Genomic DNA, 57,671 nt, shown 5'->3' with positions numbered 1-57,671 from the left:
GTGTCGGTGCAAGCCTGATGATGCTTTTATCAATATTTGGTTTTCTTGAATTTCTGGAGCACTATGATAATGTACGCTTTGATCCGGCCCGTATCCCTTCTTATGTGATTAGCGGGATAGGGTTTCTTGGAGCGGGGACGATTATAGTATATGGAGGAACGATTCGAGGGCTTACTACGGCGGCATCCATATGGGCTGTGGCAGGTATTGGGCTGGTTGTAGGCGCGGGAATGTATGGTCCAGCCATTGTTGCTACGCTGATCATTTTAATTAGTTTAGTTGTGTTGAATAACCTTGAAAGATTGCTTCCTTCCCAGCGGAAGTACACAAGAATTGAAATGGTTGTAGAGCGCAATATAAAAGTTCACCAGCTTGTTGAAGTAGCAGAAGCTTATGATGTGAATATTATTGCAGTGGAAGTGGAGAAAATGGAAAGGGATCTCCGAAAAATTTATTTTAAGATGAGAAATATGGAAGGTACCCAGTTACTTGCATTATTTGAAGAAATATCAGAATTAGAAGGAGTAAATAATATTAGTCAATTGGAAAAGTGATGCCGTATAAGTTAAGCGGTAAAGTTAAACAAGGGAGAGACTTTTCCATTTTAACTGGCCCTTTATTATTTTAAACTCAAATTTCCTCTTCTCTCCGTTTATTTTCATGAAAAGTGTCTAGAATAGAATATTGGTTATTACTTTTCAACGGTTACATTTTGGCGTATAATTAATTTATAGTCAAAGATAGTCAAAGTCAATGTCATTCCTTTTGTTCCGGCATAGCTAGAAATGAGTGATATGTAAGGAGAGGGGAATTCTTAGCAATGAGCAATATTTCAGATATTATTGAAGCATATCTAAAAAAAGTACTACATTCCACAGGAAAAAATGCAATTGAAATTAAGCGGAATGAAATTGCGGATCAGTTTGAGTGTGTGCCTTCACAGATTAATTATGTGATTAACACAAGATTTACAACGGAAAAAGGGTATATTGTAGAGAGTAAGCGTGGTGGTGGGGGATATATACGGATTATTCGTGTAAAACATGAAGACAAGGCGGAATTGATTGATGGCATTATTAAAATGATTAATCCAAGTATTTCACAGCAGGCAGCAATTCATGTGCTGGAGCGTCTGCGGGAGGAAGAAATCATTACGAATCGAGAAGAAAAGCTGATCTATAGTGCGATTGAGCGGACGACTTTACCATTTCAACTACCGGAACGTGATCAAATTCGAGCACGTATTTTAACGGCGATGCTTAATACTCTAAAATACTATAATTAACTCTATTGTGTTGAGAAGGGGGAAGATGCGTGTGGAATGTCAAGAGTGCCAAAAGCGGCCAGCTACGGTTTACTTTAAACGAGTAATAAATGGGGAGAAAAAAGAAGTCCGTGTGTGCGAAGTTTGTGCTCAGGAAAAAGGTTATATGCAGTCTCAAGATCAAGGCTCTTCTCTCCATGATTTACTTACTGGATTATTTAACTTTGATTCGTATCCATTTGGAGCCCACGTGGCTGATACAAAGCAAACGAAAGAGCTGCAATGCCCGAATTGTAAACTGACCTTTTCCACTTTTAAGGAAATGGGCAAATTCGGTTGTGCAACCTGTTATGAAACTTTTTCGGAAAGCTTAAGCCCGATACTACGACGGGTCCATGCCGGAAATACAACACATGCTGGTAAAATACCAAAGCGAACAGGTGGAAATATACAAAAAAAACGTAAATTAGAGGAATACCGTAACCAGATGAAGAAGTTAATAGAGCAAGAGGCTTTTGAAGAAGCCGCAGTACTCCGAGATAAAATAAAAGCGTTGGAAACGGATGAAGCAGTTAAGAGGGGGGAGAGTGAAGGATGACATTGGAGCACTTTCTAAACGAAGCGATTAGTCCGTGGATGCGAGAGGAGGGTGCTGATAGTGATATCGTGCTGAGCAGCCGGATTCGTTTAGCTCGGAATTTCGCTAATGTTACCTATCCCATCCTAGGCAAAGAAGAGGAATTAAAGAAGGTTCATGATTTCATGAAACAGACATATAATGAATCTTCCTTCCAGGATTACACAGATTTTTACTTTTTATCAACAAAGGATTTATCGGAAATAGAGAACCAGATACTCATAGAGAAGCATCTTATTAGTCCTAGTCTAGCAAGATATCCGCAGTCAGCAGCACTTATTTCTAAAAATGAGCAGGTCTCCATCATGATCAATGAAGAAGATCATTTGAGGATTCAACTTTATTTACCCGGATATCAACTTACTGATGGTCTGAAACAAGCTTCAGAGCTAGATGATTGGATAGAAGAACGGATTGATTATGCGTTTGATGAGAATTTCGGGTATCTAACGAGTTGTCCAACGAACGTGGGTACAGGAATGCGGGCATCCGTGATGATGCACTTGCCGGCCCTTGTTATCACAAAGCAGATGAGCCGTATGATTCCCGCGATTAACCAGTTCGGTTTAGTCGTAAGGGGGATATACGGGGAAGGCAGTGAATCTCTAGGTAATATATTCCAAATATCTAATCAAATTACCCTTGGGAAATCAGAGAAGGACATTATCTTTGACCTGGCAAGTGTTGTCAAGCAACTGATTGAGCAAGAACGACTTGCCCGGAGCTATATTACCGAACAACTTGGAGTCAGTCTGGAAGACCGCATTTTCAGGTCTTACGGAACACTGAAGAACGCCCGAATCATCGAATCAAAGGAAGCTGCTAAATGCATTTCTAACGTGCGTTTAGGTATAGACTTGGGTATTATTGAAAATATATCTAAAAATATATTAAATGAATTAATGATTTTAACGCAGCCAGGATTCTTACAATATTATGCTAATAAACGCTTGACACCACGGGAGCGCGATGTATTTCGTGCTTCGCTCATCAGAGAAAGACTTGAATTAGAGAAATAGGAGGGATGCCAGATGATGTTTGGAAGATTTACAGAAAGGGCGCAAAAGGTACTTGCGCTATCACAGGAAGAGGCAGTTCGTCTCGGACATAATAACATTGGAACAGAGCATATTTTGCTCGGGCTTGTTCGCGAAGGCGAAGGGATTGCCGCTAAAGCGTTGCAATCATTAGGCGTACAAGTGGAAAAAATTCAAGAAGAAGTGGAGAAATTAATCGGAGTCGGTAAACAGCCGATGCAATCAATTCACTATACTCCCCGGGCAAAAAAGGTTGTGGAATTATCACAAGATGAAGCACGTAAGCTTGGTCATTCCTATGTAGGAACGGAACATATTTTACTCGGTCTTATCCGTGAAGGGGAAGGTGTGGCAGCACGTGTCCTCAACAATCTCGGTATAAGCTTAAATAAAGCTCGTCAGCAGGTTTTGAAGCTACTTGGTAGTAATGAGTCTCAAGCTGGCAGAAGAGGGCGTGCAGGGCAACAATCGAATGCAAGTACCCCAACACTAGATTCCCTTGCAAGAGATTTAACTGTAAGTGCAAGAGAAGGTAAAATTGATCCGGTTATTGGTCGTTCTAAGGAAATTGAGCGTGTCATTCAGGTGTTAAGCCGCCGGACGAAGAATAATCCTGTATTAATTGGAGAGCCGGGTGTCGGTAAAACAGCTGTTGCTGAAGGCCTTGCCCAGCAAATTATCGATAATGAAGTACCGGAAACGTTACGTGATAAGCGTGTTATGACGCTTGATATGGGAACGGTCGTTGCAGGGACGAAATACCGTGGGGAATTTGAAGATCGATTAAAAAAAGTGATGGAAGAAATTCGTCAAGCCGGAAATGTTATTCTTTTCATCGATGAATTGCATACATTAATTGGTGCGGGGGGAGCGGAAGGTGCAATTGACGCATCCAATATTTTAAAACCATCCCTTTCCCGTGGAGAAATTCAGTGTATTGGTGCAACGACGCTAGATGAATACCGAAAATACATTGAAAAAGATGCAGCACTTGAACGTCGTTTCCAGCCAATTCAAGTAGATGAGCCATCTGTTGAGGAAACGATTCTCATCTTAAAAGGTCTGCGTGACCGCTATGAGGCCCACCACCGCGTAACGATTACGGATGAAGCGATTGAAGCAAGTGCGAGCCTTTCTGATCGTTATATTACAGACCGCTTTTTACCGGATAAGGCGATTGACTTAATTGATGAGGCCGGTTCAAAAGTTCGTCTTCGTTCCTACACGATTCCACCGAACTTAAAGGAATTAGAACAAAAACTGGCTGACGTAAGGAAGGAAAAAGATGCAGCTGTCCAGAGCCAGGAATTTGAAAAAGCAGCATCTTTACGCGATACTGAACAGCGTTACCGGGAAGAACTCGAGAAGACGAAAAATGAATGGAAAGAGAAGCAAGGTCAAATGGATTCTGAGGTAACTGTTGAAGACATTGCGAGCGTCGTATCGATTTGGACTGGTGTTCCTGTAGCTAAGCTTACGAAGGATGAATCGAAACGTCTACTTGATATGGAAGAAATACTCCATGAGCGTGTTATTGGTCAAGAAGAAGCGGTGAAAGCTATATCGACTGCAATACGCAGAGCTCGCTCAGGACTGAAAGATCCGAAGCGTCCAATCGGTTCATTCATCTTCTTGGGTCCTACTGGTGTCGGTAAAACAGAGCTGGCAAGAGCCCTTGCTGAAGTGATGTTTGCTGATGAGGATGCGATGATACGCGTGGATATGTCGGAGTATATGGAGAGGCATTCCACTGCTAGATTAGTCGGATCACCTCCGGGGTATGTCGGTTATGAAGAAGGCGGACAGCTAACGGAAAAAGTACGCAGAAAACCTTACTCCGTTGTTCTTTTAGATGAAGTGGAGAAAGCCCACCCGGAAGTGTTCAACATCCTGCTTCAAGTTCTGGAAGATGGACGCTTAACCGACTCCAAAGGAAGAACGGTTGATTTTCGTAACACGGTTATCATTATGACGTCAAATGTCGGTGCAAGTGAACTGCGCCGTAATAAATTTGTCGGCTTCAATGTTGCGGATGAAAGCCAGCAGCATGCTGATATGAAGTCGAAGGTCATGGATGCGCTGAAGAAAGCCTTCCGTCCAGAGTTTTTAAACCGGATTGACGAGACAATTGTCTTCCATTCCTTAGAGAAGAAACATATGAAAGATATTGTTGTACTCATGCTGGAAGAGTTAAAAGAACGATTGCAACAACAAGAAATTGAACTATCAATGACAGATAAAGCAATCGAGAAAATTGCTAACGAAGGATTCGATCCGGAATACGGAGCAAGACCATTAAGACGCTCCATTCAGCAAAATATTGAAAATATGTTATCAGAAGAATTACTGAAAGGAACAGTCGAAAAAGGCAAGACCGTGAAAATCGGACTAAATAATAAGGGCGAATTCATCATACTAAAATAAAACAGCACGACTATCATAGAAAAGCTAGAAGAGCCACCTCTTCTAGCTTTTACTACACTCGAACCCGAGTTCCGCAGTTCAAAGCGCACTTAATTATATTTTTTTACAATATAAGAAACTACTAGGTAAATAAGTAGATACAAAATCAATTTTAAACGTACTTCCAGGAGATCCCCATTACACCGAAGACTCCTGCAGGAAGAGAGGCATATCAGCCGCTTGCGGGAAGCGAAGGTGTAAGGGGGCAGCATGAGCTCTGGACCTTCAAGGGAGTTAGTAACATGCATTTATCACCGAATGTGGCATAATTTAGGAAGATAGTTGTGAAATTGAAACTATTATGTAACCTATGAGAATCAATATTCGTATACAATAGAAGAAGGGACCGAATGAGTTTGGCTAAACGCAAGAATACGTTTGTCTGCCAAGACTGCGGCTATGAATCTCCGAAATGGATGGGGAAATGCCCGGGCTGTGGTAACTGGAATACGATGGTTGAAGAAGTCCAGGCTGGAGCTAGCGGCGGCAGGCATGTCACGACCGGTAAGCGGACGGTCAGTAAACCAGAACCGATTACACAACTTGAATCACAGAAAGAACCACGAATTACAACCGAAATGCGAGAATTCAACCGTGTACTAGGCGGTGGGATTGTTCCTGGTTCACTCGTATTGATCGGTGGGGATCCAGGGATTGGGAAATCGACATTGCTGTTGCAAATATCAGCCCAGATCGCTAAGAAAAAAATGCGTGTCCTCTATATATCAGGAGAAGAATCAACGAGACAAACGAAACTTCGAGCAGATCGTCTAGGTGTCCAAGAAGCGGAATTATACGTATTAAGTGAAACCAATTTATACGATATTGGTCAACAGATTGAAAAGCTGAAACCAGAACTTGTCATCGTTGATTCGATTCAAACGATCTACAGAGAAGAAGTAACGAGTGCACCAGGAAGCGTTTCCCAAGTACGGGAGAGCACCGGGGAACTTATGCGGATTGCTAAATCTAATCATATATCTGTTTTTATTGTGGGGCATGTTACGAAGGAAGGCGCTATTGCTGGGCCAAGATTGTTGGAACATATGGTAGATACAGTTTTGTATTTTGAAGGGGAACGACATCATACTTACCGGATTTTACGGAGTGTGAAAAACCGGTTCGGCAGTACACATGAGATGGGAATTTTTGAAATGCGTGAAGAAGGGTTACGTGAAGTCTTGAACGCTTCGGAAATTTTCTTGGAAGAGCGAAAGGCAGGAACAGCAGGTTCTACTGTCGTTGCATCGATGGAAGGGACGCGTCCTATTTTAGTAGAAATTCAAGCTTTAATATCACCTTCCAGCTTTGGAAATCCACGTAGAATGGCAACCGGGATCGATTCGAACCGTGTTCCGCTGCTCATGGCTGTATTGGAAAAAAGGGTCGGCTTCATGCTGCAGAACCAGGATGCTTATTTAAAAGTAGCCGGTGGAGTGAAGTTGGATGAGCCTGCAATTGATTTAGCGATTGCGATTAGTATAGCATCAAGCTTCCGAGACCAGCCGACAGAACCAAAGGATATTTTTATCGGCGAAGTTGGGCTGACTGGAGAAATTAGGAGGGTGTCCCGGATTGAACAACGTGTACAAGAAGCGGCTAAACTCGGCTTCGAGCGCGTTATTTGTCCACAACATAATTTGGATGGTTGGACGGTACCGAAGGATATTCAAGTAGTTGGTGTTTCCACCATTCAGGAAGCATTAGAAATTGGACTTGCAAGGTGATTTTATCGTTTTTAGTGAAGAAATGAGCTTATCTCTCCTATCCGTAGGGTTATAAATGAAAAATAAAGGTAATAATAAACTTAAGGAGGTGAGAAAATGTTGAAGAAGGTTGTTCGTATCTTTTTTATTGTTCTTGGGGGAACGATTGGTTTTCTATACATCCCCATGATTATTGATTTATTGAATATAGATATGAACTTGCTGAAAAACCCATATTTAGGCATGGCCTTAGGTGCAATTATTTTATTTTTACTCTCCTATGTTATTGTGGATCATGTAGTAAACTTTTTTAAATGGATAGAAGATACCCTGATTAAGCTGCCGGCAATGGATTTACTATTTGGTAGCTTAGGAATGATTGTCGGACTCGTCATATCTTATCTCGGTACGATGCCGCTCCAGGATATCAATATCCAAGTAGTCTCCCAGGTACTGCCGATTTTCATCACGATTATCCTTGGTTATTTAGGTTTCCGTGTCGGTTTTCGCCGGCGGGAGGAATTCTCCAGTTTATTGCGGACAGGGAAAAAGGATAAATTGAAAGAAACTACTGATGAAGGTGACGCGGAGCAAAAAGATGAGGTGCCGAAACCGAAAATACTCGATACAAGTGTTATAATAGATGGCAGGATTGCCGATATTTGCAGTACAGGGTTTCTGGAAGGGACATTAGTGATTCCTCAATTTGTATTAGGAGAGCTGCAGCATATTGCTGATTCGTCGGATGCATTGAAACGCAATCGAGGCCGGCGTGGACTCGATGTGCTGAATCGTATTCAAAAGGAATTACCGATTAAAGTAGAAATCTATGAAGGTGATTTTGAAGAGATAGCTGAAGTGGACAGTAAATTAATCAAACTTGCTAAAGTGACGGATGGAATTGTTGTAACGAATGATTTCAACTTGAATAAAGTGTGTGATCTGCAGCGTGTTCCTGTGCTCAATATTAATGATCTTGCAAATGCAGTAAAACCTGTCGTCCTTCCGGGAGAAGAACTGGTCGTCCAAGTAATCAAGGACGGGAAAGAACAGCGACAGGGGATTGCTTATTTGGATGATGGAACGATGATTGTTGTAGAAGAAGGCCGTGACTATATTGGGAAAACAATTGAAGTCATCATTACAAGTGTCCTGCAGACTTCCGCAGGTAGAATGATCTTTGCAAAACCAAAAACACTTGAAAAAGCACTGTAAAAACGGTATAACTTATTAAGGATAATACTTGAAAAGTGATAACATGTATATTGTTATCACTTTTCAAGCATTCACGGTCTGGAATCCCTCTAAACATGAGTATTTAATTAAGAGGAAGATAAGGGGGAAAGTCCGTAAATACGTTATTCTGTTCAACTATCTTTCAATGGGAGTGAAAGACGCCCCCATTTGAGTGAGGTTTACTATATCACTCATGTTACGGTACATATTTTTTAAAAAGAGAGGGGAAACATCATGACGAATGAGGTTCGGGTACGCTATGCACCAAGCCCTACAGGTCATTTGCATATTGGTAATGCAAGAACAGCATTGTTTAACTATCTGTTCACAAAACATTATAACGGGAAATTTATTATTCGAACGGAAGATACTGACGAGAAGCGAAATGTGGAAGGGGGCGAAGAGAGCCAGCTCCGCTATTTGAAATGGTTAGGTATCGAGTGGGATGAAGGACCGGATATTGGCGGAGAGTACGGCCCATACCGTCAGACCGAGCGTCTTGATTTATACGAAAAATATGTAGACGAGCTCTTGGAGCGTGGCCTTGCATATAAATGCTATATGACGGAAGAAGAGTTAGAACAAGAGCGGGAGGAGCAGAGAGCGAAAGGCCAGGTGCCGAAGTATTCTGGTGCTCATCGCAACCTGACGGACGAGCAAATTGCAGCATTTGAAGCGGAAGGCAGACTTCCGAGTATTCGTTTCCGTGTCCCTGAAAATGAAACTTATACATTCCATGATCTTGTACGTGGCAATATCACATTTGAATCTAGTGATTTTGGTGATTGGGTAATCGTGAAAAAGAACGGTATTCCAACCTATAACTTTGCCGTTGCGATAGATGATCGTTTAATGAAAATCACTCATGTGCTCCGTGGAGAAGAGCATATTTCTAATACACCGAAGCAAATGATGATTTTTAATGCTTTCGGATGGACTGCTCCAACGTACGGTCATATAACGCTGATCTTAAATGAGAACCGGAAGAAGTTAAGTAAGCGGGATGAACATATACTACAGTTCATAGAGCAATATCATAATCTTGGTTATCTGCCGGAAGCGATGTTCAACTTTATTAGTTTGCTTGGATGGTCTCCTGTTGGCGAAGAAGAGATTTTCGATAAGGACACGTTAATTGATATCTTTGATCCGGATAGATTATCGACTTCTCCTGCAATTTTTGACCAGCAAAAGTTGAAGTGGATGAACGGAGAATACATTAAGAATGTCGATCTTGAAAAAGTAATCGACCTTGCCATGCCGCATTTAATTGCTGCTGGAAAATTACCGGAAAATATGGATGAAGAAAAGCGCAAGTGGGCGGAGAATGTGATTGCACTTTATCAGGAACAATTGGGTTATGGTGAGGAAATTGTCGAATTGACTGAGTTGTTCTTCACAGAGGAAATTAATTATAACGAAGATGCAATTAAAGTTCTTGAAGAAGAACAAGTCCCAGAAGTTCTTCAAAGCTTCAAAAATAAGTTGGACACACTCGAATCCTTTACGGCTGACGAGATTAAAGCCCAGACGAAGGCAACACAGAAAGAAACTGGTTATAAAGGGAAAAAATTATTCATGCCGATTCGTGTCGCAACGACTGGCCAAACCCATGGTCCAGAACTTCCACAAGCAATCGCACTACTTGGTAAAGAAGTTGTCATGATCCGTCTAGACAAAGTCCTCGAGGAAACAACAGCAAATTGATTGCAGAGCTTTCCGGTTCACAAAATTGGAAAACTGTAATATAGTAATAGTAAATATTGGAGCGTTGAAGAGGAAAAGTAGGAATTTCTTCGTTTATCCAGAGAGAATCACCTTGGCTGCGAGTGATTTTAAACGAAACTTCCGAAGTGCCCCTCTGAGTCTATTATGGAAATAAAGTACATAATAGCGGAACTCTACCGTTACCAAGAGCCTAAGTTGGAAGGAAGCAATTCCTTCAAACAGAGTGGAACCGCGCTTAAGCGTCTCTGTCTAATGCAGAGACGCTTTTTTTATGTTGATTAATTCAATTCACTAACTAGGGTTTAAGCAAGTCATGTAAAATGCTCTTATTCTATAACGAAGGGTGGTTTGACAATGGGTATATTTCAGCGGATGAAAGAAGATATGGATGTTGTCTTTGACCAAGATCCCGCTGCACGAACTTATTTTGAAATTTTTTTAACCTATTCCGGACTCCATGCAATATGGTTTCACCGGGTTGCCCATGCGTTTTATAATCGGCGACTGTTCTTCCTGGCCCGTGCCATTTCACAAATCAGCAGATTCCTGACCGGAATCGAAATTCATCCGGGGGCAAAGATTGGTAGACGCCTATTCATTGACCACGGAATGGGAGTAGTAATTGGCGAGACTTGTGAAATCGCTAATAACGTAACGATTTACCAAGGAGTTACTCTTGGGGGGACTGGTAAAGAAAAAGGAAAGCGCCATCCGACGGTAAAGGATAATGCCCTCATATCGACGGGGGCAAAGGTTCTTGGGGATATCACGATTGGAGAAAATGCAAAAATTGGTGGCGGTTCCGTCGTTTTAAAAGATGTTCCTGCCAACTCCACAGTAGTCGGAATTCCTGGTAAAGTGGTCATCCAAGACGGAGTACGCGTAAAAGACTTGGAACATCATAAATTGCCGGACCCGGTTGCTGATCGGATTGAACAGATGCAACAAGAAATTGATACACTACAAGCAGAGATTGAAAAGCTGAAGAAGGGGAGTCATTTCCAACATGTCGATTAAATTATTTAATACGTTAACTCGAGAGAAAGAAGACTTTAAACCAATAGAACCAGGGAAACTTAAGATGTATGTTTGTGGTCCAACCGTTTATAACTATATTCATATCGGGAATGCCCGCCCTGCGATTGTGTTTGATACGGTGCGACGCTATTTTGAATATAAAGGTTATGAAGTTGATTATGTACTAAATTTTACCGATGTCGATGATAAGATCATTCAAGCGGCTGAGGAGAGCGGCGAGGATGTTCGGACACTTGCCGACCGGTTTATCGATGCATATTTAGCCGACGTGCAGGCACTAGGAGTTAAAAAAGCGACACATCACCCGCGTGTAACAGAAACAATGGATGATATTATTGCCTTTATCGAAGGTTTGGTTGATAAAGGCTATGCTTACGAAGTGGAAGGCGATGTGTATTTCAAACCGCGTTCCTTTGAAGGATACGGAAAGCTTTCCCATCAGTCAATTGATGAGCTACGAGTAGGGGCAAGAATTCAAGTTGGGGAAAAGAAGGAAGATCCACTTGACTTCGCGCTTTGGAAACAAGCGAAGGATGGAGAAGTTGCATGGGACTCTCCTTGGGGAGTGGGAAGACCAGGCTGGCATATCGAATGCTCGGCTATGGCGAAGAAATATCTCGGTGAAACGATTGATATCCACGCAGGTGGTCAGGACTTAACTTTCCCGCATCATGAAAATGAAATTGCTCAATCGGAATCGATGAATGATAAACCTTTTGCGAATTACTGGATGCATAATGGTTATATCAATATCGATAATGAAAAGATGTCGAAGTCTCTCGGAAATTTTGTTTTGACGAAAGACTTAATTAAGAAACATGACCCTGAAGCGTTGCGCTTCTTTATGTTGAGTGTTCACTACCGCAACCCGATTAATTTCACGGAAGAATTATTGGGTAGTGCAAAAAACAGTTTAGAACGAATTAAAACGGCTTATCATAATTTGGAACATCGGAAGCAAACAAGCATGAATCTTGTCGATAACAAGGAAGAGTGGCTCAAGAAAATCAAGCAGTTCACCCTTGATTTTGAAAAGGAAATGGATGATGATTTCAATACAGCCAATGCGATTTCCGTATTGTTCGATCTTGCAAAAGAAGCGAATATTTATCTCGACCAAGAGCAGACTCACACGTCCGTACTCGAAGCTTTCCAGGAAACGATTGTCACCCTGCTTGGAATTCTCGGTATTGATCTGGAGGAGGAGCAGGAACTCTTGGACGAAGAGATTGAAACGCTGATTGAAGAGCGGAATGAAGCAAGGAAAAATAAAGATTATCAACGTGCAGATGAAATACGGGACCTTCTAAAAGATAGATCAATTATTTTAGAAGATACCGCGCAAGGAGTCCGCTGGAAAAGAGGCTAAGCATGACACTTGAAGCAAAACAAATGAATAGTTTAGCACTTGCTTATATAGGTGATGCTGTTTATGAAGTGTATGTCAGGGAACATTTACTTAAAACGGGTCAGGTCAAGCCCCATCAATTACATCAGAAGGCTGTAAATTTCGTGTCAGCCAAGGGGCAGGCCGCCGTATTGTTTAATTGGTTGGAAACCGGAATGCTTTCTCCGGAAGAAGAGCGCATTGTCGCCAGAGGGAGAAATGCAAAGTCCGGCTCCATTCCTAAGAATAGCAGTGTTCAGACGTATCGCCATAGTACAGGTTTTGAAGCGTTGTTAGGCTATCATTATATCGACCAAAATGAAGACAGACTGTATGAATTGATGCAAGCTGCTGTAACATTCATTACAACAACAATAGAGGAGAGGAAGAACAACAATGAGTGATGAAATAATCATAGGTAAAAACCCCGTCCTCGAGGCACTTTCCTCGGGGCGTTCGGTAAATAAAGTGTTTGTTGCCGAGCATTTGAATCCCAATACCATAAAGAAAATAAAGCAGCTTGCGAAAGAGGCTGGAACAATCGTTCAGCACGTTCCAAAAGCGAAACTCGATAGTATCTCTAATGGAAATCATCAAGGAATAGTTGCATATGTTGCTTCTTATGATTACGGAAACTTGGAAGACCTTTTCGTGCGAGCAGAACAAAGAGGAGAAGATCCCTTTTTTATTATCTTGGACGAGCTGGAAGACCCGCATAATTTAGGTTCTATTTTACGAACGGCGGACGCTACAGGTGTCCACGGTGTAATTATTCCGAAACGCCGCTCTGTTGGTTTAACAGCAACTGTTGCGAAGACGGCAGCAGGAGCAATCGAACATATTCCGGTCGTCCGGGTAACGAATATTGCGGATACAATCGATGAGCTGAAAGAGAGGCACGTTTGGGTCGTAGGCACAGAAGGGGAAGCAACCGAAGATTACCGCAGACTAGACGGAACCATGCCAATTGCAGTTGTTATTGGCAATGAAGGAAAAGGCATTTCACGACTCGTGCGAAAGAAATGTGATTGGACAGTGCGTATTCCGATGTCTGGTGAAGTTTCCTCCTTAAACGCTTCCGTTGCCTGCAGCTTATTATTATATGAGATTTACAGAAAGCGAACCCCACTAGGTGAGAGCTGATGAATATATTATTAGTAGACGGGTACAATATCATCGGGGATTGGGAGGAACTGCAACATTTACGCGATAAAGATATGGCGGCGGCACGGGACCTCCTTATAGAACGGATGGCTGAGTATCAGGCTTTTACCGGGATGAGGGTCATTGTTGTATTTGATGCCCACGAGGCCCCGGGGCGGGAGAGCAAGCTGAAGCAATTTAAAATAGAAGTTATTTACACAAAAGAAAATGAAACAGCGGACGAACGGATTGAACGTTTAATCAAGAAATTAAAAAATGTAAAAACACAAGTTTATGTAGCAACCAACGACTATACGGAACAACGAACGATTTTCGCTCAAGGAGCATTACGTATCTCGGCCCGTGAGCTAAAAGCTGACCTTCGCGATATGGAGAATGAAATCGATGAGCGCTTGAAGGAGCAAGAGAAGAAGCAGCCACAAACAAAGATTATCCTCGATCAAGAGATTCTGGAGCGTTTTGAAAAAATGAGAAGGGGAGAAAATTGAGAAAATAGATTCTTTTCTCCTTTTTATACTAAAAAAGCTCTTGCTATATTGACGAAACCATTACTCCTGTATATAATAACGTTTACAGCTAGCTTATCATATGTGAACGGGGGTAATTCTTGGTGGAAGTCAAGCAATTGGACATAGAGTATTCAGGCTTACACATGCTTGATGATGAAAAACTTATTCATTTAGTTCATCAAGAAGATAAACATGCGCTAGATTTTCTAATCAACAAATACCGCAACTTTGTCCAAGGTAAGGCACGGACATACTTCTTGATTGGAGCAGATCGTGAAGATATCGTTCAGGAAGGAATGATAGGTCTTTACAAAGCAATTCGTGACTATGATAAAGAGAAGCTTTCCTCTTTCAAGGCCTTTGCAGAGTTATGTATCACCAGGCAAATAATTACCGCAATCAAAACTGCCACAAGGCAAAAGCATACCCCGCTAAACTCCTACGTTTCATTGGACAAGCCTATTTTTGATGAAGAATCAGATCGAACACTAATCGATGTAATTGCAGGTTCTAGATCTGTGGATCCTGAAGAATTATTGGTGAATCAAGAGAAACTAGTAGACATGGAGTTAAAACTTTCAGAATTATTAAGCGGGTTTGAAAAGCAAGTCCTTCATCTCTATCTTGATGGGTGTTCCTATCAGGAGATATCTACGAGTTTAGGACGTCATCTCAAGTCGGTAGATAACGCCCTGCAACGAGTGAAAAAGAAGCTGGAGCAACTGATTAAACAAAACGAAATAAAGAGCTGATAGAAAGAGCCGTTGACAGAGAGATAGGAAACGTGCTACATTATTAGTTGAAAAAATACCCTGTTAGTGGGATGATAAGATGAGTAAGAAGATAACTTTAGCATGTGCTGTTTGTTCAAGTAGAAATTATTCAACAAACAAAAATGTATCCACAACATCTACCAGATTAGAAATGAAGAAGTTTTGCAAGCACTGTGGGGAACATACATTACATCAAGAGACAAAGTAGCGCATGAGGTGGAGCTTGGGGGGTACAAAGAATGTTTAAATTCTTAAAGAATGTTTCAAGGGAAATGAAAAAGGTAAGCTGGCCAACTGGCAAGGAACTAAGAAGTTATACCGTAATTGTATTAACGACTGTTATTTTGATCGCCATCTTCTTTTTCATTGTTGACTTCGGAATTTCACAGCTTTTAGAACTTCTTTGAATAATAATCCGTTAACTATGCTATAATGAAAGTAAATATACATTCAAAAGAAAACCCGCAACCAGTCGGGTTTTTCATGTTGGGATAAAACGGGCGTACCCCAATCATATTACCTAAGGGAGGGAAAGGGCAGACTGTCCTGATTAAATGGAGAAAAATTGGTATGTTGTGCATACGTACTCTGGTTATGAGAATAAAGTAAAGATCAACCTTGAAAAACGAGTGGAAACGATGGGGATGCAAGATAAAATATTCCGCGTCGTCGTACCTGAAGATGAAGAAACAGAAATCAAAAATGGAAAAAAGAAAGTAGTTAAAAAGAAATCATTCCCTGGTTATGTTCTCACGGAAATGGTGATGACGGACGACTCCTGGTATGTTGTACGGAATACACCAGGTGTAACCGGATTTGTCGGCTCGAGTGGTCACGGGACAAAACCAACCCCGCTACTGCCAGATGAAGTGGATGCCGTGCTGAAAAGAATGGGCGTCCAAGTATCTGAAGTACAGGTTGACTTTGCCTTGAAAGAGAATGTCAAGGTAAAAGAAGGGCCGTTCGCGGACTTTGAAGGGACAATTGAAAATATTGACCTGGATAAACAAAAACTAAAAGTTCTAGTCAATATGTTTGGTAGAGAAACACCAATCGAACTAGACTTCACACAGGTTGAGAAATTATAAAACAAAGGCGGAAATGCCTTTACAGTAAGTTTTGCGATTCATATCGCGACGGTTGGGGCTGCGATTACTCGACCCACCACCGAAGGGCGTTTATACTAGAACGTCCAATTGTCGCAGCAACATACGAACTTTTCCTTCTAGGACGGTAGGTAGTTCGATGTTTTAGGCTTTTTAAAAGAAAATAAAACTGTCCCTTGCAATTTTATAATATACATGGTAGAATTTCTATGTTATTTATGTGCTTCAATGTTGAAGTGCTTGAGTAAGAGTGGGAGGGGAAAACCCTAATACCACATCACGGACTTTAAGGAGGTGTGTCTCGTGGCTAATAAAGTAATCAAATTAGTGAAATTACAAATCCCAGCTGGTAAAGCTACTCCAGCACCACCGGTTGGACCAGCACTTGGTCAAGCGGGTATTAATATCATGGGATTCTGTAAAGAGTTCAATGCACGTACACAAGAACAGGCAGGTTTAATTATCCCTGTAGAAATTACGGTGTTTGAAGACCGTTCATTTACATTTGTTACGAAAACTCCACCGGCAGCAGTTCTGCTTATGAAAGCGGCAGGAATTAACGCTGGATCTGGTGAGCCAAACAAAACAAAAGTGGCTACAGTTAAGCGTGATGAAGTAAAAGAAATCGCAGAAACAAAAATGCAAGACTTGAACGCAGCGGATGTTGAAGCTGCTATGCGTATGGTTGAAGGTACTGCCCGAAGCATGGGTATTACAATCGAAGACTAATTTCGGAACTTAGTTAGCTGTGGTCTCCCTGTGAAATCACAGCTATTTCACAAAAGTGTAAGCGGCTGTTTAGGGGCGTACAGGCTGCGCTCGCAGGAGAGTGAGTGGTTCGTGAGCGTACGAACATCCCTATCCGAATAAGATGAAGGAAACTTGGGCGACTAAGTCTCACAAAGACTGCTCGGCAAGTCTTCTTTATTGATTGAAGGATTGTGCAGTCTATCAGTCCTTAGTCGCTGAAGCTAGACGAATCGAAACTTTGTGCGTGAAAGACAAAGTGAAGGACTTTGCTGACAGAAGGTCGGAAGGAAGTTCTCTATGGCTTTTATACGTGGGAGGTATAACCGCTAATACCACAATAGAGGAGGATATATAATGGCAAAAAGAGGTAAAAAGTATCAAGAAGCAGAAAAGCTAATTGATCGTTCAAAAACATACGAAATCAATGAAGCTATTTCCCTTGTTAGGCAAACTGCAAAAGCGAATTTTGACGAGACAGTGGAAGTGGCATTCCGTTTGGGAGTAGATCCAAAGAAAGCGGACCAACAAATCCGCGGAGCAATGGTTCTACCACATGGAACTGGTAAAACACAACGCGTTCTTGTTTTCGCAAAAGGTGAAAAAGCAAAAGAAGCAGAAGCTGCAGGAGCTGACTATGTAGGTGAAGCAGAATTCATCGAGAAAATCAACGGTGGTTGGTTTGATTTTGATGTAATTGTTGCGACTCCAGACATGATGGCTGAGGTAGGTAAACTTGGTAGAGTGCTTGGACCTCGTGGTCTAATGCCTAACCCGAAAACTGGAACAGTAACATTTGAAGTGGAAAAAGCAGTCAATGATATTAAAGCTGGTCAAGTGGAATATCGTGTTGATAAGCAGTCTAACGTTCATGTTCCGGTCGGTAAAGTTTCTTTCGAGGACAACAAGTTAGTTGAGAACTTGGAAGCAATCATTGACCAGATTGTTAAAGTGAAACCTCAATCTGCAAAAGGTGAATACATGAAGAACGTATCTGTTGCTTCAACAATGGGACCTGGCGTTAAAGTTGACGTTTCTCCATACAAATAAAAAAACATTGACTTGAATCAAGTCGTTTGATATACTGATTACGTTAAAAAGAATACGTTATACCGTAGACAGCAGGTGCGATTTATCGCTTAATTTCCCGCCGAGGTGTTTTATAAATATCGATCCAAGTACGTTTATTTGGGTAGTGATATAAAGCTCTCATGTCTAACTGAGAGCTTTTTTTATAGACTTGATACGGCAAATGCTAGAAGAACGGTATGGTATAAGTAATTAGGAGGTGGAACAATGTCTAACGTATTGGAACAAAAGAAACAGATTGTACAAGAAATTGCAGATAAGTTCAAAGAAAGTCAATCGTCTGTTGTAGTTGACTATCGCGGACTTGACGTTGCGCAAGTTACTGAATTACGTAAACAACTACGTGAAGAAGGTATAGAATTCCACGTTTATAAAAACACGATGACTCGTCGTGCGGTGGAAACTGCGGAATTAGATGGTCTAAATGATGTACTTACTGGACCGAACGCAATTGCATTCGGTAAAGATGATGTCGTAGCACCGGCTCGTATCCTTAACAACTTCGCTAAGGAGAATGAAGAGCTCGAAATCAAAGGTGGCGTTATCGAAGGGGAAGTAGTTACTTTAGAACAGATTAAAGAACTTGCTGACCTACCGAACTACGAAGGTATGGTTTCTATGTTACTCAGCGTGCTACAAGCACCAATCCGCAACCTTGCTTATGCAGTTAAGTCTGTTGCTGATAAAGAAGAGGAAGAACAAGGCGCATAATGCCAGAACGTATAAAAATTACAATTAATTAGGAGGATTTAAATCATGACTAAAGAAGAAATGATTAGTGCGATTAAAGAAATGTCCGTTTTAGAATTAAACGACTTAGTAAAAGCTATTGAGGAAGAGTTTGGCGTAACTGCTGCTGCTCCAGTTGCAGTTGCAGGCGGGGCTGCTGGTGGCGGAGCTGCTGAAGAGCAATCAGAATTTGATGTTGTTCTTACAGGAGCAGGCGCTTCTAAGATTAAAGTTGTTAAAGCAGTTCGTGAAATCACTGGTCTTGGACTTAAAGATGCGAAAGACCTTGTGGATAACGCTCCAAAAGCAATCAAAGAAGGCGTAGCGAAAGAAGAAGCTGAAGAAGTTAAAGGTAAGCTTGAAGAAGCTGGCGCTGAAGTAGAAGTTAAATAAGTTTATTCTAATAAAGAGCTCGTCGTTCATGTCGACGGGCTCTTGTTCATAACATTTTTTCTTCATATATCTATTCCATTACAATCACTTCTAAGGTGCTGGCCGAAAACCTTACCTTACGCACAATAATGATAATTTAGAAGCGTGGTGTTCCGAATGACTGAGCATTACTATTCAAAAAAGCCCCATACAGACAGTTCACCAAAAACCTGGAAAGCTGAATTACGCAATCAAATGTATACTTTCACAAGTGATACGAATGTTTTCTCTAAAAACGGAATTGATTTTGGTTCACGTTTGCTGATTGAGAGCTTTAACGAGCCATCCGTTCGAGGAGACTTATTAGATCTTGGTTGTGGTTATGGACCGATCGGAATTTCTTTAGCAGGAGCTTTTCCTGAAAGAAATATAGTACTCGCCGATGTGAATGAAAGAGCAATCCGGTTAGCGGCAGAAAATGCGGAAGAAAACAATTTAACGAATGTGGAAGTTGTAAACAGTGACCGGTTTTCGGGACTGAAAGAAAGAACATTTGCTGCGGTGATCACGAACCCGCCAATTCGCGCGGGCAAGGATGTCGTCCATGGAATGTTTGCGGGTGCAGAAAGAGCTTTAGTAAAAAACGGCGAATTATGGGTAGTCATCCAAAAGAAACAAGGTGCACCATCTGCACAGAAAAAAATCAACGAACTATTTGGAAACGTAGAAGTCGTTGATAGAAAAAAAGGTTATTATATTCTAAGGGCATTTAAAGTTTGACCTGCCGGCTTCATTATGGTAACATACTATAATGCTAAGATTGGCTCCATTTGTCAAGTCCGAACGTGGATTATATGACTGTAAACGTATATTTTATCTGTGGACGGAGACAATGGATGAAGTATTCTAGAGAGCTTGATTAATATTTCTTCATATAGTTTACCAAAATTTAAACGAGTTGTACAACTGTATTTTATTTTCTTAGAAAAATACAGTGCTAAATGTAGGTGTAAACATATAGAAGAAGTGCATATGCAATAAAACGAAATTGGTTTATGTTTCCATTCTCGTTTTATTTATTTCAAGGTGCGATCGTCCGTAACCCCTCGCTGCAAAGTGGGGAGATTATCAAATCTTTTTAAGCGGAGGATACGGTAGCTGACACCATGATTAATTCAACTAACATTCAGTGGAAGAAGAGCAAAAACTTCCACTGTAATGAAGTTTTATTTTATGAAAAATCCGTAGAAGATTATCTGCGAAAACATAAGATTTTAAGGGGTGAAGCAGTTGACAGGACAACTAGTTCAATATGGCAAGCATCGCCAGCGTAGAAGCTATGCACGTATCAGTGAAGTGTTAGAGCTGCCAAATTTAATCGAAATTCAAACCGCTTCTTATGAATGGTTCATGGAAGAAGGGTTGCGGGAAATGTTCAGAGATATTTCACCGATTGAAGATTTCACCGGAAACCTTTCATTGGAATTTGTAGATTATAGTCTAGGTGAGCCTAACTATCCTGTAGACGAATCAAAGGAAAGAGATGTGACCTATAATGCCCCGCTTCGAGTACGGGTTCGTTTATTAAACAATGAAACCGGAGAAGTGAAGGAACAAGAAGTGTTCATGGGCGACTTCCCATTGATGACTGAGACAGGAACGTTCATCATTAACGGAGCTGAGCGTGTTATCGTCTCACAGCTTGTACGTTCCCCAAGTGTGTATTTCAGTGACAAATTTGATAAGAATGGTAAACGCGGTGTGCAAGCCACTGTTATTCCGAACCGTGGTGCTTGGCTAGAGTTTGAGACAGATGCAAAAGACGTCGCTTTTGTCCGGATTGACCGGACTCGGAAATTACCGATTACAGTGTTATTACGTGCATTAGGATTTGGTACAGATCAGGAAATCCTTGAATTGCTCGGTGATAATGAGTACTTGAGAAACACCCTTGAAAAAGATAATACAGAAACAACTGAAAAAGCATTACTAGAAATTTACGAACGCCTTCGCCCAGGTGAGCCGCCAACAGTTGAAAACGCGAAAAACCTTTTAGTGACACGCTTTTTCGATCCAAAGCGTTATGACCTGGCACATGTAGGTCGTTATAAAATGAATAAAAAACTAAACATCAAAAACCGTCTGTTCAACCAAGTGTTGGCTGAAACAATTGCTGACCCGGAAACTGGAGAAGTTCTTGCGGAAAAAGGCGATCGTCTAGAGCGTAAATTATTAGACAAATTAATCCCGCTTCTTGAAAGAGAAGAAGATAAGCTGGGAGAGAAAACCTTCAGCCCGCATGACGGTGTGTTAGATGAAGATATTGTACTGCAATCGATTCGAATTATTGATCCGACAGACCCGGAAGGTGAACGGGAGTTAACAATCATTGGAAACGGCGGTGTAGATAGAGATATTAAAAACATTACACCAGCAGACATCCTAGCATCGATCAGTTACTTCTTTAACCAATTGCATAATGTAGGCGATGTAGATGACATCGACCATTTAGGGAATCGTCGTTTGCGCTCGGTTGGCGAACTCTTACAAAACCAGTTCCGAATTGGTTTATCTCGTATGGAGCGTGTAGTGCGTGAAAGAATGTCTATTCAAGATACGTCAAGTGTCACGCCGCAACAACTGATTAACATTCGTCCTGTCATTGCATCGATTAAAGAGTTCTTTGGTAGTTCACAGCTATCCCAGTTCATGGACCAAACGAACCCACTAGGGGAGCTAACGCATAAGCGCCGTCTATCTGCGCTTGGACCAGGTGGATTGACTCGTGAACGAGCAGGATTCGAAGTACGTGACGTACACTATTCTCACTACGGCCGTATGTGTCCAATCGAGACACCGGAGGGCCCGAACATTGGTCTAATCAACTCCTTGTCGAGTTATGCAAAAGTGAATAAATTTGGATTTATCGAATCCCCTTATCGTCGCGTTGACCCTGAAACCGGTCAAGTAACAGATCAAATCGATTATCTGACGGCTGATGAGCAGGATAACTATATTGTTGCACAAGCGAACGCTCCATTAGATGAGGATAATCGCTTTGTCAATGAAGAGGTAATTGCTCGTTTCCGTGAAGATAACATCGTCGTATCTCGCGAAAAGATCGATTATATGGATGTGTCGCCAAAGCAGGTTGTTTCTGCAGCGACGGCATGTATCCCATTCCTTGAGAATGATGACTCGAACCGTGCACTAATGGGAGCGAACATGCAGAAACAGGCTGTTCCATTACTTGTTCCGGAATCTCCAATTGTTGGTACGGGCATGGAGTATGTGAACGGTAAAGACTCTGGAGCTGCTGTCATTTGCCGCCATGGTGGAATTGTTGAACGTGTTGAAGCAAAAGAGGTTGTCGTTCGCCGCATTTCTGAAGTCGACGGCAAAGAAGTAGAAGGCGATACAGATACGTACAGAATGGAAAAGTTCCAGCGTACAAACCAAGGAACGTGTTATAACCAACGTCCAATCGTTACAGAGGGAGACCGCGTAACAAGAGGTGAAGTCCTTGCAGATGGACCATCCATGGAACTTGGAGAACTTGCACTTGGTCGTAACGTATTAGTAGGATTCATGACCTGGGAAGGTTATAACTATGAAGATGCGATCATCATGAGCGAGCGACTTGTAAAAGATGACGTATATACATCCATTCATATTGAAGAATTTGAACTAGAAGCTCGGGATACGAAGCTTGGTCCGGAAGAAATTACAAGAGATATTCCAAACGTCGGGGAAGAGGCACTGAAGAACCTTGATGAAGAAGGAATTATCCGAGTCGGGGCTGAAGTGAAAGACGGCGATATTCTGGTAGGTAAAGTAACCCCTAAAGGCGTTACCGAACTTTCTGCTGAAGAGCGTCTACTTCATGCTATCTTTGGAGAAAAGGCACGTGAAGTAAGAGATACATCCCTACGTGTACCACATGGAGGCGGAGGAATTATCCTTGACGTTCGAGTCTTTAACAGGGAAGACGGAGATGAGTTATCACCAGGTGTGAACCAGCTCGTTCGCGTCTACATCGTTCAGAAACGGAAGATCTCTGAAGGAGATAAAATGGCCGGTCGTCACGGTAACAAAGGTGTTATCTCGAAGATTTTACCGGAAGAAGATATGCCGTTCATGCCAGACGGAACACCGATTGATATTATGTTGAACCCGCTTGGAGTGCCATCAAGAATGAACATCGGACAAGTGTTTGAACTTCATCTTGGAATGGCTGCAAGACTACTTGGCCTTCATGTTGCATCACCAGTATTTGACGGGGCAACAGAAGAAGATGTTTACGCCACGATGGAAGAAGCTGGGATGGCACGAGATGCGAAGACCGTCCTTTATGACGGAAGAACAGGTGAACCATTTGATACCCGTGTATCTGTTGGAGTTATGTATATGCTAAAACTAGCACATATGGTTGACGACAAGCTACACGCCCGTTCAACTGGACCATATTCACTTGTTACCCAGCAGCCACTCGGAGGTAAAGCACAATTTGGTGGTCAGCGTTTCGGGGAGATGGAAGTTTGGGCTCTTGAAGCATATGGTGCTGCATACACCCTTCAAGAAATCCTAACCGTTAAATCCGACGACACGGTCGGCCGAGTGAAAACATATGAGTCGATTGTAAAAGGGCATAATGTCCCAGAACCAGGAGTTCCTGAATCATTCAAAGTATTGATAAAAGAACTTCAGAGTTTAGGACTTGATGTGAAAATGCTGAACAGCCAAGAAGATGAAATCGATATGCGTGAGTTGGAAGATGAAGAGGTTCAAGCAGCATCCAAACTCAATTTAGATATTGAAGAAAATTAAGATGTTATGACTATCTAAAATTAAACAGGAGTGAGAATTGATAATGGGCTATCAATTCTCCTTCTCTTATATAAATACAGCACACTAAATAAGGGAGGATTGCCCCTTGCTAGATGTAAATACGTTTGAATATATGAAAATTGGTTTAGCTTCCCCTGAGAAAATCCGTTCGTGGTCTTTCGGTGAAGTGAAGAAACCAGAAACAATTAACTATCGAACGCTGAAACCGGAAAAAGATGGCCTGTTCTGTGAAAGAATTTTCGGTCCGCAAAAGGACTGGGAATGTCATTGCGGAAAATACAAGCGTGTTAGATACAAAGGTGTCGTATGTGATCGCTGTGGAGTAGAAGTGACAAAAGCAAAAGTACGACGTGAAAGAATGGGGCATATTGAACTTGCTGCACCGGTATCCCACATTTGGTATTTCAAAGGAATTCCAAGCCGGATGGGATTAGTACTTGATATGTCACCACGAGCTTTAGAAGAAGTCATTTACTTTGCTGCTTATATTGTTACAGATTCAGGCAACACACCACTTGAGAAAAAACAACTATTATCCGAGAAAGAATATCGGGCGTATTATGATAAATACGGAAAATCCTTTCGGGCTGAAATGGGTGCGGAAGCAATTCGTAAGCTTCTCCAGGATATTGATTTGGATAAAGAAGTAAAAGCATTGCGTGAAGAACTAAAAACTGCTCAAGGACAACGCAGAACGAGGGCAATCAAGCGTCTTGAAGTCATGGAAGCTTTTCGTCATTCCGGAAATGAACCGGATTGGATGGTTTTAGACGTCCTACCGGTTATTCCTCCAGAAATCCGCCCAATGGTACAACTTGATGGTGGCCGCTTTGCAACATCCGACTTGAACGACTTATACCGTCGTGTAATCAACAGAAACAACCGTCTGAAAAGATTACTAGACCTCGGAGCACCAGGTATTATTGTGCAAAACGAAAAAAGAATGCTTCAAGAAGCGGTGGATGCGCTAATTGATAACGGACGTAGAGGTCGACCGGTTACTGGTCCAGGAAACCGACCATTAAAATCTCTCTCTCATATGCTGAAAGGGAAGCAAGGTCGTTTCCGTCAAAACCTGCTCGGAAAACGTGTGGACTACTCCGGACGTTCGGTTATCGTAGTTGGTCCTAATTTAAAAATGTATCAATGTGGATTACCAAGAGAAATGGCGCTTGAACTATTCAAACCGTTCATTATGAAGGAATTGGTTGATCGAGGACTTGCGCACAACATTAAATCTGCAAAACGTAAAATTGAACGGGTTCATCCGGATGTATGGGATGTACTGGAAGAAGTGATTAAGGAACATCCAGTGCTTTTAAACCGTGCACCTACCCTGCACCGTTTAGGAATCCAGGCATTTGAGCCAACACTCGTAGATGGTCGCGCAATTCACTTGCATCCGCTCGTATGTACAGCTTATAATGCTGACTTTGACGGAGACCAGATGGCTGTTCACGTTCCATTATCCGCTGAAGCTCAGGCGGAAGCGCGCCTTCTCATGCTAGCGGCACAGAATATCCTTAACCCTAAGGATGGTAAGCCTGTCGTTACTCCTTCACAGGATATGGTTTTAGGTAACTATTACCTAACACTAGAACGTGAAGGTGCAATCGGTGAAGGAAGTATTTTCAAAGACACGAGTGAAGCGCTCATGTCTTACTATAATGGAAATGTCCACCTGCATACGAGAGTCGCTGTTCAAGCGGGAAGTTTAAATAACAAGACATTTACAGAAGAGCAGAACAACCAACTATTAATTACAACCGTTGGAAAACTGATCTTCAATGAAATACTACCAGACTCTTTCCCGTATATTAATGAACCAACACGGACAAATCTGGAGCAAAAAACACCAGATAAATTCTTTGTAAAAACGGGAGCAGATGTAACAGAATTAATTAAAAACAGTGAAATTGTTAAGCCGTTTAAGAAAGGTTTCCTTGGCGATATTATCGCTGAAGTCTTTAAACGCTTTAAGATTATTGAAACATCTAAAATGCTTGACCGCATGAAGGACTTAGGTTTCAAATACTCGACAAAAGCTGGTATGACAGTAGGTATCTCAGATATCGTCGTCTTGCCGGGTAAAGAGAAGATTCTGGATGAAGCACAGGAGAAAGTCGATAAGGTACTCAAGCAGTTCCGTCGCGGGCTTGTAACAGAAGAAGAACGCTATGATCGTGTTATTGCAATCTGGACACAGGCGAAGGATTACATTCAGGAGAAACTGATGGAGTCCCTCGATAACCAGAACCCGATTTACATGATGAGTGATTCTGGAGCGAGAGGTAACGCGTCCAACTTCACACAGCTTGCTGGTATGCGTGGACTCATGGCTGACCCGTCTGGTAAGATTATTGAACTTCCAATCAAGTCTAGCTTCCGTGAAGGATTAACAGTTCTTGAATACTTCATCTCGACACACGGTGCTCGTAAAGGACTGGCGGACACGGCGCTTAAGACGGCGGACTCCGGTTACTTGACGAGACGTCTCGTGGACGTTGCGCAAGATGTTATTATCCGTGAAGAAGACTGCGGAACAGACCGTGGACTTGTCGTGAAATCCCTGGAAGATGGATCGGAAGTAATTGAACCACTATTTGACCGTTTGGTAGGACGTACAGCATTCAACGATGTTGTTCATCCGGAAAATAAAACAGTCATTGTTGGGCATAACGAAATGATTAGCGAAGACCAGGCGAAAGAAATCATTAATGCTGGTATCGAAGAAGTCACGATTCGTACTGCGTTCACATGTAATACAAAACATGGCGTTTGTCAGAAATGTTATGGACGAAATCTTGCAACGGGTTCGGATGTGGAAGTTGGAGAAGCGGTTGGTATTATCGCTGCTCAGTCCATCGGTGAACCAGGTACACAGTTAACGATGCGTACATTCCACACTGGTGGGGTTGCAGGAGATGATATTACCCAAGGTTTACCGCGTATTCAAGAATTATTTGAAGCGCGTAATCCAAAAGGGGAAGCCGCAATTACGGAAATCGCAGGTACTGTCCAAGAAATTAAAGAAACGAAAGACAAGTACGAAATTGTGATCCAAAGTCCGGTTGAGCAACGCTCCTATTCTGTGCCATATAACGCCAGAATGAAAGTGTCAGAAGGTGACCAAGTGGAAGCAGGTCAAGAACTGACAGAGGGTTCAGTTGACCCGAAAGAATTACTACGCGTAAAAGGTGTCGAAGGTGTTCAAGATTACCTATTGCGTGAAGTGCAACGGGTATACCGGATGCAAGGTGTTGAAATTGGCGATAAGCACGTCGAAGTAATGGTACGTCAAATGCTTCGTAAAATCCGTGTTATTAACGCAGGAGATACCGACGCTCTGCCAGGCGCCTTGTTAGAATTACATCAGTTCAGGGAAATTAACAAACCAGTACTTCTAAACGGTGGAAATCCTGCGATTGGAAAACCAGTCCTGTTGGGGATTACAAAAGCTTCTCTTGAAACAGATTCCTTCTTATCTGCCGCATCCTTCCAAGAAACAACACGTGTTCTTACAGATGCTGCAATTAAAGGAAAACGTGATGAGCTCCTCGGCCTGAAGGAAAACGTCATTATCGGTAAGCTTGTTCCGGCAGGTACAGGTATGCAACAATACCGCACAATTGAAGCTGGATTAGATCAGCCTGAATTAGAGGAATTCGAAGAGACGGAAGAAACTGTACAATAACCGGTCGAAAGGTTTAAGCTAAATAAGTGAAAAAATCTGGAAGCACCTGAAAATTTACAAAGAAAATATTGACTTTGAAAAGCGTCAATGTTACTATATTCAAGGTGCTTCCGATTCCACTTGTTATTTTTAGAGGATCGAAGCAAACGTTTAAGAAGTTGGTGCTTCACTATAGCAGTAAAGAAAAGTTTTGGTGGATTTTCTACCAATCATTCTTTTTTACCTTAGAATGAACCACCTGGATGTGTGGTGTTACATCTCACTTCTAAATAGCACATTGCAATTATTCATAAATGAAGAGAAAGGAGGAAAATATAAAATGCCTACAATTAACCAATTAATTCGTAAAGGTCGTGTGAGCAAGCCGAAAAAGTATGACTCTCCTGCACTTAACGTAGGATACAACAGCTTTAAAAAGCAGTTCACAAAACTAAACTCCCCGCAAAAACGTGGTGTATGTACTCGTGTTGGTACACTAACTCCTAAGAAGCCGAACTCAGCATTACGTAAATATGCACGTGTTCGTTTATCTAATAATATGGAAGTTACTGCATACATCCCTGGAATTGGTCACAACTTACAAGAACACAGCGTTGTTTTACTTCGCGGTGGACGTGTAAAAGACTTGCCTGGGGTACGTTATCACGTAGTCCGCGGTGCACTTGACACTGCAGGTGTGGAAGGACGTATGCAAGGACGTTCCAAGTACGGTGCGAAAAAACCGAAAGAAAATTAATAATGCTTGAAATCAGATAGAGAAGAAAGGAGGTAGACATATGCCACGTAAAGGACCAGTACCTAAGCGCGATGTCTTACCAGATCCACTTTATAACTCAAAGTTAGTTACTCGCCTCATCAACCAAATTATGGTTGACGGGAAGAGAGGTAAAGCGCAAAAGATACTTTATAAAGCATTCAACCTTGTTCAAGAGCGTACAGGACAAGATCCAATGGAAGTTTTCGAACAAGCAATGAAGAATGTAATGCCTGTACTTGAAGTGCGTGCACGTCGTGTTGGGGGATCTAACTATCAAGTACCGATTGAAGTTCGTCCAGAACGTCGTCAAGCTTTAGGTTTACGTTATCTTGTAAATTACTCCCGTCTGCGCGGTGAGAAAACAATGGAAGATAGACTTGCTAATGAAATAATCGATGCTTCTAACAACACGGGCGCAGCAGTTAGACGCCGTGAAGAAATGCATAAGATGGCAGAAGCGAACAAAGCATTCGCTCACTATCGTTGGTAAGATTAAACTAATAAAAGCACTTAATAGGAAGGAGAAGAATACATGGCTAGAGAGTTCTCCTTGGAAAAGACGCGAAATATTGGGATTATGGCACATATCGATGCTGGTAAAACCACTACAACCGAGCGTATTCTTTTCTATACAGGACGTATTCACAAACTTGGTGAAACGCACGAAGGTGCGTCACAAATGGACTGGATGGAGCAGGAGCAGGAACGTGGAATTACAATCACATCCGCTGCTACAACAGCTCAATGGAAAAACCATCGAATCAATATTATTGATACTCCAGGGCACGTGGACTTCACAGTTGAAGTTGAGCGTTCACTAAGAGTTCTTGATGGTGCGGTGACGGTTCTTGATGCACAATCTGGTGTTGAACCGCAAACGGAACAAGTATGGCGCCAAGCTACAACATATGGTGTACCAAGAATGGTATTCATTAACAAAATGGATAAAACAGGTGCTGATTTCTTATATGCAACTAAAACGTTGGTAGACCGTTTAGGTGCGAATGCACATCCAGTTCAAATGCCAATTGGTGCAGAGGACGAATTTAATGGAATCATTGACTTAATCAAAATGGAAGCTCACTTCTATAAAGATGATTTAGGTACAGTCGATGAAGCAACCGAAATCCCTGCTGAGTTAAAAGACCAGGCTGAAGAGCTTCGTGCAGAATTAATCGAAGCTGTTGCTGAAACAGACGAAGATTTAATGATGAAATATCTTGAAGGTGAAGAGATCACAGAAGATGAATTGAAAAAAGCAATTCGTCAAGCTACTCTATCCGTAGATTTCTACCCGGTATTCTGTGGTTCTGCATTCAAGAACAAAGGTGTACAATTACTTCTTGATGGTGTAATTGACTACCTTCCAGCTCCAACAGATGTTGCTGCAATCGAAGGTATCGTTCCAGGATCAGAAGAAGAAGTTACACGTGAATCAGATGACAATGCACCATTTGCTGCGTTGGCATTTAAAGTAATGACTGACCCGTTCGTTGGTAAATTGACATTCTTCCGTGTTTACTCTGGGATGTTAGAGTCCGGTTCCTACGTGAAAAACACAGTGAAAGACAAACGTGAACGTGTTGGTCGTATCCTTCAGATGCACGCTAACTCCCGTGAGGAAATTTCTGTTGCTTACGCTGGAGAAATTGCCGCAGCAGTTGGACTAAAAGACACTGCAACTGGGGATACGCTTTGCGATGAAAAAAACCCAGTTATCTTAGAGTCTATGGAATTCCCTGAGCCGGTAATCCAGGTAGCAATTGAGCCGAAGACGAAAGCAGACCAAGATAAGATGGGGACAGCGCTAGCGAAACTTGCTGAAGAGGATCCGACATTCAAGACGGAAACAAACTCGGAAACTGGTCAAACGATCATCTCGGGAATGGGTGAACTTCACCTTGACGTTATTGTTGACCGTTTGAAACGTGAGTTCAAAGTAGAGGCTAACGTTGGTGCACCACAAGTTGCTTACCGTGAAACATTCCGTACACCTGCGGAAGTAGAAGGTAAATTCATTCGTCAATCTGGTGGACGTGGACAATACGGACACGTTTGGATTAAGTTTGAGCCGAATGATGAAGGTGCTGGATTTGAATTCAAAAACGCTATTGTTGGTGGGGTTGTTCCTCGTGAGTATATCCCATCTGTTGAGCAAGGTATCGAAGAAGCACTTGAAACTGGTGTATTAGCTGGATATCCATTAATCGATGTGAAGGCAACACTATATGATGGTAGCTATCACGATGTTGACTCTAACGAAATGGCGTTTAAGATTGCAGCTTCAATGGCATTAAAAGCAGCGAAGAACAAATGTAATCCAGTTCTGCTTGAGCCGATGATGTATGTTGAAATTGTTATTCCAGAGGAATACATGGGAGACATCATGGGTGACGTAACTTCCCGTCGTGGACGTATTGAAGGAATGGAAGCTCGCGATAACGCACAGCTTGTTAAAGCGTACGTGCCACTCTCTGAAATGTTTGGTTACGCAACAGCTCTACGTTCTAATACTCAAGGTCGGGGTACGTATACAATGACATTCGATCATTATGAAGAAGTACCGAAGAGCATCTCTCAAGAAATTATTGAGAAAAACGCTGGACAATAATTGATTTTTTTACGGAACTAACGTATAACAATTAGTGAGGACTAGAGAATAATCTATCTTAATTATTCCTTAGTTAGCATAAAAAATATAATTACTTTTATTTAATTAAAGGAGGAACTATAAAATGGCTAAAGAAAAATTCGACCGCTCCAAACAGCACGTTAACGTTGGAACTCTTGGACACGTTGACCATGGTAAAACTACACTAACTGCTGCAATTACAACTGTAATGGCAAAAGTAAACGGTGATGGTGACGCAAGAGGTTACGACCAAATCGACAACGCACCAGAAGAAAAAGAACGTGGTATTACAATCGCTACTTCTCACGTAGAATACGAAACTGAAACTCGTCACTACGCACACGTTGACTGCCCAGGACACGCAGACTACGTTAAGAACATGATCACAGGTGCTGCACAAATGGACGGTGCTATTCTAGTAGTATCTGCTGCTGATGGCCCAATGCCACAAACTCGTGAGCACATCCTACTTTCTCGTAACGTTGGAGTGCCTGCATTCGTAGTATTCCTAAACAAAGTTGACATGGTTGACGACGAAGAATTACTTGAATTAGTAGAAATGGAAGTTCGTGACCTATTAACAGAATACGACTTCCCAGGTGACGATGTACCAGTTATCGCTGGTTCTGCTCTTAAAGCACTTGAAGGTGTTGCAGAGTACGAAGAGAAAATCGTTGAACTAATGAAAGCTGTTGACGAATATGTTCCAACTCCAGAACGCGACACAGACAAACCATTCATGATGCCTGTAGAGGACGTATTCTCTATTACAGGTCGTGGTACAGTAGCAACTGGCCGTGTTGAGCGTGGAGAAGTTAAAGTTGGAGATGAAGTTGAAATCATCGGTCTTAACGAAGCTCCAAGTAAAACAACTGTTACAGGTGTTGAAATGTTCCGTAAGCTTCTTGATTATGCAGAAGCAGGAGACAACATCGGTGCATTGCTTCGTGGGGTAGCTCGTGAAGACATTAGCCGTGGTCAGGTTCTTGCTAAGCCAGGATCAATTACACCACATACAAACTTCAAAGCTGAAGTTTATGTTCTATCAAAAGAAGAAGGTGGACGTCATACTCCATTCTTCGGTAACTACCGCCCACAGTTCTACTTCCGTACAACAGACGTAACTGGCGTTGTTCAACTACCAGAAGGCGTTGAAATGGTAATGCCTGGTGACAACGTAGAAATGAGCGTAGAACTTATTTCACCAATCGCGATTGAAGACGGAACTCGTTTCTCTATCCGTGAAGGTGGACGTACAGTAGGTTCTGGCGTAGTTACAGAAATCACCAAATAAGTCTAAACCTATAAAAAAACAGGCAACTAGATTAGTTGCCTGTTTTTTTATGTAGGTAAATCAGCAAGATGCATTTCTTTTCAGGGTCTGCAGTCCCGATGCCTCTCGCTTTTTCTTTTCGCGGGCGTTCTGTGGCAACGTCTGCATTAGCATGTCCTGTGCGCTGAGGATCATCAGCTGCCCGCAGAAAGCGAAAGTGTATGAGAGCGGTGGAGCTTGATAGAAGCGACTATCTTAGAGAAATATGCTTTAAACCGTTTATATTTCTCTAAAAAGAAGGGTTATTATCATCTATATGCTCGCAATTTTAAAAAATATGCATTTCCCTTGAAAAAACTTGCGAAAAACCTTGATAAAGTCTTGCAATTCAACGGAAACCTGCGTATAATATATAGATGTGCAATCGAATCGTGAGTAATAAAAAGGATTGCTTTGACAGACATTTATGTGTATAATGTTAATGTTGGTCAAAAAAAGGCGATGAAGTGAAAGGTTGTTGGCACACCCGGCCGCTTTGCCATGGCGCTGTGCTGAGAAATTTTCATGGAGTATGTCTATATTAATATGGGCGAAGGAGGGAAAATAATGGCAAAAGAGAAAATCAGAATTCGTTTGAAAGCTTATGATCACAGTATCTTAGATCAGTCAGCATTGAAGATTGTTGAAACGGCAAAACGTTCGGGAGCAAACGTGTCCGGACCGATTCCATTACCGACAGAGAGAAACGTATTTACCGTATTACGTGCGGTTCATAAATATAAGGATTCTCGTGAGCAATTCGAAATGCGTACTCATAAGCGTTTGATCGATATTGTGAACCCAACACCAAAAACAGTAGACTCATTGATGAGATTAGATCTACCATCTGGTGTTGATATTGAAATTAAATTATAATTTAAGTTTTTATAGGAGGTGTAACGGATGACGAAAGGAATCTTAGGTCGTAAAATCGGCATGACTCAGTTATTCTCTGAAGCTGGTGAATTAATCCCTGTAACAGTTATTCAAGCTGAGCCAAACGTCGTATTACAAAAAAGAACAGAAGAGAATGACGGATATACTGCCATTCAATTAGGTTTTGCAGACAAGAAAGAATCACGTGCGAGTAAAGCGGAAAAAGGTCATGCTGAAAAAGCGAGTACCAATCCTAAGCGCTACGTTCGTGAAATCCGTACTGCTAATATCGATGACTATGAAGTAGGTCAGGAAATTAGCGTTAGTACTTTTGAAGCCGGAGAAAAGATTGATGTAACAGGAACTTCTAAAGGTAAAGGATTCCAAGGTAACATTAAGCGCCACAATCAAGCTCGTGGTCTAATGAGTCACGGATCCCGCTACCACAGAGGTCCAGGTGCAATGGCTATGGCGGCAGACCCATCAAGAGTATTCAAAGGTAAAAAATTGCCAGGACAAATGGGTCGCGAACAAGTGACAATTCAAAACCTTGAAGTAGTAAGTGTGGATGAAGAAAGAAACCTACTACTAGTTAAAGGAAATGTTCCAGGCGCGAAAAAATCTTACGTTAAAATTACAAGTTCAATAAAAGGAAATTAATCATTAGAAGAAGGGAGGATTTGTCATGCCAAAAGTAACATTGTTTAAACAAGATGGAAGTAATGCAGGAGAAGTAGAATTAAACGAAGCAGTTTTCGGCATTGAACCTAACGAACACGTGTTACACGAAGCAGTTGTTATGCAACGCGCATCAGTTCGCCAAGGTACACACGCTGTTAAAAACCGTTCTGCAGTAAGCGGTGGTGGTCGTAAACCGTGGCGTCAAAAAGGAACTGGACGTGCGCGTCAAGGATCCATTCGTTCACCACAATGGGTTGGCGGTGGCGTAGTATTCGGACCTACACCACGCAGCTACAGCTACAAGCTGCCAAAGAAAGTTCGTCGCTTAGCTCTTAAATCCGCTTTAGCTTCTAAAGTAAAAGAAGAAGGCATCTTTGTTTTAGAGTCACTTGCAATTGAGACACCAAAAACAAAAGAAGTCATTAATTTACTAGATGCATTAAAAGTAGATGACAAAGCATTAATCGTGACTGCTGATAGAGAAGAAACTATCGTTCGTTCAGCAAACAACCTTCAAGCAGTTAAAGTACTTACTGTAGAAGAATTGAATGTTCTCGATTTAATAACGTATGACAAGTTAGTTATTACGAAGGAAGCGGTCGAAAAAGCAGGGGAGGTGCTTGCATAATGAGAGATCCACGTGATATTATAAAGCGCCCTGTCATTACAGAACACAGTGCTGATTTAATGGCAGATAAGAAATATACTTTTGAAGTAGACCCTAAAGCGAACAAGACAGAAATTAAAGACGCAGTAGAACTTATCTTCGGCGTTAAAGTAGAGAAAGTAAATACGCTTAACCTTAAAGGTAAACTTAAGAGAATGGGCCAATATAGCGGGTACCGTTCAGATCGCAAAAAAGCTATCGTAGAGCTTTCGGAAGACAGTAAAGAACTGGACTTCTTTGAAGGCTAAAAATCATTTAGGTGAAGGAGGGAAAAAAGATGGCGATTAAGAAGTTTAAACCAACTTCAAATGGTAGACGTAATATGTCTGTATCATCATTCACAGAAATCACTACGGATACCCCAGAAAAAACCTTGTTAGCTCCACTCAACAAACGAGCTGGACGTAACAACCAAGGAAGAATTACTGTTCGTCATCAAGGCGGCGGTCACAAGCGTCAATACCGTCTTATCGATTTCAAACGTGACAAAGATGGAATACCAGGACGCGTTGCTACAGTTGAATACGACCCGAACCGCACAGCAAACATTGCATTAGTTCATTATGCAGATGGAGAAAAACGTTATATCCTAGCTCCAAAAGGAATTCAAGTAGGTCAAGTAGTTGAATCAGGTGCTGAGGCTGATATTAAAACAGGTAACGCTCTCCCGCTTGAAAATATTCCGGTAGGAACGATTATCCATAACGTAGAATTAAAACCAGGTCGTGGCGGTCAATTAGCTCGTTCAGCTGGTGCAGAAGCACAAATCTTAGGTCGCGAAGGTAAATACACACTCGTTCGTTTGGCATCAGGAGAAGTTCGTTTAGTGTTAAGCACATGCCGTGCAACAATTGGTCAGGTTGGAAACATTGAACATGAACTAATCCGTGTTGGTAAAGCAGGACGTTCTCGTTGGTTAGGCAAGCGCCCAGCAGTTCGCGGATCTGTTATGAACCCGAATGATCACCCGCACGGTGGAGGAGAAGGTCGTTCACCAATCGGTATGCCGTCACCATTATCACCATGGGGCAAACCAACACTTGGTTACAAGACACGCAAACGCAACAAGCCGTCTAATAAGTATATCGTTCGTAAACGTAAAAAATAAATGAATAGGACGGGAGACGAATAACCCCGTCTCTAAGCTCTGGAAGGAGGTTTATCCATGGGTCGTAGTTTGAAAAAAGGACCTTTCGCAGATGACCATCTATTGAAAAAGGTGGATGAAATGAACGAGAGTGACAAGAAACAACTGATTAGAACTTGGTCTCGCCGTTCTACAATCTTCCCATCCTTTGTTGGTCACACAATTGCAGTATATGATGGACGCAAACATGTTCCGGTCTATATAACAGAAGATATGGTTGGACATAAATTAGGTGAATTCGCGCCAACTCGTTCATTCAGAGGACACTCTGGTGACGATAAGAAAACAAATCGCTAATTTGAGAGGAGGCTACTTCGCATGCAAGCAAAAGCTGTTGCAAAAACGGTTCGTATCGCTCCTCGTAAGGTACGTTTAGTCGTTGATTTAATTCGAGGAAAAGATGTTGGTGAAGCAATCGCAATCTTAAAGAACACACCTCGCAGTGCTTCCCCAGTCGTAGAGAAAGTGTTGAACTCTGCAGTCGCAAACGCAGAACACAACTACGAAATGGATACAGACAACCTAGTTGTTTCCGAAGCATATGTAAATGAAGGTGTTACATTGAAACGTTTCCGTCCACGTGCTCAAGGACGTGCAAGTCAAATTAATAAACGCACAAGCCACATTACAGTTGTGGTAACTGAAAAGAAGGAGGGGTAGTTAGTGGGTCAAAAAGTAAATCCAACGGGTCTTCGCGTAGGAATCATTAAAGACTGGGAGTCAAGATGGTACGCTGATAAAGACTATGCAGACTTACTACATGAGGATATTAAAATTAGAGAATTCCTTGATAACCGCTTAAAGATTGCTGCTGTTTCTTCTGTCGAGATTGAACGTGCAGCAAACCGAGTGAACATTACGATTCACACTGGTAAGCCAGGAATGGTAATTGGTAAGGGCGGTTCAGAAGTTGAAGCTCTACGTAAAGAATTAAATAAATTAACTGGTAAGAGAGTTCACATCAACATTGTGGAAATTAAAAAGGTTGATCTTGATGCGAAACTAGTTGCTGAGAGCATCGCGCGTCAATTAGAAAACCGTATCTCATTCCGTCGTGCGCAGAAGCAAGCTATTCAACGTACAATGCGTGCTGGTGCACAAGGAATTAAAACTCAAGTATCTGGACGTCTCGGCGGTGCGGACATCGCTCGTGCAGAACATTACAGTGAAGGAACAGTACCACTACACACATTACGTGCTGATATTGATTATGCTCACGCTGAAGCTGATACAACGTACGGTAAGCTTGGCGTTAAAGTGTGGATCTATCGTGGGGAAGTCCTTCCAACTAAAAAAGAAAACTAAGGAAGGGGGCACTTTGTATGTTAATGCCTAAACGTGTAAAATATCGTAAACAACACCGTGGTAAAATGAGAGGCCAAGCAAAAGGCGGTACAGCAGTCTCATTTGGAGAATACGGTCTACAAGCTACAGAAGCTAGCTGGATTACAAGTCGTCAGATTGAAGCTGCCCGTATTGCAATGACACGTTACATGAAACGTGGCGGAAAAGTATGGATTAAAATTTTCCCGGATAAACCTTATACATCAAAACCATTAGAAGTACGTATGGGTTCCGGTAAAGGTGCTCCAGAAGGCTGGGTAGCAGTAGTAAAACCAGGGAAAATTTTGTTTGAAATCGCAGGAGTGAATGAAGAAGTAGCACGCGAAGCTTTACGTCTTGCTTCTCACAAATTGCCGATTAAAACGAAATTTGTAAAACGTGAAGAAATTGGTGGTGAAAGCAATGAAGGCTAAAGAAATAAGAGAATTAACCACTGCCGAAATTGATGAAAAGGTAAAATCACTAAAAGAAGAATTATTTAATTTACGCTTCCAGCTAGCTACAGGTCAGTTGGAAAACACTGCACGTATTCGTGAAGTACGTAAATCAATTGCTCGTTTAAAAACCGTTGCACGTCAACGTGAATTAACCGCAAATAACTGACTTGAAGAGAGGAGGTTTAATCAAGTATGTCTGAACGTAACAATCGTAAAGTATACACAGGCCGCGTTGTTTCTGACAAAATGGACAAAACCATTACTGTATTAGTTGAAACGTATAAAGTTCATAAATTATATGGTAAACGTGTAAAGTATTCCAAAAAGCTCAAAGTACATGATGAAAACAACCAAGCGAAGACTGGTGACATCGTGCGCATTATGGAGACACGTCCACTCTCAGCTACAAAACGTTTCCGCCTAGTGGAAATCATAGAAGAAGCGATCATTATCTAATTTAAGTTGATTCGGAACAGATCCGAAGGGAGGTAACAGTGTTATGATACAACAAGAAAGTCGTTTGAAAGTTGCAGATAACTCTGGTGCTCGTGAACTACAGACAATTAAAGTTTTAGGCGGATCAGGCCGTAAGACTGCGAATATTGGTGATGTAGTAGTTTGCTCAGTGAAAAAAGCAACACCAGGAGGCGTTGTCAAAAAAGGTGACGTCGTTAAAGCAGTTATCGTTCGCTCTAAATCTGGTGCGCGTCGTATAGATGGTTCATATATTCGTTTTGATGAAAATGCTGCAGTAATTGTCCGTGATGACCAAAGCCCAAGAGGTACTCGTATCTTCGGCCCGGTTGCACGTGAATTACGTGATGCTAAATTCATGAAAATCGTATCTCTTGCTCCAGAAGTATTATAAGTGAATCTTTCGTTACTAAGGAGGTGCGTCAAGCATGCATGTAAAAAAAGGTGATAAAGTAAAAGTATTATCCGGAAAAGACCGCGGCAAAGAAGGTACAATTCTTGAAGTGTATCCAAAGAAAGACCGTGTACTTGTCGAAGGAGTTAACATGGTACAGAAACACGCGAAACCTTCTCAAGAAAACCCACAAGGCGGTATTCTAAACCAAGAAGCTGCAATTCACGTGTCCAACGTACTACCAATTGACCCTAAATCCGGTGAGCCAACTCGTGTTGGTTATGAAGTTCGTGACGGAAAGAAAGTAAGAATCGCTAAGAAATCCGGAGAAGCGTTAGATAAATAAGTTTCTAGTTGAAAGGAGGGCGCCAAGATGAACCAATTAAAAGAAAAGTTTCAAGATGAAGTTACACCATCTTTAATGAATAAATTTAACTATAAATCTGTTATGCAAGTACCAAAAATCGAAAAGATCGTAATCAACATGGGTGTTGGTGACGCGGTACAAAACTCAAAAGCATTGGATAGTGCTGTCGAAGAACTATCATTAATCTCTGGTCAGAAACCACTAATCACTCGTGCGAAGAAATCAATTGCTGGTTTCCGTCTACGTGAAGGAATGCCGATCGGCGCAAAGGTAACCCTTCGTGGTGAGCGCATGTATGAGTTCCTACAAAAGCTAATTGCAGTATCACTTCCACGTGTACGTGACTTCCGTGGTATTTCCAAAAATGCTTTTGATGGACGTGGAAACTACACACTAGGTGTGAAAGAACAACTCATTTTCCCGGAGATTAACTACGATAAGGTAAATAAAGTACGCGGACTGGATATCGTTATTGTAACAACAGCTGATACAGACGAAGAAGCTCGTGAACTATTATCTGAGTTAGGCATGCCTTTCCAAAAATAAGTTCCAAGCAATAAGGAGGGAAAATAGTGGCTAAAAAATCAATGATTGCAAAACAAAAACGTAAACAGAAGTATAAAGTTCAAGAGTATACACGCTGTGAGCGTTGTGGCCGTCCACATTCTGTAATTCGTAAATTTAAACTTTGCCGTATTTGTTTCCGCGAACTTGCCTATAAAGGTCAAATTCCTGGTGTCAAAAAAGCAAGCTGGTAAACCCCAATTTGGGAAGGAGGTAATGATGAATGGTAATGACAGATCCAATCGCAGATATGCTTACTCGCATTCGAAATGCGGTTACAGTAAAACATGAAAAATTGGAGCTTCCTGCTTCAAAGATCAAAAGAGAAATCGCTGATATCCTGAAACGTGAAGGTTTCGTTAAGGACTATGAATATATTGAAGACAACAAACAAGGTGTACTGCGTATTTTCCTGAAATACGGTGCGAACGAAGAGAAAGTAATTACAGGAATCAAACGTATCAGTAAACCAGGTTTACGTGTCTACGCGAAAGCTGATGAAGTACCACGAGTGTTGAACGGATTAGGTATTGCAATCGTGTCTACTTCACAAGGTGTACTATCGGATAAAGAAGCCCGCAGCCAACAAATCGGTGGCGAAGTGCTTGCATACGTCTGGTAATATTTTTTAACCCAAGGAGGTGCAGAAAATGTCTCGTATAGGATTAAAGCCGATTGAAATCCCAGAAGGGGTAGAAGTGAAGCTCGATGGTAACAAGGTATCCGTTAAAGGACCTAAAGGAGAGCTTTCAAAAGAAATTCATCAAGATATTGTTGTGAAATTGGAAGATAACGTCTTAACATTAGAACGTTCAAGCGACCTTAAAGAGCATCGCTCCCTACACGGAACGAGCCGTACGATGATTGCGAACATGGTTGAAGGTGTGACAAAAGGATTCGAAAAATCACTTGAAATCACTGGTGTTGGTTACCGTGCACAAATGCAGGGCAATAAACTAGTAGTTAACGCAGGTTATTCCCATCCGGTAGAAATCGACGCTATTGATGGAATTGAAATTGAGGTTCCTAAAAACACAGAGTTAACCGTAAAAGGTATCGATAAAGAATTAGTTGGAGCAGTTGCAGCGAACATTCGTGCAATCCGTCCGCCAGAGCCATACAAAGGCAAAGGAATTCGTTATGTTGGCGAATACGTACGCCGTAAAGAAGGTAAGACTGCTAAGTAAGATTAGTTAGGTGAGGAAGGAGTGACCTTGATGATCACAAAACCAGCTAGAAATGAAATGCGGAAAAAGAGACATGCACGTGTACGCAGAGACGTAATTGGTACTGCTGAACGTCCACGTCTGAACGTATTCCGCTCTAATAAACATATCTATGCACAGTTAATCGATGACGAAAATCGTGTTACAGTTTCCAGCGCATCTACTGTTGATAAAGAATTGAACATCTCAGAAGGTGGTAACATAGAAGCTGCGAAACAGGTAGGAGAGGCTGTTGCAAAACGCGCAATTGAAAAAGGTGTCAAAACTGTAGTATTCGACCGTGGAGGCTATTTATATCACGGACGCGTTAAAGCATTAGCTGAGGCTGCTAGAGAAGCAGGTCTCGAATTTTAATCGACAAAGGAGGTTACCATTTTAATGAATAATCAAATCGATGCGAACAAATTAGATTTAGAAGAACGTGTTGTATCCATCAACCGCGTTTCTAAAGTTGTTAAAGGTGGACGCCGCATGCGTTTTGCTGCATTGGTTGTAGTTGGCGACAAGAACGGCCATGTCGGTTTCGGTACTGGTAAAGCTCAAGAAGTACCAGAAGCAATCAAGAAAGCAGTAGACAACGCGAAGAAGAACTTAATTCGTGTACCATTTGTAGGTACTACAATCCCACACGAAATTATTGGACGTTTTGGTTCTGGTAACGTAATGATGAAACCAGCTACTGAAGGTACTGGAGTTATCTCCGGTGGACCAGCCCGTGCGGTTTTAGAGCTTGCAGGTGTAGGGGATATTCTTACAAAGTCACACGGAGCAAGTACTCCAATTAATGTGATCCGTGCAACAATCAATGGGTTAGAAAATCTGAAAACAGCAGAAGAAGTAGCGAAACTACGTGGAAAGTCTGTTGAAGAACTGTTAGGATAAGGAGGGAAACAATATGTCTAACAAATTAGAAATCACCCTCAAACGCAGTGTTATTGGCGGTACTGAAGTACAACGCAGAACTGTTGAAGCACTCGGTTTAAAGAAAATCCGTCAAACAGTGGTACTTGAAGACACACCAGTAACCCGTGGTATGATTAATAGAGTATCCCACTTATTAGACGTGAATGAAGCGTAAGAAATACTAGAGATAAGGAGGTGCTCCGATGAAACTTCATGAATTAAAAGCAAACGAAGGTACTCGTAAAGAAAGAAACCGTGTTGGACGCGGAATGTCTTCCGGGAACGGTAAAACTTCCGGCCGTGGACAGAAAGGGCAAAAAGCTCGTTCCGGCGGTCGTACACGTCCAGGATTTGAGGGTGGACAAACACCTTTATTCCAACGTTTACCTAAACGAGGCTTTACGAATATTAACCGTAAAGATTATACAATTGTAAACTTAGATAAATTAAATCAATTTGAAGAAGGCACTGAAGTTACACCAGAGCTATTACTTGAAGATGGTGTCGTGAGTAAGTTAAATGCAGGTATCAAAGTACTTGGTAATGGCACGATTGATAAGAAGCTCACAGTAAAAGCTCATAAGTTTTCTCAAGCTGCAAAAGAAGCGATTGAGGCTGCGGGCGGTAAAACTGAGGTGATCTAATGTTTCGCACAATCTCCAATTTCTGGCGTGTCGCTGACATTAGACGGAAAATACTATTCACGCTAGCCATGCTTGTTATTTTCCGTCTTGGCACATTTATTCCTGTACCATTCACAGATAGGACAGCACTTGGTTTTATGACAGAGCAACAAAACGTATTCGGATTTCTTAATACGTTCGGTGGAGGGGCATTACAGAACTTCTCCATATTCGCTATGGGGATTATGCCTTATATCACGGCATCCATCATAATGCAGCTTTTGCAAATGGATGTTGTCCCGAAATTTACAGAGTGGAAGAAACAAGGAGAAATGGGCCGTAAGAAAATTGCTCAAGTCACGCGCTATGGTACAATTGGGCTTGCGTTTATTCAAGGAATAGTCATGTCAATTGGGTTTAATGCAATGGCAGGCGGCTTACTAATCCAAGATCCGGGCTTTGGGAAATTCTTGATAATAGCTGTGACATTAACAGCAGGAACAGCCTTCCTTATGTGGTTAGGTGAACAAATTACTGCTCATGGAGTAGGGAATGGAATTTCCATTATCATCTTTGCAGGAATTGTTGCTGCTGTACCAAATGGAGTTAATCAACTATTCAGCCAGTATTTCGTAAATGCCGGGGATGAACTATTCATCAACATTATTATCGTAGCCATTATTGTACTTGTTATTATCGCAGTAACTGTTGGTGTAATCTACGTCAACCAGGCACTGAGAAAAATTCCAGTACAATACGCAAAACGCCTCGTTAACCGTTCACCGGTTGGAGGGCAATCCACTCATCTACCGATTAAAGTAAATGCTGCCGGGGTAATTCCGGTCATCTTTGCAGTTGCTTTCATGGTAGCTCCAACGACAATCGCTGGTTTTTATGAGGGAAATTCTTTTGCAGATACGATTATGATGATCTTTGATTATACACAACCGATCGGAATGGTTATCTATACAGCGTTAATTATCGCATTCACCTATTTCTATACATTTGTTCAGGTGAATCCGGAACAAATGGCAGAGAATCTGCAGAAACAAGGTGGGTATATTCCGGGTATCCGTCCAGGACACAACACGGAAAACTATTTATCACGCGTATTGAAACGCCTAACATTTGTAGGAGCGCTTTTCTTGGCTGCTGTTTCCATACTGCCTATTATATTAGGAAGTCTTGCGAACTTACCACAATCCGTACAAATCGGCGGAACAAGCTTACTAATTGTTGTAGGGGTTGCATTAACAACTATGAAGCAACTTGAAGGCCAGCTAGTGAAACGTCACTACAAAGGTTTTATCAAGTAATTTCCTGCCGACATTGAAGAAGCGAGGGGAAACGATTGAATTTGATTTTAATGGGTCTACCTGGTGCTGGTAAAGGTACTCAGGCAGAGAAAATAAATGAAAAATATAACATCCCTCATATTTCTACAGGGGATATGTTCCGAGCAGCAATTAAAGAAGGTACAGACCTGGGAAAAAAAGCTAAAGAATATATGGATCAAGGAGCACTTGTTCCAGATGAAGTAACGACTGGAATCGTGAGAGAACGTCTAATGAAAGACGACTGTAAAGACGGCTTTCTTCTGGATGGATTTCCAAGAACGATTGCTCAGGCGGAAAGCTTGGAAAAGATTCTCTCCGAATTAAATGAAACCATTGATTTCGTGTTACACGTAGATGTTCCAGCAGAAAACTTAGTGGAGCGTTTATCTGGCAGGCGGATTTGTCCAACTTGTGGAACAGCTTATCATGTGAAATTCAATCCTCCGAAAGAGGAAGGGATTTGTGATAAAGATGGTTCAGCATTAATCCAGCGTGATGATGACAAACCAGAAACGGTGAAGAATCGCTTAGCTGTAAACCTCGAACAAATGCAACCATTACTCGATTTCTATGAGAATAAAGGCTATCTTGCTCGAGTAAATGGAGATCAAGACATTGAGATTGTTTTCCAGGAAGTTCAGGAAATACTGGATAACAAAGCGTAACAGAGGATGACCGGATTAGGTGCAATTCTGGCCTTCTGACGTTATAATGAAGGGCGTAGTAACTTACAGATAGCTATAACTTTAAAAGCTCATCTGAAAGCTTAAAACGTAACGTACACAGATCCCGGAAACTGCGGGTTAAAAAGGTACATTAATATTAGCGGATGGAGTAAATCGAAGCAGATGCAGCTTGAGGTAACTAATTATTACTAGGGCTCGACAGCTTTTCTCCACATATCCCAATAGCCTTCTAGAAACTGATCATGTCACAATTGGGAAATTGCGATTTACCATCCTGACGAGTACTTGGGCTTGTGACTGATTTAAAGGAAGGAGATCAAACAAATGGCAAAAGATGATGTTATTGAAGTAGAAGGTACTGTAACGGAAACACTGCCGAACGCAATGTTTCATGTCGAACTCGAAAACGGTCATACTGTTTTAGCGCATGTATCTGGAAAGATTCGTATGCACTATATCCGAATTTTACCAGGTGACAAGGTTACAGTTGAACTTTCTCCGTATGATTTAACAAGAGGTCGAATTACGTACCGTTATAAATAATGCTCCGATCTTAAAGGAGGTAATAAGGATGAAAGTAAGAGCATCTGTAAAACCAATTTGCGAAAAATGTAAAGTAATTAAGCGAAAAGGTAAAGTAATGGTGATTTGCGAAAATCCAAAACACAAACAAAAACAAGGTTAATATAGGAGGTGCATGATCTTGGCACGTATTTCAGGTATTGATATTCCACGTGATAAACGAGTCGTTATTTCATTAACGTACATCTTTGGAATTGGTAAAACGACTGCAAAACAAATCCTTAAAGAGGCAAACGTTTCTGAAGATACTCGTGTACGCGATCTAACAGAAGACGAACTCGGACGTATTCGACGAGCTGTAGAGTCTGTTACGATTGAAGGGGACCTACGTCGTGAAGTATCCCTCAACATTAAGCGTCTGATTGAAATTGGATCTTACAGAGGTGTACGTCACCGTCGCGGTTTACCGGTTCGTGGACAAAAGACAAAGAACAACTCTCGTACGCGTAAAGGCCCACGTAAAACAATGGCTAACAAGAAACAGTAATAATTGAAAGGAGGCACATTTTAGATGGCTCGTAATACAAACACACGCAAACGCCGTGTCAGAAAACAAGTAGAAACTGGTATTGCACATATCCGTTCTACATTTAACAACACAATTGTAACGATTACTGATGAAAAAGGAAATGCTGTATCTTGGAGCTCTGCAGGTGCACTAGGTTTCAAAGGTTCACGTAAATCTACTCCTTTTGCAGCTCAAATGGCAGCTGAAACTGCAGCTAAAACAGCAGTTGAAAATGGTATGAAAAGTCTCGAAGTAACCGTTAAAGGACCAGGAGCAGGACGTGAAGCAGCAATTCGTTCCCTTCAGGCAGCAGGCCTAGAAGTAACGGCAATTGTTGACGTAACACCGGTTCCTCATAATGGTTGTCGCCCACCAAAACGTCGTCGTGTATAATTCACTGTAGTTCGGTTATTTAAGGGCTGATTCGTTAGCTTTTTGGATAACATCGTATAGATTTTGTCACCCTGTCTATACTGGGTTATAATGGTAAAATTATACTCTGCACGTTTTATTAACGATAGATAGGTATGTACAAAGGAAAGACAGGTAGTGCAAGATTGCACGGGCTGCCTACTTGAGGAATTTCGGTTAGACGATCTGTGTCTAGCCGGGGTTTTGACGTTTTTAAGGAGGGTTTTATTGAATGATTGAAATTGAGAAACCAAAGATTGAAACGGTTGAAATTAGTGATGATGCTACATTTGGAAAATTCGTAGTTGAACCTCTTGAGCGTGGATATGGTGCCACTCTTGGAAACTCCTTGCGTCGTATTTTGCTGTCCTCACTTCCGGGTGCTGCTATTACTTCAGTTCAGATTGACGGAGCATTGCATGAATTTTCCACGGTTGATGGCGTGGTTGAGGATGTAACAACGATCATTTTGAATTTAAAAAAGCTCGCACTTAAAATCTACTCTGATGAACCAAAAACATTAGAATTAGATATCCAGGGTAAAGCTAATGTGACTGCTGCAGATTTAACTTATGACAGTGATGTCGAAGTAATGAATCCAGATCTTCACATTGCAACGGTTAACGGTAAAGGTCGCTTGTATATGAAGATGACTGCTGAACGCGGTCGCGGCTATCGCCCGGCTGAGGAAAATAAACATGAAGAACAACCAATTGGAGTCATTCCGGTAGATTCGATTTTCACACCAGTAGAACGTGTAACCTACCAAGTGGAAAATACACGTGTTGGGCAAGTTGTAGACTTTGATAAATTAACATTCGAAGTTTCAACAGACGGAAGTATCCGCCCGGAAGAAGCTATTTCTTTAGGTGCAAAGATTATTTCTGAACATCTGAACATCTTTATCGGACTGACAGATGAAGCTCAGAATGTCGAAATCATGGTTGAAAAAGAAGAAGACCAAAAAGAAAAAGTAATGGAAATGACGATTGAAGAACTTGATCTTTCTGTAAGATCATATAACTGCTTGAAGCGTGCTGGGATCAATACTGTTCAGGAACTAACAACGAAGACTGAAGAGGACATGATGAAAGTACGTAACTTAGGTCGTAAATCATTAGATGAAGTAAAACAAAAGCTTGCTGATCTTAGTTTAGGTTTACGAAATGACGATTAAAGCAGTCACCTTGAGATTTTGGAAAAAGGAGGGATAGTCCATGACTAGAAAGTTAGGACGTACCACAGATCATCGTATGGCACTACTTCGTAACCTTGCATCTGATTTAATTATTCATGAACGCCTGGAAGTAACAGAAGCAAAAGCGAAAGAGCTTAGATCTGTAGTGGATAAAATGATTACACTCGGAAAACGTGGCGATCTTCATGCACGTCGCCAGGCAGCAGCTTTTCTTTACAATAAAGAAACTGCAGAAGACAACTCAGTAATTCAAAAGCTTTTCGATGATGTTGCAAAACGTTATGAAGACAGACAAGGCGGCTATACGCGCGTACTTAAACTAGGTGAGCGCCAAGGTGATGGAGCGCCCATGGCAATCATTGAATTAGTTTAATCAAAAAACGGCAAGGGCAGGACGATATCTCTCCACAGAGGTGAATCCAAGCCCTTTTTTGTTTTATACTCAACTTCATCAAGAATTCCCAGTCAATGAAGTCTGTGACGTTTTCATTCAGCGTAAGTGTTTTGCTCGTTTCCTTTTATAGCGTCCTGATTGCCGTTCAGTTGCCCAGAGAACGGATGCTTTCCACGGGCACGGCCTCAGCCTCCTCGGAAGAAAAGCACTTCCTGCGGGGTCTTCGGACTCGTGCTATTCCCGTAGGAGTCACCGTCTTCTGGGCAACTGAACTGGTAGAGAGCGTTATTATTTTTGGAGATACTATCCCATCATGATGAGTGTTCTATTCCTAGCATAATAAACAGTGCTCCGGATCAGGCCTTTCCTGGGAGTGGTCCAGACACCTCGAGACTCCTGCGGGAGGCCGGCTAAGTACGGTCACGTCCTGTGACCAATGCCGGCATTAGAACATCCTGTTCGTCGATAGGCCTGGTGAGACCCCGCAGGGCATTAGCCCGAGGAGGCTCACTGGCCGTCCGCGGAAAGCGAGAGGTGTCTGGACTGCGGACCTCCAGAAGAAAGTTGCACTAACGCTGAATGAAAGCATCCAACGGTTTTTTGTTTTTTCATTAAGCTATTCATAGCTGTTTCAGACTGCGAAAGTTGAGTTGTTTTGTTGAAGATAGGGTTTGTTATCAATACCCGTATGAAGCTTGTATCATGTTGGTAGGGTGTTGAGGACGCTCCTCAACGACCGACTGGATTCTGTTTTTGGAGTATCGGTCGTTGATGAGGCTTTTCAACTCCCTAATGGCTGTTATTTTATGTGTCTTCGTTGTTGATAGATCTTCTCAGTGCCCAATAGCTTCTGTTTCTTCTGTTTGGGTAGCTGATAGGATTGCTTGAAATAGATGCGAACTATTATCCTTATAATAAATTTAAAACGGGATTACAATTAGCAGAGAAGAGTGGAGTACCTTTCTTCGTGAAAATCTTTGACAGGGGATTTAGATACTGATTCTCCGTCTAGATTGAGATATACTAATACATAGAATAGAAAGGTCCGCATTTGGAGCGGAGGAGGCTGATAAGATGAGGAAGGCATTGATTGAGTTTCGGAATGTGTCGTTTCGCTATGAGGAGAACTCGCCTTGGGTTTTGAAAAATTTATCTTTTACAATTTATGAAAATGAATTTGTTGCGATTATCGGACATAATGGTTCAGGTAAATCAACTATCGCAAAACTAGTGAATGGCCTACTATTTCCCCAACAAGGGGAGATTTTAATAAATGGTATTACCGTGAATGAAGAAACGATTTGGGATATCAGGCGGGAAATTGGGATGGTATTCCAAAATCCGGATAACCAGTTTGTTGGTGCAACGGTACAGGATGATGTAGCGTTCGGAATGGAAAACCGGGGTATTCCTCGGGAAGAGATGATTAAAAGAATTGAAGAAACACTTCAAGCTGTTCGGATGTCGGATTATCGTCTTACGGAACCGCATCGACTTTCTGGTGGCCAGAAACAACGGATCGCCATTGCGAGTGTATTGGCGATTTCACCTAAAGTGCTGATCTTAGATGAGGCGACGGCCATGCTTGATCCAAAAGGAAGAAAAGAAATCATGGATACTGTTTCGGAGTTGAGTGAACAACGCGGACTCTCGCTTATTACGATTACCCATGATCTTGCAGAAGTTGTCCAGGCGGAACGGGTTATTGTCATGAATCAGGGTGAGATATGGGCAGAAGCGACGCCGAGAGAGATTTTTTCAAAGCGTAAAGAGCTGAGAGAAATCGGGCTTGATGTCCCATTTGTCGCCATATTGGCAGAGGAATTAAAACAAGTCGATGTAAAACTTACGAAAGAACCATTAAATCAAGAGGAACTACTGGAGGAACTATGGACATTACATTCAAGAACGTGACATATATCTATCAACGTAATTCACCCTTTGAGCATAAAGCGGTCGATGACTTGTCATTCCATATTCCATCTGGCTCATTTGTAGCAATTATTGGCCATACGGGTTCAGGTAAGTCGACCTTAATCCAGCATCTGAATGGACTATCTGCCCCAAGTGAAGGGGAAGTGCACATCGGTGATTTCAAGCTGACCAACGAGGAAAAACCGAAAAACATGAAAGAACTGCGGAGTCGGGTCGGAGTGGTGTTCCAGTACCCGGAACACCAGCTATTTGAAGAGACCGTCGCAAAGGATATTGCTTTTGGACCGGAAAACTTTGGCGTCCAGCAAGAAGAAATTGAGAAACGGACGAGGCAAGTTATCCGCCAGGTGCATCTACCGGAAGAGCTGCTGGAACGCTCCCCCTTCGATTTGAGTGGGGGGCAGAAACGACGAGTTGCAATAGCTGGCGTATTGGCAATTCAGCCGGAAGTGCTCGTGCTTGATGAACCGACTGCAGGCCTTGATCCCCGAGGGCAGAAAGAAATTATGGACATGTTTTATGAATTGCATAAGCAGGAAGGCCTGACAACGATTCTCGTCACTCACAGTATGGAGGATGCCTTGAAGTATGCGGATCATATCCTGATTTTAAACAAGGGAAAGAAGTTTATGGAAGGAACCCCCGTTGACGTGTTTAGTCAAAAGGAAGCACTCCAGAGTGTCCAGCTGGATGTTCCGGAAGTCGTGGAGTTTCTGATTAAGTTCGAGAAAAAAATCGGCAAACCGATTCCATTCCATAATCAGTCGATGAAAGAACTTGCAGAAGAGATCCAGCAAGTTGTAAAAGGAGTGGATTTTCATGAGTAACTCCTTAATCATCGGTCAATATGTTCCAGGGAATTCACTCATTCACCGTTTAGATCCCCGAACGAAAATAACAATTATCTTTTTCTTTGTCTTTATCGTCTTTTTTGCAAATAATGTGCCGAGCTATGGGATTTTAATTGTATTTGCTTTAACTGCGATGTTTACGAGTAAGGTACCAATTCGTTTTATTATGAAAGGTCTAATGCCTGTTTGGTTTCTGATCGTTTTCACCTTTATTCTCCATCTGTTTGTCACGAAAGAGGGGACAGTCGTTTTTGAATTGGGGATTTTCAAGTTTTATTCGGGAGGAATTATTCAAGGGTTCGCTATCTCAATCCGTTTCTTTCTCTTGATCCTTGTTACTTCTTTATTAACATTAACGACGACGCCGATTGAGATTACGGACGGAATTGAGGATATGTTACATCCATTGAAGCGATTTAAATTCCCTGTGCATGAACTCGCGTTGATGATGTCGATTTCTTTACGCTTCATTCCGACACTGATGCAGGAAACGGATAAAATATCAAAAGCGCAAGCCTCTCGTGGGGTTGACTTCCGCACGGGACCGTTAAAAGAGCGGGTGAAAGCAATTGTCCCGTTACTTGTGCCCTTGTTCATCAGTGCATTTAAACGGGCTGAGGAGCTGGCAATGGCAATGGAAGCCCGGGGCTACCAGGGTGGGGATAATCGAACGAAATTAAGAGAATTAAAAGTTACAAAGTTCGATATAATGGGTTATATCGTCTTTATCCTCGTGGTAGCTACTCTATTTGTAACAAGAATGTATGGGTGAGGGTTGCAAGATGAGACGAATAAAATGCACGCTAGCCTATGATGGCTCGGGATTCTTTGGCTTTCAAATCCAGCCGGATAAGCGAACGGTGGCAGGTGAACTGGAGAAAAGCTTACAGAAAATGCATAAGGGACAAACCATTTGCATCCATGGTTCAGGTCGTACGGATACTGGTGTTCATGCGAAAGGGCAAGTCATCCATTTTGATTCCCCGCTTCAGTTGCCTGTGGAAAATTGGAAAAAAGCCTTAAACGCACTGCTCCCGGAAGACATTTATATAACGAAGGTGGAAATCGTCACAGATGCCTTCCACGCGCGTTTTGACGCTATAGCTAAGGAATATCATTACTTCGTGCGAACGGCGCCAGAACGGGACGTATTTAGCCGGAATTATACCTATCACTTTCCGCACGCACTCGACGTCGACAAAATCAAGGAAGCATGCACCTATTTCGAGGGAACGCATGATTTTACTACATTTTCTTCGGTGAAAACAAGTGTCAAAGGAAACAAAGTTCGTACGCTATATACTGTAAGCTGTGAAACGAAGGAGTCTGGTCTTCGCTTCATATTTCATGGGGATGGTTTCCTGTATAATATGGTTCGTATAATTGCCGGCTTCCTTCTCGATGTTGGTCAAGGAAAATGGGAACCAGAGGAAATACCAGGTTTAATCGCGGCAAAAGACCGCAGTAAAATAGGCAAAACAATCGGTCCAGAAGGTTTATATTTAATGCGGGTAGTTTATCCCGATGCAATCGTTCGTAAAACTTCTGCTGAATGAGGTTTCTTTTATAGAAAAATCAAGAGAAACCTTGACAAACCTACCCATTATGTTATATTATGATTTATGGCATTTTATTTCTAAACCATGATTAGCCCCGGAATCTAATTATGTTTTAAGAAACTTAAAATACAAAATATGAAACGGATTTTATATATATGGAGGGAAATCTATCATGCGCACAACATTCATGGCAAATGAAGCGAACATTGAACGCAAATGGCTTGTTGTTGATGCAGAAGGCAAACGTCTAGGTCGTCTTGCGAGTGAAGTTGCTACTATCCTTCGTGGAAAGCATAAACCAACTTATACTCCGCATGCAGATACAGGAGACTATGTCATCGTCATCAATGCAGAGAAAATCGAATTAACTGGGAACAAAGAGAACGACAAAATGTATTACCGTCATTCTAATCATCCAGGTGGACTGAAAGAGCGTAACGCAGCAGATTTACGTGCTAAGCACCCTGAACGTATGATCGAGCTTGCAGTAAAAGGTATGCTGCCAAAAGGTCCATTAGGAAGCAAAATGGGTAAAAAATTACATGTTGTTGCAGGTCCAGAGCATAAATATCAAGCACAAAAACCAGAAGTATACGAGCTTCGTGGGTAATCAAAGGAGGTAAATTCATTGGCACAAGTACAATACTACGGCACAGGACGTCGTAAAAAATCAACTGCACGTGTACGTTTAGTACCAGGTTCAGGTAATATCACAATCAATGGTCGTGAAGCAAGAGAATATTTCCCATATGAAACACAGCTTCTTATTCTAAACCAGCCATTAGTTGCAACAGAAACAGAAGGAACATATGACATTCTAGTTAATGTTCACGGTGGTGGATTCACTGGTCAAGCTGGTGCAATTCGTCATGGAATTTCTCGTGCGCTATTACAAGCCGATCCAGAATATCGTGCTTCATTAAAACGTGAAGGTTACTTGACTCGTGACCCTAGAATGAAAGAGCGTAAGAAGTATGGACTTAAAGGCGCACGTCGTGCACCACAGTTCTCAAAACGTTAATAAATCAACACTTGCAAATCCCTCAACCATTTATGGTTGGGGGATTTTACTGTATATGGGGACGTTTAAATTGGTAGAAAAATTCACACGTAGCATACACGTAACATACGAGTAGCATACAAATAATTTAAAGAAAAGGTGTAGCTTTGAAATGAATTTTGATACAATTACATTGATTAGCTGAATTGTGACAAAGCAACAATCGGGCCAGATTGTTGTGCGAAATGTTCCTAGTTTAAATGGAGGGTGGTCACATCACTTCAGTAAAGACTAGGCAATCCCTTGTGGGATTGAAGGATTATATCGAAGAATCAAATGAAGAGGTAACGCTCGGAAGGGTTCTCTCTTAGTCGATTAGCACTTGGGTTAGTAAGAATGACAGTGTTAAAAGCTCGGTAAAAAGGCGTGAGAATTTACCGTAACAGTGCTATTTAGCTGACGAAAGCCTACCCGATGGGGTGGTGTAAATCATGATGCTTGAGTTGATTGAATATGGTGAGAATGCAAATAAACCTACCATAAAGGGTTACGCTGACAAACTTCCGAAGGTACGGGTCTAAACTGGCAATACGTAGAAATGTGTATATCACTTAAATGTGAGGTTAGCAGTGGTCGAGTAAGATTAGCAATTATGAAAGTCCATGATATGTTATAGGCATATGAACGGCTAACAGGCTTACAGGAAGCACCTAAGTTCATTCTATAATAGATATAATTCAACGTTGTAAGCTGATAACGTGGAGGACTTACTTCCCTTGAAACGGTGTTAAGGAAAGCAATAGTGAAAATAGCTATTGTATAACTCAACTTTGTTTCAGTGAAAGTGGTGGCACAGTACCAATGAAATGTCTAATCAACATGGAGGGATAGCCACTAGACTAATGAAGAATCATTCAACCATGTATGGCAGTTCTTTATCGGTTAACAAGGTTCTTGTGAGACTAATAGAGGTTCAACTCCTAAGGGAGTCACCGACTTGTTGAAACGGAAGAAACTGAGACATAGCGAGTACTATAATATGCAACATTGTTTTGATAACCTATATACTCAAAGTGTTAATGGTCAAAATTTCTATGATTTAATGAACTTAATTAGTTCTAATGAAAATATACGTCTTGCTTATCGAAACATCAAAAGAAATACTGGGAGTAAAACAGCTGGAACAAATAAGTTAACAATCGATGATATTAAACACTTGTCAGTTGAGGAAGTTATTGAACACATCCGAAATATGTTTAAAACATATGAACCAGATAGTGTTAGACGTGTTTTTATTCCGAAAGCAAATGGAAAAGTAAGACCATTGGGTATCCCGACTATATGGGATAGAATTGTCCAACAATGTATCTTACAGATATTGGAACCAATTTGCGAGGCGAAATTTCATAAACATAGCTACGGATTCAGACCAAATAGAAGCACACACCATGCAAAAGCGAGATTTGAATCGCTTATAAATATGGCAAGGCTTTATCATTGCATTGATGTAGACATAAAGGGATTTTTTGATAACGTTCACCATAGTAAATTACTTAAGCAAATTTGGTCACTTGGAATAAAAGATAAAGCATTACTTTCTATTATATCCAGACTATTAAAAGCAGAGATTGTTGGAGAAGGTGTACCAACAAAAGGAACACCGCAAGGTGGCATTCTCTCCCCACTTTTATCGAATATTGTTCTAAATGAACTCGATTGGTGGGTCAGTAATCAATGGGAAACTTTTCAGACCCAACATGACTATAAACATTCTGGAAGTAAAGCACAGGCACTTAAAAAATCTAAGCTAAAAGAATGTTACATTGTCAGATATGCCGATGATTGTGTGCCACGAAGGCTTGGTGCGTAAGCAACAAAGCCTGCTGCACAAAAGATGAGAGTAGGCCTCTCGTAATCGCTATACAGGTAGAGATTGCAAACCACTCTAAGGTGCTGTAGTCAAAAGCTATGGTATTGAGCGTTAGAGAAAAGGCAGGGCTAGACCTTGTCAGGTACGTATTAAGGAGACGAAAACCAGTGAACCGCTGAAGAAGTATCGAAAGCGTAGGGATGTCATCAAAACCGAGGGGGAGTCGTTAACTCGGGATAAGTTCGGAAGAAACCTGCTTACTGTCCGTTCGGTGACCGGTATAAAGGCGGCGTGAACTTAATACAGGCTTTTGTGTGGAACGTGGGAACCTACGACATGGATGCCAAGGGAGAAATTCAAGTGGATACCCCACAAGAATCAGAGTACCAATGCCATGTATAGGGGCGGAATAACTCGTAGTAGCAATGAAACCTCCTAACGGAGGCGGAGCAAAGGGGTTATGTTATTCAGTTTTATAAACAAGTCAACCATCAAATGGGAGGAACTTATGAGTAAAACAAAACCATATGCAATATCTAAGAACATAGTATACGAAGCATATTTAAAAGTGAAAGCAAACAAAGGCTCAGCGGGAATTGATGAACAGTCCCTTGACGAATTTGAGGAAAACCTTAAGGATAATCTGTATAAAATATGGAATCGAATGTCATCTGGAAGTTACTTTCCACCATCGGTTAAAGCCGTGGAAATCCCGAAGAAAGCCGGGGGTACAAGAAGAGCATGAAAATATCTCATTTGATTTTCTAGGTTATACATTCAGGCCTCGACTGTCAAAGAACAGGTGGGGCAAATATTTTGTCAATTTCACTCCTGCCATTAGCAATAAATCGAAGAAGTCAATACGGCAAAAAGTAAGAAGCTGGAAACTGCAATTGAAAGCAGAAAAAGATATCAAAGACCTTTCAAATATGTTTAATCCCGTAATTCAAGGGTGGATTAATTACTATGGGAAATTCTACAAATCTGAAATGTATTCTGCCTTAAGGCACGTTAATAAAGCTTTAATTATGTGGGCAAGGAAGAAAGTATAAGAAATTAGCCAAGCATAAGAAAAGGGCAGAACATTTTATAGGTAGAATTGCAAAGCAAAATCCCAGACTCTTTAAGCACTGGGAATTAGGTATTAAGCCTGTGGCTGAATAACGGGAGCCGGATGAGCTGAGAGGTTCACGTCCGGTGGTGTTATCCAGAAGTCAGGATAACACCACTTATCCCGACCTCTGGATTATTCCGACTTTTATAAGTTGGGCATCGAAACCACAAGGTCATTATTATATTTTTGATGGCTCATAGCTTAAAAGTCGGAATAATTATTTCTATAATAAACCATAAAGACGTTTAATTAATTCGTCATCATTCTGCCATGAAGTAACTTTCCGATTCTGTGATAGTGGGTTTAGGCTGCTTGTTGCTTTTTCTATAGCCTCCCGTTTCATTTGTGTATCCGCATATGCATAAATCTTGGTTGTTTCCAACTGTGCATGTCCCAACCATTCGGATAAGAGTGCTAGCGGCATACCACCACGGTAAAGATGCATTGCCCTGGAATGACGAAACATATGTGGATGAAGACCTTCAGGTACTTTATTGCATTGTTCTTTCGCTGCTTTTCCATATTGTTTCATAAATTTAGCGACATTATCAGCTGACATTGGCTGTCTTTTCCCTTTTTGTTTAACGTAGAATAAAAATTCGTCTGTAGACTTTCCGTCATGGAAAATTTTAATGTAATTATTAAAGTGATCAATGGTTCTCTGCATAAGTGGTACAATCCTTATTTTGTTTCCTTTTCCCGTTAATACTACATATGGTTCCTTTGTAGACAAACGAATGTCGCTGACTTTTAAGTTAAGTACTTCTTGATTTCTGCCGGCAGTGTCGTACATCAATATCATGAAAAATAAATCCCGTATCCCTTTTCTAGTAGATGTATCTGGTTGTGCAAGAATTTCCTGTAATGCATCTTCTTCAAAGAATTTCAATTGTTGGGTTTTCTCCGCCTTTTTGATAGGTATCTTTTCAAATTCAAGAGTATAGGCCATGACCGACAGGTCCCTATTTCCCACATATTTATAAAAAGAACGTATACTAGAAAGCCTGTGATTTCTAGTCGGTACACTACATTTGCGAGTTTCTTCTAGCCAATGAAGATAGCCTTCCACTGTTTTTCTAGATATCTTATCAAAAGAAATATCCATCAACTGAAGGTTTTCTTCCTCTTTTAGATATTCTAGAAGGAGATTCAACGACTCTCTGTAAGCCTTAATTGTATTCGCACTGCTTGCCTTTTGTTTTGGCAAATAGACTGTGAGGAAATCCCGTACCATCTGGTAAAACTTCAAGCTTTCCGATTTCACCATGGCGACACCTCTGGTATCAGTACGGAAAATGAATCCCAATCAACCGCCTTGGAACGAGTCAGGTTCGTGGGAAGAAGATGGATGTAATAGGCGGTATCGGAAAATCTGGCATGCCCCATATATGTGCTTAGGTATGGAAGCTTTGCATATAAGTCTACGCCCTCGTTTAGCCAATTCATCATTACCGCGGAAGCGAATCTGTGACGGAGATCGTATACGCGCACTCTTCTAGAACCTTGCGCAGGTTGAACACGTTCCCATATCGAAAGAAATTGTCTAGTGAGCCATTTAGCCGAATACGGGTTGCCGTCTGGGTTTGGAAAAAAGTATTCGCTTTTGGGTGAAAATATTTTAAGGTTTTCATTATAATTTATGCAGAAATTTCTTAAGTCATCTGACATTGGTACAATTCGTTCTCTATGCGTTTTATTCTTACGAATAAAGAGGGTGCCATTATCCAAATCCACGTCTGATTTCTTGATTTCACGTCCTTCATTCGGACGGAGACCACAGAAATAAATCATTCTTAATAACGCAGGGACAATTATATGCCGATTTGGTGTGTTTTTATTTCTCTTTAGGCGGTCAGCTTCAGTGAAAATAGCTATAAGCTCTTCATCTGTAAATATATATGGTGTAAAGGAAGAACTTCCTCCTGAAAAATTAGAAGGTATAACATAACTCTCGATACCAATCGCATTCAGATACTTTCCGAATTCTCTTAGGGGGGTAAGCCTTCTCCGGAATCCTGAATGACTTTCAGTAGATCGTCTCACCGCCCATGCATAGGCAAGTTCCATGGTCAGTCTGTCATCCTTCGGATAATTTTCCCCGCAGAATCTACTAAAATCACGAAGAAAACCTTCATACGTGTGTCTTTGATAGCCTAGACTTACTTTGAAATCAAGCATTTCCTCAATATATGGTAAAAAAAGGCTTTCAGCTTCATGTTTCATAATCGGGCCTCCCCGATGGTTTCGAAGCTTAATGCACACTGCTTCAGTCCATTAGTATCCAGGGAGATATAC

At 41.6% G+C, this 57,671-nt stretch carries 67 protein-coding genes, 1 pseudogene and 2 other annotated features (1 of these 70 running past the window's edge); of the genes and pseudogenes, 66 read left to right on the top strand and 2 right to left on the bottom strand.

Features of this window, described 5'->3' with window-relative positions; genetic code table 11:
• The 66 genes and pseudogenes from SPD53_RS10775 to SPD53_RS10450 all read left to right on the top strand — a co-directional run.
• Positions 1–554, top strand: partial view of an MgtC/SapB family protein gene (locus tag SPD53_RS10775; RefSeq protein ID WP_336252537.1) — the 3' portion only. It extends 148 nt beyond the left edge of the window; the window shows 554 of its 702 coding nt (coding positions 149–702); its start codon lies beyond the left edge, outside the window; its stop codon occupies positions 552–554.
• A gap of 266 nt (positions 555–820) precedes the next feature.
• Entirely contained in the window at positions 821–1,285 is a 465-nt protein-coding gene (locus SPD53_RS10770; RefSeq protein ID WP_336252536.1) for a CtsR family transcriptional regulator, read from the top strand.
• A 25-nt stretch (positions 1,286–1,310) separates the two neighbouring features.
• A complete protein-coding gene (locus SPD53_RS10765; protein ID WP_308425608.1) occupies positions 1,311–1,862 on the top strand; it encodes a UvrB/UvrC motif-containing protein in 552 nt (183 codons plus the stop codon).
• Positions 1,859–2,920 carry a protein arginine kinase gene (locus SPD53_RS10760; protein WP_188858480.1) on the top strand — a complete coding sequence of 354 codons (1,062 nt, stop codon included), beginning with the start codon at positions 1,859–1,861 and terminating at the stop codon, positions 2,918–2,920. The genes SPD53_RS10765 and SPD53_RS10760 overlap by 4 nt, the downstream gene beginning before the upstream one ends.
• Before the next feature lie 12 nt (positions 2,921–2,932).
• Entirely contained in the window at positions 2,933–5,362 is a 2,430-nt protein-coding gene (clpC, locus tag SPD53_RS10755) for an ATP-dependent protease ATP-binding subunit ClpC (RefSeq protein ID WP_156857293.1), read from the top strand.
• Positions 5,363–5,757: 395 nt separating this feature from the next.
• A complete protein-coding gene (radA, locus tag SPD53_RS10750; protein WP_156857300.1) occupies positions 5,758–7,128 on the top strand; it encodes a DNA repair protein RadA in 1,371 nt (456 codons plus the stop codon).
• 96 nt (positions 7,129–7,224) lie between these two features.
• A complete protein-coding gene (locus SPD53_RS10745; protein ID WP_156857292.1) occupies positions 7,225–8,322 on the top strand; it encodes a PIN/TRAM domain-containing protein in 1,098 nt (365 codons plus the stop codon).
• Positions 8,323–8,577: 255 nt separating this feature from the next.
• Positions 8,578–10,050: a glutamate--tRNA ligase gene (gene gltX, locus SPD53_RS10740; protein WP_336252535.1), complete on the top strand. Its 1,473-nt coding sequence runs from the start codon at positions 8,578–8,580 to the stop codon at positions 10,048–10,050.
• A gap of 55 nt (positions 10,051–10,105) precedes the next feature.
• Positions 10,106–10,321, top strand: a binding site (T-box leader).
• A gap of 104 nt (positions 10,322–10,425) precedes the next feature.
• A complete protein-coding gene (cysE, locus tag SPD53_RS10735) occupies positions 10,426–11,088 on the top strand; it encodes a serine O-acetyltransferase (RefSeq protein WP_198042671.1) in 663 nt (220 codons plus the stop codon).
• Positions 11,078–12,478: a cysteine--tRNA ligase gene (gene cysS / locus SPD53_RS10730; RefSeq protein WP_336252534.1), complete on the top strand. Its 1,401-nt coding sequence runs from the start codon at positions 11,078–11,080 to the stop codon at positions 12,476–12,478. The genes cysE and cysS overlap by 11 nt, the downstream gene beginning before the upstream one ends.
• Positions 12,479–12,480: 2 nt before the next feature.
• A complete protein-coding gene (locus SPD53_RS10725) occupies positions 12,481–12,900 on the top strand; it encodes a Mini-ribonuclease 3 (protein WP_156857289.1) in 420 nt (139 codons plus the stop codon).
• Entirely contained in the window at positions 12,893–13,639 is a 747-nt protein-coding gene (gene rlmB, locus SPD53_RS10720; RefSeq protein ID WP_156857288.1) for a 23S rRNA (guanosine(2251)-2'-O)-methyltransferase RlmB, read from the top strand. The genes SPD53_RS10725 and rlmB overlap by 8 nt, the downstream gene beginning before the upstream one ends.
• On the top strand, positions 13,639–14,148 hold the full coding sequence (locus tag SPD53_RS10715; RefSeq protein ID WP_188858467.1) for an NYN domain-containing protein: 510 nt from the start codon (positions 13,639–13,641) through the stop codon (positions 14,146–14,148). The genes rlmB and SPD53_RS10715 overlap by 1 nt, the downstream gene beginning before the upstream one ends.
• A 122-nt stretch (positions 14,149–14,270) precedes the next feature.
• On the top strand, positions 14,271–14,921 hold the full coding sequence (gene sigH, locus SPD53_RS10710) for an RNA polymerase sporulation sigma factor SigH (protein WP_156857298.1): 651 nt from the start codon (positions 14,271–14,273) through the stop codon (positions 14,919–14,921).
• A gap of 79 nt (positions 14,922–15,000) precedes the next feature.
• On the top strand, positions 15,001–15,150 hold the full coding sequence (rpmG, locus tag SPD53_RS10705) for a 50S ribosomal protein L33 (protein WP_156857286.1): 150 nt from the start codon (positions 15,001–15,003) through the stop codon (positions 15,148–15,150).
• A gap of 31 nt (positions 15,151–15,181) precedes the next feature.
• A complete protein-coding gene (gene secE, locus SPD53_RS10700; RefSeq protein WP_156857285.1) occupies positions 15,182–15,349 on the top strand; it encodes a preprotein translocase subunit SecE in 168 nt (55 codons plus the stop codon).
• Positions 15,350–15,496: 147 nt separating this feature from the next.
• On the top strand, positions 15,497–16,030 hold the full coding sequence (gene nusG, locus SPD53_RS10695) for a transcription termination/antitermination protein NusG (RefSeq protein ID WP_156857284.1): 534 nt from the start codon (positions 15,497–15,499) through the stop codon (positions 16,028–16,030).
• Between the two features lie 321 nt (positions 16,031–16,351).
• Positions 16,352–16,777 carry a 50S ribosomal protein L11 gene (gene rplK / locus SPD53_RS10690; protein ID WP_156857283.1) on the top strand — a complete coding sequence of 142 codons (426 nt, stop codon included), beginning with the start codon at positions 16,352–16,354 and terminating at the stop codon, positions 16,775–16,777.
• A gap of 375 nt (positions 16,778–17,152) precedes the next feature.
• Entirely contained in the window at positions 17,153–17,845 is a 693-nt protein-coding gene (rplA, locus tag SPD53_RS10685) for a 50S ribosomal protein L1 (protein WP_336252533.1), read from the top strand.
• Between the two features lie 44 nt (positions 17,846–17,889).
• Positions 17,890–18,037, top strand: a sequence feature (ribosomal protein L10 leader region).
• A gap of 54 nt (positions 18,038–18,091) precedes the next feature.
• Positions 18,092–18,595, top strand: coding sequence for a 50S ribosomal protein L10 (gene rplJ, locus SPD53_RS10680; RefSeq protein ID WP_156857281.1), 504 nt, complete (start codon positions 18,092–18,094; stop codon positions 18,593–18,595).
• Between the two features lie 45 nt (positions 18,596–18,640).
• Positions 18,641–19,006, top strand: a complete 366-nt coding sequence (gene rplL, locus SPD53_RS10675) for a 50S ribosomal protein L7/L12 (protein ID WP_156857280.1) — start codon at positions 18,641–18,643, stop codon at positions 19,004–19,006.
• 156 nt (positions 19,007–19,162) lie between these two features.
• Positions 19,163–19,765, top strand: coding sequence for a class I SAM-dependent methyltransferase (locus tag SPD53_RS10670; RefSeq protein ID WP_156857279.1), 603 nt, complete (start codon positions 19,163–19,165; stop codon positions 19,763–19,765).
• A gap of 510 nt (positions 19,766–20,275) precedes the next feature.
• Positions 20,276–23,812 (top strand): DNA-directed RNA polymerase subunit beta, encoded by a 3,537-nt coding sequence (gene rpoB, locus SPD53_RS10665; protein ID WP_156857278.1) that lies wholly within the window; start codon positions 20,276–20,278, stop codon positions 23,810–23,812.
• A gap of 106 nt (positions 23,813–23,918) precedes the next feature.
• Entirely contained in the window at positions 23,919–27,527 is a 3,609-nt protein-coding gene (gene rpoC / locus SPD53_RS10660; RefSeq protein WP_188858465.1) for a DNA-directed RNA polymerase subunit beta', read from the top strand.
• A 319-nt stretch (positions 27,528–27,846) separates the two neighbouring features.
• Entirely contained in the window at positions 27,847–28,263 is a 417-nt protein-coding gene (gene rpsL / locus SPD53_RS10655; protein WP_156857276.1) for a 30S ribosomal protein S12, read from the top strand.
• 40 nt (positions 28,264–28,303) lie between these two features.
• Positions 28,304–28,774, top strand: a complete 471-nt coding sequence (gene rpsG / locus SPD53_RS10650) for a 30S ribosomal protein S7 (protein ID WP_156857275.1) — start codon at positions 28,304–28,306, stop codon at positions 28,772–28,774.
• Positions 28,775–28,816: 42 nt separating this feature from the next.
• Complete coding sequence (gene fusA, locus SPD53_RS10645) at positions 28,817–30,895, top strand: elongation factor G (protein WP_156857274.1); 2,079 nt, start codon at positions 28,817–28,819, stop codon at positions 30,893–30,895.
• A 124-nt stretch (positions 30,896–31,019) separates the two neighbouring features.
• Positions 31,020–32,210 (top strand): elongation factor Tu, encoded by a 1,191-nt coding sequence (tuf, locus tag SPD53_RS10640; RefSeq protein ID WP_156857273.1) that lies wholly within the window; start codon positions 31,020–31,022, stop codon positions 32,208–32,210.
• 585 nt (positions 32,211–32,795) lie between these two features.
• A complete protein-coding gene (rpsJ, locus tag SPD53_RS10635) occupies positions 32,796–33,104 on the top strand; it encodes a 30S ribosomal protein S10 (RefSeq protein WP_156857272.1) in 309 nt (102 codons plus the stop codon).
• 27 nt (positions 33,105–33,131) lie between these two features.
• Complete coding sequence (rplC, locus tag SPD53_RS10630; protein ID WP_156857271.1) at positions 33,132–33,764, top strand: 50S ribosomal protein L3; 633 nt, start codon at positions 33,132–33,134, stop codon at positions 33,762–33,764.
• A 25-nt stretch (positions 33,765–33,789) separates the two neighbouring features.
• Positions 33,790–34,413 carry a 50S ribosomal protein L4 gene (rplD, locus tag SPD53_RS10625; protein ID WP_156857270.1) on the top strand — a complete coding sequence of 208 codons (624 nt, stop codon included), beginning with the start codon at positions 33,790–33,792 and terminating at the stop codon, positions 34,411–34,413.
• Positions 34,413–34,700 carry a 50S ribosomal protein L23 gene (rplW, locus tag SPD53_RS10620; protein WP_156857269.1) on the top strand — a complete coding sequence of 96 codons (288 nt, stop codon included), beginning with the start codon at positions 34,413–34,415 and terminating at the stop codon, positions 34,698–34,700. Before rplD ends, rplW begins: the two co-directional genes overlap by 1 nt.
• 29 nt (positions 34,701–34,729) lie before the next feature.
• On the top strand, positions 34,730–35,560 hold the full coding sequence (gene rplB / locus SPD53_RS10615) for a 50S ribosomal protein L2 (RefSeq protein WP_156857268.1): 831 nt from the start codon (positions 34,730–34,732) through the stop codon (positions 35,558–35,560).
• Between the two features lie 57 nt (positions 35,561–35,617).
• Positions 35,618–35,896 (top strand): 30S ribosomal protein S19, encoded by a 279-nt coding sequence (rpsS, locus tag SPD53_RS10610; RefSeq protein WP_156857267.1) that lies wholly within the window; start codon positions 35,618–35,620, stop codon positions 35,894–35,896.
• 21 nt (positions 35,897–35,917) lie between these two features.
• A complete protein-coding gene (rplV, locus tag SPD53_RS10605) occupies positions 35,918–36,259 on the top strand; it encodes a 50S ribosomal protein L22 (protein WP_156857266.1) in 342 nt (113 codons plus the stop codon).
• Positions 36,260–36,262: 3 nt separating this feature from the next.
• Positions 36,263–36,904, top strand: a complete 642-nt coding sequence (gene rpsC / locus SPD53_RS10600; RefSeq protein ID WP_156857265.1) for a 30S ribosomal protein S3 — start codon at positions 36,263–36,265, stop codon at positions 36,902–36,904.
• A 17-nt stretch (positions 36,905–36,921) separates the two neighbouring features.
• Complete coding sequence (gene rplP / locus SPD53_RS10595; RefSeq protein ID WP_156857264.1) at positions 36,922–37,356, top strand: 50S ribosomal protein L16; 435 nt, start codon at positions 36,922–36,924, stop codon at positions 37,354–37,356.
• Positions 37,346–37,546, top strand: a complete 201-nt coding sequence (gene rpmC, locus SPD53_RS10590; RefSeq protein WP_156857263.1) for a 50S ribosomal protein L29 — start codon at positions 37,346–37,348, stop codon at positions 37,544–37,546. The genes rplP and rpmC overlap by 11 nt, the downstream gene beginning before the upstream one ends.
• A gap of 26 nt (positions 37,547–37,572) precedes the next feature.
• A complete protein-coding gene (rpsQ, locus tag SPD53_RS10585; protein WP_156857262.1) occupies positions 37,573–37,836 on the top strand; it encodes a 30S ribosomal protein S17 in 264 nt (87 codons plus the stop codon).
• A 43-nt stretch (positions 37,837–37,879) separates the two neighbouring features.
• A complete protein-coding gene (gene rplN, locus SPD53_RS10580) occupies positions 37,880–38,248 on the top strand; it encodes a 50S ribosomal protein L14 (protein WP_156857261.1) in 369 nt (122 codons plus the stop codon).
• A 34-nt stretch (positions 38,249–38,282) separates the two neighbouring features.
• Positions 38,283–38,594, top strand: coding sequence for a 50S ribosomal protein L24 (rplX, locus tag SPD53_RS10575; RefSeq protein WP_156857260.1), 312 nt, complete (start codon positions 38,283–38,285; stop codon positions 38,592–38,594).
• 27 nt (positions 38,595–38,621) lie between these two features.
• Positions 38,622–39,161 (top strand): 50S ribosomal protein L5, encoded by a 540-nt coding sequence (rplE, locus tag SPD53_RS10570; RefSeq protein ID WP_156857259.1) that lies wholly within the window; start codon positions 38,622–38,624, stop codon positions 39,159–39,161.
• Between the two features lie 26 nt (positions 39,162–39,187).
• On the top strand, positions 39,188–39,373 hold the full coding sequence (locus SPD53_RS10565) for a type Z 30S ribosomal protein S14 (RefSeq protein WP_156857258.1): 186 nt from the start codon (positions 39,188–39,190) through the stop codon (positions 39,371–39,373).
• Between the two features lie 29 nt (positions 39,374–39,402).
• Positions 39,403–39,801, top strand: a complete 399-nt coding sequence (gene rpsH, locus SPD53_RS10560) for a 30S ribosomal protein S8 (RefSeq protein ID WP_156857257.1) — start codon at positions 39,403–39,405, stop codon at positions 39,799–39,801.
• 28 nt (positions 39,802–39,829) lie between these two features.
• A complete protein-coding gene (gene rplF, locus SPD53_RS10555) occupies positions 39,830–40,366 on the top strand; it encodes a 50S ribosomal protein L6 (protein WP_156857256.1) in 537 nt (178 codons plus the stop codon).
• Between the two features lie 30 nt (positions 40,367–40,396).
• Complete coding sequence (rplR, locus tag SPD53_RS10550; protein WP_156857255.1) at positions 40,397–40,759, top strand: 50S ribosomal protein L18; 363 nt, start codon at positions 40,397–40,399, stop codon at positions 40,757–40,759.
• A gap of 24 nt (positions 40,760–40,783) precedes the next feature.
• Positions 40,784–41,287, top strand: coding sequence for a 30S ribosomal protein S5 (gene rpsE / locus SPD53_RS10545; protein WP_156857254.1), 504 nt, complete (start codon positions 40,784–40,786; stop codon positions 41,285–41,287).
• Positions 41,288–41,300: 13 nt separating this feature from the next.
• A complete protein-coding gene (gene rpmD, locus SPD53_RS10540; protein WP_156857253.1) occupies positions 41,301–41,483 on the top strand; it encodes a 50S ribosomal protein L30 in 183 nt (60 codons plus the stop codon).
• A 28-nt stretch (positions 41,484–41,511) separates the two neighbouring features.
• Entirely contained in the window at positions 41,512–41,952 is a 441-nt protein-coding gene (rplO, locus tag SPD53_RS10535) for a 50S ribosomal protein L15 (RefSeq protein ID WP_156857252.1), read from the top strand.
• Positions 41,952–43,247: a preprotein translocase subunit SecY gene (secY, locus tag SPD53_RS10530; RefSeq protein WP_188858462.1), complete on the top strand. Its 1,296-nt coding sequence runs from the start codon at positions 41,952–41,954 to the stop codon at positions 43,245–43,247. Before rplO ends, secY begins: the two co-directional genes overlap by 1 nt.
• Before the next feature lie 35 nt (positions 43,248–43,282).
• A complete protein-coding gene (locus SPD53_RS10525) occupies positions 43,283–43,933 on the top strand; it encodes an adenylate kinase (RefSeq protein WP_156857250.1) in 651 nt (216 codons plus the stop codon).
• Positions 43,934–44,278: 345 nt separating this feature from the next.
• Positions 44,279–44,497 (top strand): translation initiation factor IF-1, encoded by a 219-nt coding sequence (infA, locus tag SPD53_RS10520; protein ID WP_156857249.1) that lies wholly within the window; start codon positions 44,279–44,281, stop codon positions 44,495–44,497.
• A 28-nt stretch (positions 44,498–44,525) separates the two neighbouring features.
• Positions 44,526–44,639: a 50S ribosomal protein L36 gene (gene rpmJ, locus SPD53_RS10515; RefSeq protein WP_010095733.1), complete on the top strand. Its 114-nt coding sequence runs from the start codon at positions 44,526–44,528 to the stop codon at positions 44,637–44,639.
• Positions 44,640–44,657: 18 nt separating this feature from the next.
• Complete coding sequence (gene rpsM, locus SPD53_RS10510) at positions 44,658–45,023, top strand: 30S ribosomal protein S13 (protein WP_156857248.1); 366 nt, start codon at positions 44,658–44,660, stop codon at positions 45,021–45,023.
• Between the two features lie 24 nt (positions 45,024–45,047).
• A complete protein-coding gene (rpsK, locus tag SPD53_RS10505; RefSeq protein WP_156857247.1) occupies positions 45,048–45,437 on the top strand; it encodes a 30S ribosomal protein S11 in 390 nt (129 codons plus the stop codon).
• A 250-nt stretch (positions 45,438–45,687) separates the two neighbouring features.
• Positions 45,688–46,632 carry a DNA-directed RNA polymerase subunit alpha gene (locus SPD53_RS10500; protein ID WP_156857246.1) on the top strand — a complete coding sequence of 315 codons (945 nt, stop codon included), beginning with the start codon at positions 45,688–45,690 and terminating at the stop codon, positions 46,630–46,632.
• 40 nt (positions 46,633–46,672) lie between these two features.
• Positions 46,673–47,026 (top strand): 50S ribosomal protein L17, encoded by a 354-nt coding sequence (gene rplQ / locus SPD53_RS10495; RefSeq protein ID WP_156857245.1) that lies wholly within the window; start codon positions 46,673–46,675, stop codon positions 47,024–47,026.
• A 1,095-nt stretch (positions 47,027–48,121) separates the two neighbouring features.
• Complete coding sequence (locus SPD53_RS10490) at positions 48,122–48,961, top strand: energy-coupling factor ABC transporter ATP-binding protein (protein WP_156857244.1); 840 nt, start codon at positions 48,122–48,124, stop codon at positions 48,959–48,961.
• A complete protein-coding gene (locus tag SPD53_RS10485) occupies positions 48,937–49,809 on the top strand; it encodes an energy-coupling factor ABC transporter ATP-binding protein (RefSeq protein WP_156857243.1) in 873 nt (290 codons plus the stop codon). The genes SPD53_RS10490 and SPD53_RS10485 overlap by 25 nt, the downstream gene beginning before the upstream one ends.
• On the top strand, positions 49,802–50,605 hold the full coding sequence (locus SPD53_RS10480; RefSeq protein ID WP_336252532.1) for an energy-coupling factor transporter transmembrane component T family protein: 804 nt from the start codon (positions 49,802–49,804) through the stop codon (positions 50,603–50,605). Before SPD53_RS10485 ends, SPD53_RS10480 begins: the two co-directional genes overlap by 8 nt.
• Before the next feature lie 10 nt (positions 50,606–50,615).
• On the top strand, positions 50,616–51,389 hold the full coding sequence (gene truA / locus SPD53_RS10475) for a tRNA pseudouridine(38-40) synthase TruA (protein ID WP_336252531.1): 774 nt from the start codon (positions 50,616–50,618) through the stop codon (positions 51,387–51,389).
• Positions 51,390–51,564: 175 nt separating this feature from the next.
• Complete coding sequence (gene rplM, locus SPD53_RS10470; protein WP_156857240.1) at positions 51,565–52,002, top strand: 50S ribosomal protein L13; 438 nt, start codon at positions 51,565–51,567, stop codon at positions 52,000–52,002.
• Positions 52,003–52,020: 18 nt separating this feature from the next.
• Positions 52,021–52,413 (top strand): 30S ribosomal protein S9, encoded by a 393-nt coding sequence (gene rpsI, locus SPD53_RS10465; protein ID WP_156857239.1) that lies wholly within the window; start codon positions 52,021–52,023, stop codon positions 52,411–52,413.
• Between the two features lie 1,018 nt (positions 52,414–53,431).
• A pseudogene (locus tag SPD53_RS10460) lies at positions 53,432–54,235 on the top strand (reverse transcriptase domain-containing protein); the annotation flags it as partial.
• 535 nt (positions 54,236–54,770) lie between these two features.
• Positions 54,771–55,007 (top strand): hypothetical protein, encoded by a 237-nt coding sequence (locus SPD53_RS10455; protein WP_336252530.1) that lies wholly within the window; start codon positions 54,771–54,773, stop codon positions 55,005–55,007.
• A gap of 148 nt (positions 55,008–55,155) precedes the next feature.
• Positions 55,156–55,314 carry a group II intron maturase-specific domain-containing protein gene (locus tag SPD53_RS10450; protein ID WP_336252529.1) on the top strand — a complete coding sequence of 53 codons (159 nt, stop codon included), beginning with the start codon at positions 55,156–55,158 and terminating at the stop codon, positions 55,312–55,314.
• 285 nt (positions 55,315–55,599) lie between these two features.
• Here the strand turns inward: SPD53_RS10450 and SPD53_RS10445 are convergent, their stop codons facing one another.
• Both SPD53_RS10445 and SPD53_RS10440 read right to left on the bottom strand, forming a co-directional pair.
• Positions 55,600–56,643, bottom strand: coding sequence for a site-specific integrase (locus SPD53_RS10445; RefSeq protein ID WP_336252528.1), 1,044 nt, complete (start codon positions 56,641–56,643; stop codon positions 55,600–55,602).
• Positions 56,637–57,599, bottom strand: a complete 963-nt coding sequence (locus tag SPD53_RS10440; RefSeq protein ID WP_336252527.1) for a tyrosine-type recombinase/integrase — start codon at positions 57,597–57,599, stop codon at positions 56,637–56,639. The genes SPD53_RS10445 and SPD53_RS10440 overlap by 7 nt, the downstream gene beginning before the upstream one ends.
• Between the last annotated feature and the right edge of the window lie 72 nt (positions 57,600–57,671).

Source organism: Oceanobacillus sp. MO10714A (assembly GCF_037072045.1).
Taxonomy (GTDB): Bacteria; Bacillota; Bacilli; order Bacillales; family Amphibacillaceae; genus Oceanobacillus; species Oceanobacillus indicireducens.
This window is presented reverse-complemented; position numbering and strand designations above follow the sequence as displayed.

Excerpts from the sequence above, each read along its gene's own strand:
- rpmD (WP_156857253.1), top strand. The coding sequence starts at position 41,301 with ATGTCTAACAAATTAGAAATCACCCTCAAACGCAGTGTTATTGGCGGT.
- SPD53_RS10760 (WP_188858480.1), top strand. The coding sequence starts at position 1,859 with ATGACATTGGAGCACTTTCTAAACGAAGCGATTAGTCCGTGGATGCGA.
- rplD (WP_156857270.1), top strand. The coding sequence starts at position 33,790 with ATGCCAAAAGTAACATTGTTTAAACAAGATGGAAGTAATGCAGGAGAA.
- rplE (WP_156857259.1), top strand. The coding sequence starts at position 38,622 with ATGAACCAATTAAAAGAAAAGTTTCAAGATGAAGTTACACCATCTTTA.
- truA (WP_336252531.1), top strand. The coding sequence starts at position 50,616 with ATGAGACGAATAAAATGCACGCTAGCCTATGATGGCTCGGGATTCTTT.
- rplX (WP_156857260.1), top strand. The coding sequence starts at position 38,283 with ATGCATGTAAAAAAAGGTGATAAAGTAAAAGTATTATCCGGAAAAGAC.
- SPD53_RS10485 (WP_156857243.1), top strand. The coding sequence starts at position 48,937 with ATGGACATTACATTCAAGAACGTGACATATATCTATCAACGTAATTCA.
- rplR (WP_156857255.1), top strand. The coding sequence starts at position 40,397 with ATGATCACAAAACCAGCTAGAAATGAAATGCGGAAAAAGAGACATGCA.
- nusG (WP_156857284.1), top strand. The coding sequence starts at position 15,497 with ATGGAGAAAAATTGGTATGTTGTGCATACGTACTCTGGTTATGAGAAT.
- SPD53_RS10440 (WP_336252527.1), bottom strand. The coding sequence starts at position 57,599 with ATGAAACATGAAGCTGAAAGCCTTTTTTTACCATATATTGAGGAAATG.
- SPD53_RS10455 (WP_336252530.1), top strand. The coding sequence starts at position 54,771 with ATGAGTAAAACAAAACCATATGCAATATCTAAGAACATAGTATACGAA.
- SPD53_RS10490 (WP_156857244.1), top strand. The coding sequence starts at position 48,122 with ATGAGGAAGGCATTGATTGAGTTTCGGAATGTGTCGTTTCGCTATGAG.
- SPD53_RS10745 (WP_156857292.1), top strand. The coding sequence starts at position 7,225 with ATGTTGAAGAAGGTTGTTCGTATCTTTTTTATTGTTCTTGGGGGAACG.
- rplB (WP_156857268.1), top strand. The coding sequence starts at position 34,730 with ATGGCGATTAAGAAGTTTAAACCAACTTCAAATGGTAGACGTAATATG.
- rplA (WP_336252533.1), top strand. The coding sequence starts at position 17,153 with ATGGCAAAAAGAGGTAAAAAGTATCAAGAAGCAGAAAAGCTAATTGAT.
- rplO (WP_156857252.1), top strand. The coding sequence starts at position 41,512 with ATGAAACTTCATGAATTAAAAGCAAACGAAGGTACTCGTAAAGAAAGA.
- cysS (WP_336252534.1), top strand. The coding sequence starts at position 11,078 with ATGTCGATTAAATTATTTAATACGTTAACTCGAGAGAAAGAAGACTTT.
- SPD53_RS10670 (WP_156857279.1), top strand. The coding sequence starts at position 19,163 with ATGACTGAGCATTACTATTCAAAAAAGCCCCATACAGACAGTTCACCA.
- rpsS (WP_156857267.1), top strand. The coding sequence starts at position 35,618 with ATGGGTCGTAGTTTGAAAAAAGGACCTTTCGCAGATGACCATCTATTG.
- rpsK (WP_156857247.1), top strand. The coding sequence starts at position 45,048 with ATGGCTCGTAATACAAACACACGCAAACGCCGTGTCAGAAAACAAGTA.
- rplP (WP_156857264.1), top strand. The coding sequence starts at position 36,922 with ATGTTAATGCCTAAACGTGTAAAATATCGTAAACAACACCGTGGTAAA.
- rplV (WP_156857266.1), top strand. The coding sequence starts at position 35,918 with ATGCAAGCAAAAGCTGTTGCAAAAACGGTTCGTATCGCTCCTCGTAAG.
- rplM (WP_156857240.1), top strand. The coding sequence starts at position 51,565 with ATGCGCACAACATTCATGGCAAATGAAGCGAACATTGAACGCAAATGG.
- fusA (WP_156857274.1), top strand. The coding sequence starts at position 28,817 with ATGGCTAGAGAGTTCTCCTTGGAAAAGACGCGAAATATTGGGATTATG.
- tuf (WP_156857273.1), top strand. The coding sequence starts at position 31,020 with ATGGCTAAAGAAAAATTCGACCGCTCCAAACAGCACGTTAACGTTGGA.
- gltX (WP_336252535.1), top strand. The coding sequence starts at position 8,578 with ATGACGAATGAGGTTCGGGTACGCTATGCACCAAGCCCTACAGGTCAT.
- cysE (WP_198042671.1), top strand. The coding sequence starts at position 10,426 with ATGGGTATATTTCAGCGGATGAAAGAAGATATGGATGTTGTCTTTGAC.
- rplW (WP_156857269.1), top strand. The coding sequence starts at position 34,413 with ATGAGAGATCCACGTGATATTATAAAGCGCCCTGTCATTACAGAACAC.
- rpsQ (WP_156857262.1), top strand. The coding sequence starts at position 37,573 with ATGTCTGAACGTAACAATCGTAAAGTATACACAGGCCGCGTTGTTTCT.
- rpsG (WP_156857275.1), top strand. The coding sequence starts at position 28,304 with ATGCCACGTAAAGGACCAGTACCTAAGCGCGATGTCTTACCAGATCCA.
- secY (WP_188858462.1), top strand. The coding sequence starts at position 41,952 with ATGTTTCGCACAATCTCCAATTTCTGGCGTGTCGCTGACATTAGACGG.
- rpsJ (WP_156857272.1), top strand. The coding sequence starts at position 32,796 with ATGGCAAAAGAGAAAATCAGAATTCGTTTGAAAGCTTATGATCACAGT.
- SPD53_RS10725 (WP_156857289.1), top strand. The coding sequence starts at position 12,481 with ATGACACTTGAAGCAAAACAAATGAATAGTTTAGCACTTGCTTATATA.
- rpsE (WP_156857254.1), top strand. The coding sequence starts at position 40,784 with ATGAATAATCAAATCGATGCGAACAAATTAGATTTAGAAGAACGTGTT.
- clpC (WP_156857293.1), top strand. The coding sequence starts at position 2,933 with ATGATGTTTGGAAGATTTACAGAAAGGGCGCAAAAGGTACTTGCGCTA.
- rpmJ (WP_010095733.1), top strand. The coding sequence starts at position 44,526 with ATGAAAGTAAGAGCATCTGTAAAACCAATTTGCGAAAAATGTAAAGTA.
- infA (WP_156857249.1), top strand. The coding sequence starts at position 44,279 with ATGGCAAAAGATGATGTTATTGAAGTAGAAGGTACTGTAACGGAAACA.
- rpmG (WP_156857286.1), top strand. The coding sequence starts at position 15,001 with ATGAGTAAGAAGATAACTTTAGCATGTGCTGTTTGTTCAAGTAGAAAT.
- SPD53_RS10715 (WP_188858467.1), top strand. The coding sequence starts at position 13,639 with ATGAATATATTATTAGTAGACGGGTACAATATCATCGGGGATTGGGAG.
- rplL (WP_156857280.1), top strand. The coding sequence starts at position 18,641 with ATGACTAAAGAAGAAATGATTAGTGCGATTAAAGAAATGTCCGTTTTA.
- rplN (WP_156857261.1), top strand. The coding sequence starts at position 37,880 with ATGATACAACAAGAAAGTCGTTTGAAAGTTGCAGATAACTCTGGTGCT.
- rplJ (WP_156857281.1), top strand. The coding sequence starts at position 18,092 with ATGTCTAACGTATTGGAACAAAAGAAACAGATTGTACAAGAAATTGCA.
- rlmB (WP_156857288.1), top strand. The coding sequence starts at position 12,893 with ATGAGTGATGAAATAATCATAGGTAAAAACCCCGTCCTCGAGGCACTT.
- rpsL (WP_156857276.1), top strand. The coding sequence starts at position 27,847 with ATGCCTACAATTAACCAATTAATTCGTAAAGGTCGTGTGAGCAAGCCG.
- SPD53_RS10770 (WP_336252536.1), top strand. The coding sequence starts at position 821 with ATGAGCAATATTTCAGATATTATTGAAGCATATCTAAAAAAAGTACTA.
- rplF (WP_156857256.1), top strand. The coding sequence starts at position 39,830 with ATGTCTCGTATAGGATTAAAGCCGATTGAAATCCCAGAAGGGGTAGAA.
- SPD53_RS10765 (WP_308425608.1), top strand. The coding sequence starts at position 1,311 with ATGCGTGTGGAATGTCAAGAGTGCCAAAAGCGGCCAGCTACGGTTTAC.
- SPD53_RS10480 (WP_336252532.1), top strand. The coding sequence starts at position 49,802 with ATGAGTAACTCCTTAATCATCGGTCAATATGTTCCAGGGAATTCACTC.
- SPD53_RS10500 (WP_156857246.1), top strand. The coding sequence starts at position 45,688 with ATGATTGAAATTGAGAAACCAAAGATTGAAACGGTTGAAATTAGTGAT.
- rpsH (WP_156857257.1), top strand. The coding sequence starts at position 39,403 with ATGGTAATGACAGATCCAATCGCAGATATGCTTACTCGCATTCGAAAT.
- SPD53_RS10445 (WP_336252528.1), bottom strand. The coding sequence starts at position 56,643 with ATGGTGAAATCGGAAAGCTTGAAGTTTTACCAGATGGTACGGGATTTC.
- rplC (WP_156857271.1), top strand. The coding sequence starts at position 33,132 with ATGACGAAAGGAATCTTAGGTCGTAAAATCGGCATGACTCAGTTATTC.
- secE (WP_156857285.1), top strand. The coding sequence starts at position 15,182 with ATGTTTAAATTCTTAAAGAATGTTTCAAGGGAAATGAAAAAGGTAAGC.
- rplQ (WP_156857245.1), top strand. The coding sequence starts at position 46,673 with ATGACTAGAAAGTTAGGACGTACCACAGATCATCGTATGGCACTACTT.
- rpmC (WP_156857263.1), top strand. The coding sequence starts at position 37,346 with ATGAAGGCTAAAGAAATAAGAGAATTAACCACTGCCGAAATTGATGAA.